This window comes from Rania fehmarnensis, from assembly GCF_056494185.1.
Genome location: NZ_CM151398.1, coordinates 7,167,877 through 7,225,547, shown reverse-complemented (window position 1 = coordinate 7,225,547; position 57,671 = coordinate 7,167,877). Strand labels below are relative to the sequence as shown.

The window sequence follows — 57,671 nt, the reverse complement described above, 5'->3', positions numbered from 1 at the left end:
TTTTGAAGTTGCCAGCGCTCTCGCTGCGCAAGACCAGCCCTTCGGCCCCGCTAGTCTCCACGACGTCGACGAACATCTTCTCGACATCTGCCGAGTTCTTAGCCGTCAGCATATCGACCGTGCGGCAACGCTGGCCCTTCTGAAAAATCTTCTGCAGTCGCTCCCACGCCTGGCTGAAGTTCGGCGGTGCCTGGCCATCGATCTCTAGCACATCAAAGGTACGAAAGTGTAGTTGATCCAAATCGGTTTGCGATTCGGGAGCGCGTGAAAATCGAATGACATCGTGCACGCGTTCACGTTTGGAGTCGGCATGTTCAACGCACAGTTCCCCACAGATCAGGGCTTCTTTGACGCCTGCATCTCGCAGTTGTTTTTCGGCTTCGCTCAGCAGCGGTAGCCCCACGCGCACGGTACCACCAGGATTGACCGTGAAAATCTCGCCATCGCGATAGACAAGCACAGTAAACTCGCCGTCCACTTTGCGACTGGCGTGATACTCGGCCGGCAGGATACGTTTACCGATCTCGCGGCGATCGAGAGGAATCATGCGACTGGCTGTTTGCCGTTTGTACTCTTGTACACGTGGCAACAGACTCGGGTCGACAATAGCTGCCGCCGGGCAAACCCCATAAGTACCCAGCTTGATTTCGATCTGTTGCCGATTCAGCGGTCCGCTCTTGGTGGACGCAGCGGCCGATTGAGGCGATGCAACTTTCTTCTTAGCCATAACGACTCAGGCTGCCCGTTCAGGAGGCGGCCGCCTCCGATGGTTTCTTCAATTCCAAATTGGATAGGTGCAACACCAGGCAATAACGATCACCGGATGTACGACCCTCCAAGAATCCCCGATACGGCGAACCGCCGCGCCGCAGGATCAATGGTTGGTTGGCTTTAGGACCCGCGCCGACCAACATGAAACTCTGCTTGGCCTCCAGCTCCTTGGCCATGGCATACAAGAAGTCATAAGTCAGACCATTGATGTGTTTCAGTTGTACCTTGGTCGAAAAGACAAACTTGCGCAGGGCTTCATCTTTGGCGATCAGCTTGCCTGACCAACGCAGAGGTGTTTCAGGCGTAACATTGGGCAGCGGCATGACTCGCAGTCGACGATCGCGTTGGGATCCGTCGGGATTGCGCACGATTTCAAATTGCTGCACCGCATGCGCGATACGTCGTTGGCTATCGACCAGTACGCGCGAAGTGTTTTGCAGATAGCTGCCTATCCATTCGAAATCGATTTCGGGGTCGCCATCGATCAACAGCTGACTGACCGCCGCCGCATCGCCCGCTTGTGCCAGCAGCGCCTGATACTCGTGATCGATGGTCGATTTCACAAAGCGAATGCTCATCGAAGCTCGACCACTGGGATCCAGCCAGCGCACGCGCAGCGGCGAGGCCACGCTGTCCATGCTGACCACCGCGTCGCGGCCCGCACTGTTGCATAAACTCAGTTCCGCCACAAGACTCCTCCAAGAAAAGTAATGGTCCCGCCAATGTACTGAACGAAGTATAGTCTGAACACAACCCAACTTAGAACGGGTATCCAGGCCCGTTAAATTTTACCAGTCAGATGCGAATTTCTGCCTGCGTTCCCATCGCTCTAACATAAGGAGAGTTTCCGCAGCGCCGGCTACGCCGCTAAGTCTTAATGCTCGGAGCGTTGCAGTCAAGCAAACTCAGTGTCCAGGCCTGAAAGGCCGATACAACCTCTGCCGGTCGCCGTAAGGCACCGGCAGGGTGACGGCGCAAGTGCCGGTTCGAACACGAGTAAATATTAGTTTACGCATAAAGTATTGCGAGCATCTAACAGCGGGAACGTTTGCAATCACCGCAGTCCGATCAGGTGATGCTGAGGTGCTAAAACACGCGACCGAGGACTTCGGTGGATGCCTTGGTTCTCCAGATTCTTTGACGCCGCTTTATTGGCTCGTCCCCTGTCTATTCCGTCGTTGGCCTCCCATCCATTCTAGTCATAATGAGCATTGTTTGTTCAGACTTGCGATTCTCAAGCGGTATGACCAAGTATGAGTGGTCAGGTACTGCTGGCAAGTCGAATGTGCGGCGTCCGGATTCTAAGTCAACCCAAGCTTTGAATGGTTGACCAGGGTTGGTTTGGAATGGTAGGGTACCGACCCAATCATCACCATTCGTTCTGAATGGGCCGTCAATATCCGGTCGAATGTAGATTTCCCAAGTATTGCCATTCAACGCACGATCCCCAGCTCGCCCTTCTATGATTCTTTCCAATGAAACATAGGGCCGCAGTGGATCTTGCTTCGATTTATACACGACGAGCCCGGTGGAAATCACAAGCATCGCTACGAGGATCGTGCGAATCGAAAGCCGTTTCATTTCACGTTTTGCAATGTGGCTGGAGTACGACAAAATTCAGCGAGCCCGAGCGGTTGACTCAACGCAAGTCAAAACTACTGACCGAGGGCTTCGTCGGCAACCCTTGGGTCGTCAATTTTCGCATTGGCCTAACTAGCCGGAGCATATTGCTCTCCCCATACTTCTCTGACTGCCTCGAAGAAGCGTCGTGAGGTGCTAGCGTAAACAAAATTCCAGCCGATCTCGATCGTCTCACCCATCCGTGTTTCGCAGAGCACTGAATAGAATCCGTCTGGATTGTGCCACCATTGTCGGGGCTGAACATAGAACCTCACAACATCTACGCGCCGAAAAATAGTTGGATTGTTGGGTTTCGATGAGTCGGAGAGGACAATTCGGTCAGGGAACACCTCTGTCAGATAGGTGACCGGGTGAATGAGCCCGTAGATGTATTTGAGCAGCACTATCCACAGTGCTGCCGCAATCGGTGGCGCGATCCAAGACGCATCTGAGGACATGTCTCCGGCGACGCCAACTAGCCCATTTGCTGCCAGGGAAACATACGTGAAAACGACGCAAAATAGGATAATGACAGGCAGGATTATCGCGGCAGAATCTCGTGAAGTTCGCTTGGCGGCAATCATGTTCATTGATCTATAAGACGAACGCTTTCAATCACCGCGGCCGCCGCGATTGATGTTGTTAGTAAGTTGGAGACCGCCGACGGCTCCGGTGGATTGCCTGGTTCCCGATGTTTTCGGCACGCGGCTAGCCAGCTTGAAGTATAGCTGGTCGACAATCGAACCCACAAGTAAGTTTGGCCGATCGCTCGTTTCCTCGGACTTGCGAACGACGTTGAGGTCTGCCTTTTACTTGCCCATTACAGGTGAACCGCAGATGGGCGCAGATGAACGCAGATAAAGACCAAGTCCTGTGCACTTATCTGAGCTCGTCTGCGGTTGCTATCCGAACCTGCCCACGGGTGCCGATCGCCGTAAGGCACCGGCAGCGCGGCGGCGCAAGTGCCGGTTCGAACAAGGGCAAACATTAGTTGATGCATAAAGTATTGCGCAGAGAGTGGGCGTCAGAAGACGGCGAGCTCAGCAGGACGACCAAGCAGCAAATGACCGAATGCGCTAAGCTGGTGTAGGCCATCAATCGACGGCACGTTCGGTTGGGCCAATGTAGCACAGTTTCCAATTGTCAAGGTGATCGACGTGTTATTGCCGGTAACGCGACCGGAGGCATTTCGTCGGCAACCAGCACGCTTTGCTGGAAGCTGGACCAGATTCCTGGAGAATCAAAATCGGAAGGAGGCAATTCAGTTGAGCACGGCAGGCCGGCGATTGTCAGGAAGTTAGCCAGAATCTGATAACCGACTTCGCTAAGGATCGATTCCGGATGAAATTGCACTCCAAAAACTGGCCATGTGATGTGCTCAACAGCCATGATAATCGACTGACCTCTGTCTTCCTGGCAAGTTCCAATGACACGCAACTCCGCAGGTAAGGATTCGGCCCGCGCTACGAGCGAATGATACCGCGCAGCTTCAAAAGGATTGGGCAGTCCATTCAGCAGTTTCGACGGTGTGTAATGCATTGCGCTGCTGCGACCGTGCACCGCTTTAGACGCCCGAATGATTTCACCTCCGAAGGCTTCGCAGATGGCCTGGTGTCCTAAACAGACGCCCAACATGGGAACCTGTTGATGGAACTGGCGAATGACTTGCAGGCACTGCCCAGCTTGTTGCGGTGCTTTGGGGCCTGGAGAAATGACGATGGCTGCGAAGCGACCAGCTTCAATGTCTGCCAGTGGTACCTCATCGTTGCGTACAACCACGGTCTCTTGCCCCAAGCGCCGCAAGTAGCGCTGCAGGTTGAATACAAAGCTATCGTAGTTGTCGATCAGTAAAATCATGAAGTGTTAAACCACCAGCTGATCGATGGCCCGCAGAATACCCTCGGCCTTATGCCAGGTCTCTTGTTCTTCCAGTTCAGGTTGACTGTCCGCCACGATACCACCACCGACGGGCAACTGCCACCATCCATCGCAGGCCGTCACCGTTCGAATCAAGATGCTCAGATCCATGTCACCTGCGGCAGAGATATAACCTAAACTGCCGCAGTAGGGACCGCGACATGTTGGTTCTAATTCGGCGATGATTTCCATGGCTCTGATCTTCGGAGCACCGGTAATGCTGCCGCCGGGAAAGGTTGCGCGCAGCAGATCAAAGGGCGAACGACCCGTTTCTAGTTTGGCTTCGATCGAACTGACCAGGTGCCAGACATATCGATAACCTTCCAGCTCGCACAACTGAGCCACGCGGATACTCTCAGGGTCGGCGATGCGCGAGAGATCGTTGCGAAGCAAGTCAACGATCATGACGTTTTCACTGCGATCCTTGGGGCTACTGCGCAGCAACTGCGCGATGCCTTGATCGGCGGCTGGATCGGTCATGCGAGGTCGAGTGCCTTTAATGGGGCGCGTTTCAATTTGCCCTTGTTGTAAGGTCAGAAAACGTTCGGGTGATGTGCTAATAACTTGCACACGACCGAAGTCAGCGTAACCAGCAAATGGTGCAGGATTGGTAGCCCTCAAATGCAAAGCCAGATCGGCTGCGGGACATCGCGCTTTGTGCAACAAGCGCTGAGCCAGATTAACTTGAAAGATGTCGCCTGCATGGACGTATTCAACCGCGCGCTCGACTGCCAGGCGATAACCTTCGGATGAGAAATTGCTGGTCCAATTGTTCGACCAGCGTGTCGGGTGTTGCGGAGCCAGGCGACTGATCGGCAGCGGCCAAGTGCCGGTCACAGTCAGAGGCCGAGGGTCTTTCGACGGCGACTCCATTTCTAGTTTGTTTAAAAACTGTTGGATGCGACGGTAGGCTTGCGTGGCGCGCTGCGCATCTTTCTTCAGCCAACCTTGGCTGATAATCCAACTCTGCCCGCGGGCATGATCCCATGCCAGCACAACATCATATAAACCCAGTGCCGCCAGCGGCAGTTGAAACTCGTTATAGCGAAACGTCGGCAAGCGTTCGAAACATGCGCCTAGTTCGTATCCAAACCACCCTAACCAGCCGCCTTGCAGTGGTGGCAAGTCAGCGATGGCTGGCTGAAAAATGCGTTCGGTGAAATTCGCGACGCCATCGAGCGCCTCGGGATACGGCTTGTCGATCCGCAGCGTCATCAACGGGTCGGCCGACATGTAGCTGTAGCGTCCGAGATTACCAAACGTTTGACTGCTGTCCAGCCAGACACAACCTGGCAAGACACTTAGCCTGCGGAAACAATATTCGGGAGTCCAACTGCTTGGTAACGATCGCACCAGCGGTTCGAACTGTTGGGTGACAAGCGACACTTGGTGGCGAACAGGCTGCGATTATGGAGAGTATTGAGTAAACGGCCAATTTTAATCATAGGATGCACAGCAGCATAGCATACGCATCCTGGCACCCCCGAGGTTCCTGGTTACTCACGCGTGATAAAGACCGCCAGGATCCCACCGGTGAGCAACCCGCCAAGAATAAACAGGGCAAAAGGTGTGGGTGAGTGTGACCAGCTCCAGTTGTCGGTCAGCGTCGTACCAAAGATGGCACCCAGAGTCGCAAATGGAAAGAAGAGAGCGGCCAAGACGTTTAAGCGGTGAGCGGAAACCAACATGCGATGGCTGGCAGTGGCTTGCTCCTCGGCGCGACGCACAACCGCCACATCCATGGAATTCTTGGCATCATCATAGAGCAGTTCCGACCACCGCGATAGTTCGTATGCCCTGTCGCGATGGTCAATCAAGCTGCGTTCCCGCGGCAAGGCTTTGCGGGCTTCTTCGAAAACCTCCAGTAGATTTCTCAGCGATCGAGCCACCGGCGCCAGACCTTCCAGCAGGCGCGAATAATCGTCGGCTGTTTGCGCCGCATGCTCCAGTTGATCAAACTCCTCGAGCCGCTTACTAAATCGCTGCAGATGCTGCTCGAGAGCCACTTTGCCAGGTGCTCCGTTGCTGGCTTGCCACTGGCCGTTTGCATCTCGCCAGTAAAGAATGCCGACTCGCGTTACATCGTCGGCTGCCGGGACATCGTGGAGAACAAGCAATAGTTGGTCCTGACTGTGCATCAACCGTTGCCGACCGGCTGTACTACCGAGTCGTTGTCGAAATTCGTCAGGAAGTTGCCAAAGAGCAGGAATCAATGGCACTTGGGCCATACACAGGTCCTTTCACTAAGCACGTTGACACGTTCAATGCGGATTAAAGCACGCTTCGTATCCGAGCAAGGTAGTTTACTTGTGTACTATATCTGGCTCGATTCCGCCTGTATCCAGGGCGCTGCTTTCCAGAAGATTGTTCTCGATCCTTCGCTTTTGTGGCCTGAATCGTTGTGTTACGATAAGTGCCCTTAATCCCGAATTGGATGTGTCCGCATGCTAATTGTCCACCAGGCGCCCACGAGCGTCATCATAACTTCTCATGACACAATCCGAATAAACTGTTGACATCGGCAAACAATCTTTGGAGATACGAACTTTGAGCGAAGAACATGTACTGGTCATTCCAGCGCGACGACTGGAGTTGTTGGGCAATTTTTCCGGCTTCGCACCTTTTGATCCAGCTAGCTTCGAAGCGATCCTCGATCCCGAGCACATGGAGTTTCGCCCGCGGAGCCAGGTTGAAGAAGATCCGAGTTTCAAGCAATTGATTCCCTACTGTATTTTGCAGTCGGGCCACCGATCAGCCAGTCGCTTCTTTCAGTACACACGCGGTTCAGGGCAAGGCGAAAAACGCTTGCATGCCAAACGCAGTATCGGCATTGGCGGTCACATCTCCCGAGAAGACGCCACGGGCGCCGACCTATATCGCTCGGGCATGCAGCGCGAGTTAGACGAGGAGATGATTATTGAGGGCGGCTATAGCGAACAACCGCTGGGCTTCATCTTCGATGACACGACCCCAGTGGGACGAGTCCATTTAGGCGTCGTACATGTCCTGACACTCGACAATGCCAATGCTCGAGCCCGCGAGAGCGAGATGATCGGCAGCGGCTTTGTCAGCCTCGAACAACTCTTGGCTGACAAAGACCATTATGAAACGTGGTCGCAGTTGTGTATTGAACAACTAACTGCGACAAATGAATCAATCTTGAATTCATCCATCAAGTTTTGAGATGGATGAATCATGCAAGCCGCGGACTACGAGCCTGGCAACCAGAGCTTGCTCTTACCAGGCTCAGATTCGGTTGCTTGGCCTGGCAGGACCAAACTCGACTGCGGCTCGGCGTCGGCTTCGGTGCGCCGACTGCTCATGCGTTGCAACATGGCACCCTCATCCATGCCGCCCCGCTGCCGCTGCAGTTGCTGATTCAAGCGTTGAATAAAGCTGATCAAGATCGGATCGTTGCGATACTTGGATACAGCTTGCTGCATATAGGTGCGTGCTTCGTCGATACGTCCAATTTGATTTAAGACTTCGAAGCGCTGAATAACTGTTTCGCCCACGGGTTGTCTCTGGGCAACTTGCAGCTCTTCGATTTCGCTTAAGAAGTTCAGCAGCTCTAGATAATCTTCGGCGTCGCGGCTGGCTGTTTGTAGCGCCGGCAATCGTACGGCATTGAGGGCTGGCGTCTTCTCTCGCGCGAGAACTTCACGCGCGGCTTCCGACAGCGCGCGGCCCAGTCGCAGACGGATGTAGGTAATGAACAGCTTGACCAACTGTTCTTCGGTAACCTTGCTCAAGTCGCAACGCAGTAGCGATAGTAGCGAACTGGCTGGCGCTGACTCGAGCTTCATCAGATCGGTTTCTGGCCAGGCCAAATTCAACTGCCCGTAAATGGCAGGAATGGTTCCCAGCGGCAAATTCACGTTTTGGCAAGATTCCAAATGTGTCAAGAAGGCGCGAACCATGGCCCGCTTGGGCTCCTGCTCGGCAGCTTCGACCAAGGTCAAATTGTCTAGCGCCGGCAGCGGCAGCGACAGCAGATTGGTGATCACAATCTCGCGGTACTGCGAACGTGACAGCGGTGACTCTTGGTTATCGCCCTTGCGCTGGGCAGGTCGGGTGATGAGTTCCAAGTAGTGTGTTCTGCGCGGAGCCGATGGATCGGTCAGTTCCGCTTTGGGAGCGAGCACTTCGATCAGCTTTTGGAACAAAGCTTCCGATTGGCGCGAGGGAATGATGTCGATCAAAGCGCGAGTCGGCTTGTCGGTTTGTCGACCGAAGATGGCTACCGATCCGACATTGAACTCGCATTCGGTTCCGTCGGACAATGTGTGCGTTTGGTAGATGATATACACATCGTGTGCCGGCACTTCATCTTGCACACTCAGCGCGTACCCTTCGGCCATCTGCCGACTGGCTTCGTTGGGCACCAGCCATGCGCCCTCGATCTTGCCCATTGCTTCGCGAGCGGCGGCGTCTGATTCGAGCTCGACATAACGCGAGAGCATCTGGGGCGCGAGGCTGACCTTGTTAGGTTCCAGTTCCAGTGCCAGCGCGGCAAAGTAATCGCGATTGAGTTCGTCCAACTCGCGAATGTTGCTCAGCTTGCGCGCAGTCGCGGTGGCTCCATCTTGATCGAGCAGCACCATTTGCAGTTCCAGCAACTTCTGCAGCGGCCAGACCTGGTCGGGGTAATCCCGCAGAATCGAACGCAGCTTGGTCTCTGCCTGACCATAACGGAAACCAACGGCCAACGATTGCACCTCTTGTGCACGTTCCGCCCAGGGCTTGCCATTGAGATTGGAATCGATAACTAGCTGCGCTTTGGTGAGCACACTATCGTCCAGCAAACCAGAATCGATCCGCTCCGAAGTAATCTCGCGATTGGTCAACTGTTCAATGAGTTCCAACCAGAAGTGACGCAAGGTGGCCGCCGGTGATTGACGCAGCCTGACGCACAGCACTTGCAGGCTGTCGAGCGATATCTCATGCACGGATTCGCGCGATTCTGCCAGGCCTTCCAGCAAGAGTCGCACGCCATCGGCCACCGGTTCACCCTCGGAAAAACTGACCAGCGAACGCATGATCAGAGCCAACGGGTTGTCGGGCTTGAGCTTGTAGAAGCGGCCGACTGTTTCCTTGAACGTTTCGACTTCATTTAAACGTAGAGCTACGTCCGCTTTCATGGCCAGCAACCAGGCGGCGCTGGGTGTTTTGGCGAGCAGCTGGTTGATGCGATCCATGGCAGCCAACGCCTGATCGCCTTGGATGAGCTTGACGAGCTTTTCGTATTCCTGCGGTTGATCAACGCATTTGCAGAATTTGATCTTTTTGCCACTGCCACATGGGCAGGGCTGATAGTTGTCGATGGTCATTGGAACAACGAATCCTGTGTGTGTATTGGTGGCGCTCAAGCGTGGAGCAGCCCGCAGTTTACCAAATTGTGCTTAAAGCCTGTAGCCCGAAGATCGCCTGGCAAAACGTTTAAGCACGTGGACACGTCCACGTGTCTAGTGCTGACGCATGCTCTGCATTCGCTGATTGAGGATCTTGGCGAGCACAGCGTCTGGGGCCTGGCTGGGGCGAATCAGCAAATAATCGCTTTTAGAAGCGGCACAAGCCCGACGAACACGATCCAGAAATCGTTCGAGAGCTTCCAGATATCCTTCGCGGAGCGCGCGGGGATTGCAGGTCAAGGTATCGCTGGTCTCCAACCCCTCAAAACGTGTGGGATCCGCAAACGGAAAATCCAGTTCGTCGTCATCCAGTACATGCAAGACCATCACGTCGTGACCCGCTCGACGCATCGTGGAGATGCCGCGCAAGATACTCTCTTCGGCCCCCAGCAAATCGCTGATCAGCACCATCAAGCCGCGTTTGGGAAAGATCTCGACGATCTCTTTGAAGACGGCATCCATGTCGGTCTTTTCGGCCGGTTTGGTATCCTCCAGCGAAGCCAAGATGGCGCTCAAATGATTGCGAGCCGTACGATAGGGCAAGCGTGTCCGAATCCGATTATCAAACATGACGCTGCCCACCGCATCCTGTTGCCGCAAAACCATATAAGCGATGCAGGCGGCCAGTGTGCAGGCGTAGTCGAACTTGTTCAACGCCCCGCGACCGTAGCGCATACTGGCCGACGAATCGACCAAGAGCGCGCAGCGGAGATTGGTGTCCTCTTCGTACTGCTTGATCACCAAACGATCTTGCCGAGCCCAGACTTTCCAGTCGACGTGACGCACGTCATCGCCAGCTACATACTGGCGATGCTGTACGAATTCAACCGACTGGCCGAAGTAAGGACTGCGGTGCGAACCGGAGAGAAAACCCTCGACGATTTGTCGAGCTTGTAACTCGAGGCGCGCGACACGTTTGACTGCCTCAGGAGGCAAAAATCTTCTTGAATCGGGCATCGCGAGTCAGCTCGTCTTCCGCTGTTGGCGTGGCATCAATCAGTTTCTTCACAACATCGTCGGTGGTAATACCATCGCTCTCTGCAGCAAAGGTCACCACCATGCGATGACGCAGCACAGAAGTTGCCAGCGCCTGAATATCTTCCACGCTGACATGAGTGCGTCCGCGCAGCAATGCTCGGGCCTTGCCACCGAGAATTAAGAACTGCACGGCCCGTGGCCCGGCCCCCCAGCCGATTTGTTCGTTGACAAAGTCCGGCACCCCGTCGGTACCCACTCGCGTTTGACGCACTAGGGCTAGCGCGTATCGAATCACATGATCGCTGACCGGCACGCTGCGTACCAAGTCTTGCAATTCCAGGATCTCTTGGCCGCCTAGGACTGGTGAAACGTCGAACTTGGCGCGCGAGGTCGTGCGCCTGGCGACTTCCAGCTCTTCATCAAACTTCGGATAGTCCACCAACACTTTGAACATGAAGCGGTCCTGCTGCGCTTCGGGCAGCGGGTAGGTGCCTTCTTGTTCAATAGGGTTCTGCGTGGCCAGCACAAAAAACGGATCGCTCAGCGGATGCCGCGTGCGTCCGACGGTCACTTGCCGCTCCTGCATGGCTTCCAGAAGAGCGGCTTGAGTCTTGGGCGGTGTGCGGTTGATTTCGTCAGCCAAGATAACGTTGGCGAACAAGGGACCTTCCATAAAGCGACGCTGCAAGGCACCGCTGTGTTCTTCCAGGACTTCCGTGCCAGTGATATCGGCCGGCATCAAGTCCGGCGTGAACTGAATCCGGCTGAACGACAGGCTCAGCGTGCGGGCTAGCGAACTGATCATGAGCGTTTTGGCTAGCCCCGGCACGCCTTCCAGCAGGCAATGCCCCCGGCTGAACAAGCAAATCAGTAGCTCGTCGATCACCTCTTGCTGGCCCACGATGGCCTTGCCCAGTTGATCCAGAATTTCTTGACGCGCCTTTTGCAAGCGGTCGATCGCGTCGCTGGGCAACGGTTGGTCCGGCGAACTAATCATGCAAACAATCCCTTCTAACGCTTCAGCCTCATACCAATGGAGTCCACTAATCCTATCACAATCCCACCACGGATGCATGGGATGGCCCAAAGCTGCCACACCAACCGCATGACCATGCGACCTGTCCGACCGCCTGGCACAGGAACTCTGGGCTGGAAGCCCCAAGCACTCCTGGTTAGAATCTCGGCTTACGACTCGCCGGATGGGTGGCCGAGTGGTTTAAGGCAGCGGTCTTGAAAACCGCCGTACCCTTGCGGGTACCGTGGGTTCGAATCCCTCCCCATCCGCTTGCTTCTTTCCTACCGCCTTTCCCGTAGCGGAAGCCGTCAAGGCTTTCGGCCCGGGCTCGTAACGATCGAGATCGTCCAGCTTTTAAGTCCAGCAGTTGCGTTGTGTTTAGGGTCTTGGGTGGCACTGGCAATGCGCAGCATAGCCAGTGCTCAAAACGAAGCGGTTGTTAGTAGGTCTGCAGTTGACCTGAGCTAATGAAACCGAAGTTTCAGAGCACCCTGAGAGGGCTCATTGGCCAACGAACCAACCCGTCACAGGCAGCACCCTGTCAGGCTGTATCCAAAACTTCGCTGCCATTGGTACAGCCACAGGGCTCGCCAAGAGCACCACTTCGTTCCATGCACTGGCTATGCTGCGCATTGCCAGTGCCACCCGAAGTACGATCTCTGTAGAGTTGTGTCCACGAAATGCTTGACGCATTCCGCTACCTGTTTTGTGTAGAATTGGCCGGCATGATTTTGGTTCGCCGGTTCATTCAACGAGGCGTTATGATTCGCAACTGCTTGCTCGGCTCTGTGGTACTGTTCACCTTGGGTTTCAACCTCGCGCACGCCCAGTCACCGGTCGTTGAGGCTCTGACCCAATACCTGGCCCAGCCCGCCGACAAACGAGCGCCGCTGGCGGAGCAGGAGTTTGCCAAACAACCGCTCAGCAAAGCGGAGGCGGCGACCACGCAAGAATTGCTGTGGAAAGACCGTCAGCAGCAACTGCGCATCGAACGCACAGCCGAGATGCAAGCTGAACAAATCACGGTGGGTGACAAGGTGATGCCTTTCAAGTTTGTCGAGTTTGGCGACAAACCATCCACGGGTCGCTCGCTGGTCATCTCGATGCACGGCGGCGGAAATGCACCCGCCAAAGTTAACGACGGTCAGTGGAAGAACCAACAGCGGCTGTACAAACTGAAGGAAGGCATCTACGTAGCGCCGCGAGCACCAACCAATACCTGGAACCTGTGGCACGAAGCGCATATCGATGAAATGTTCGATCGCTTGATCGAGAACATGATCGCTCTGAACGATGTCGATCCCAATCGAGTCTACTTGACCGGTTACTCGGCCGGAGGAGATGGTGTGTATCAACTGGCTCCACGCATGGCCGACCGTTTTGCCGCCGCGGCCATGATGGCGGGGCACCCCAACGAAGCCTCGCCGCTGGGGCTGCGCAACTTGCCTTTTGCAGTCCACGTCGGCGAAAAAGATGACGGCTACGGTCGCAATAAAGTTGCAGGCGAGTGGGACGAGAAGCTTAAAGCACTGCATGTAGCTGACCCAACGGGCTACGAGTACTACGTCAAGTTGCACGCCGGCCGCGGGCATTGGATGAACGGCGAAGATGCCGAAGCGATCGATTGGATGGCCAGCCGCGCTCGAAACCCTTGGCCCAAGAAAGTTGTGTGGCGACAAGATGATGTGATTGGCAGTCGCTTCTACTGGCTGGCCACTTCCCGCGAGGCAGCCAAGACAGGTCAAGAAGTCACCGCGACTGTCGATGGCCAACTCATCAAGGTCGCCGCAGCTGAAGATGTCAAGTTGAGCATTCGCTTGAGCGATTCACTGCTGAATCTCGATCAAGCCGTGCAGTTGCAGGTCAATGACCGACCGCTCAAAACTATTCAGTGTGTGCGTACAATCGCCGCTCAATCGCAATCGCTTTCAGAACGTGCCGACCCCACAGCGTGTTACTGCGTTGAGCTGGTGGCAGACTGAAACGACCAGCCCCACGCTCAGGTCGTCAATGGCAACGCGCTGTGAGCGAAGTCGTTATAGGCTTGCAGTAGGATGTCGGGGGCAACCTGTTGGCTACTGACCAGGCAACGCAGGCGGCCACGGCGGATGACGCCTTTCTCCATAAAATTACCGAACAATCGCAGCCGGGCCTGGCCTGCATCGGCCAATAGTTCCGATTGCTCCTGGTCGCTGGGGTGAACAAAAATGGCCACGTAGCCCGACTGAGTCTGACAGGTCAGCATGGCCACTGGACCTTCTTCGATCACCAACCCCGACTCGCCTGAAGCTCGCCACTCTCCAGCGGCAACTCGATTGATAACTTCCAAGGTGGGATGGGAATCCAGCAGCTGGGTCTGCACGCTCAGCCACAAGTCAAAACCGCATTCGGCGGTGCCCAGTTCAGCGGCCGGTATCGCGCGGTAATCGACTTGAAAGGCAAAACTATCGCTAGCCGATTGCGCATAGCGCACCATCAAATCGCTGCCGCGAACAAACCAATCATCAATCTGACAAACATGGCCGGGCACCGGATCAATGGCTAGCAAATGCCAAGGAGTTTCCAGTTGCCCTAAAACCAACGCTCCGGCCGATGGCTGAGCCATGTCCAATCGCCACTTCCATCCAGACCAATCAAGCTGTGCAGTTTGTCCTGTGACAGACCATTGCATAAAAAACACTTTCCTGAGATACGTATGTAGGTGTGGGTTACTTTTCAGACTGTGATGTGCGCGGGGCTTAAACTCTAACCGGGGCTCGTAGTGGTAATACACAGGCAAAAAGTCTGTGTCACGCTCCAGTTCTGCTGCTGGCCATCATACTCATTTCTGCTTTGGTTCACGAGGCTAATACACTTTAATGAACGCGGTACTACTGCCTGCTTTAGTGCGGGGGTGTTTGGATACACATGGCTTGAATCATCGCCCGATTCTCTTAGCCATTGACACGGATGTTGACCTCAGTGGTGCAGTGACGCGGCAATGGCTGGTCATTACACCCGACCATTACTCAATGGTACAGGAACTAGCCAGGCTTGAAACGAGTCCGATGGATCAGGCGGGCAACGTACTGCCACCGTCGCCAGCCGAGTTGCTGGCAGGCGGCAAACTGCTGCGACACGTGGCCACTGGCGAAGTAACCGCGGCTCGCACGCATGCTGGCGTAGGTTCGGGCGTGCTGCAACTAAAAATCGATGGACACTGGGTCGACTGGCTGCGGTACTCCAATGCCATGGCCACGCGGTTTCACAAGATCTCTCGCTTGATCGAACGCTATTGCCAGCACGATCATGCCCCAGAGATGCTGCAGTTGATGGGCGATGATGATGAAGCCAGGCTCGATCCGCACCGCTGCCCCAAATGTTCACTCCGGCTCTCGACCGCCACGGAAAGCTGTCCGCGTTGTGTACCCAAGGGGCAGGTTGCCAGACGCGTCATCGACTTGCTGCTGCCCTACAAGCGCGGCGCGATCATGTTGTGCTTGCTGACTGTCGTGGGCGTCGTGGCCGAGCTGATCCCGCCTAAACTCCAGCAGACGATGGTCGATCAGATTTTGACCACACCCGCGACGACCGGTTCTCCAGCGACTGGAGCAGTGACTGAGCAAGTCGATTTTCAGACCGCCCTCTTGGTCGTGGTGCTCGCCTTGGCCATGTCGCGCGTCATGTTGTCGGTGGTCGCCGTCTTTAAAGGGCGACTGGCTACCCAGATCGGTACGGGGCTAACAAGTACGCTGCGGGCGCAGATGGTTGAAAAGCTGCAAAAGCTAGCCATCGCTTATTATGATCGCCACCAGGTCGGTTCGATGCTTAGTCGCGTCGCCAACGATAGCGAAGTGCTGCATGGACTGATGCATCAATTCACCGGTGGGTTCTTGTTGCAAATCGTGCAACTGTTTGGTGTCGGGGCTATGTTGCTGTGGATCAATCCCAAACTGGCTATGTACACCTTGATTCCCGTACCCATGGTCTTCCTGGGCTCTTGGATCTTTTGGCGCAAAGTTTATCCGCGCCACTATCGCCTCTGGGATGCTTCCAGCAAGCAAATGTCAGTACTGAGCGGAATGTTATCGGGCATTCGCGTCGTCAAAGCCTTTGCACAAGAAGATCGCGAGTTCCAACGCTTTCGATCATCCAGCGATCACTTGCGAGACTGGCGTTTGTGGGTCGAAACCACCAATGCCAATTATTCAGCGGCCATGCAGATCGTGTTCAGTTTAGGCGGACTGATCGTGTGGTACGTCGGTGGCCGCGACGTGATTGGTCACGATATGACGCTGGGACAGTTGATTGCATTTTTGGCTTACCTGGCCATGTTCTATGCACCGCTGAGTGCTCTGTCGAGCTTCACTACCTGGCTGACCAGTTTTCTATCGGGCAGTCAGCGCGTGTTAGAGCTGCTCGACACTCCGCTAACGATCGAAGACGCCCGCCAGCCTCAAGCCTGGGACGAACCGAAAGGACAGATTCGTTTCTCAAACGTGACCTTCGGTTACGATCGCAATCAACCCGTCCTCAAAAATATCTCGTTTGAAGTCGCTGCCGGCGAGATGGTCGGCATCGTCGGTCGCAGTGGTTCGGGCAAGACGACGATGGTCAACTTGCTCGGTCGATTCTACGATGTTCAAGAGGGACACATCACCGTCGATGGTATCGACATTCGCCAAATCTCGCGCCAGCAACTGCGCGAGCGTCTGGGAATCGTGTTTCAAGATTCATTCTTGTTTCGTGGTACGATCTGGAAGAACCTCTCGTATGGTCGACCGAATTCCACGATCGAAGAAGGTATCTCTGCGGCCAAGGCGGCTGGAGCCCATGACTTTATTTGTCGTCAATCGCTGGCCTATGAGACTCTTTTAGGTGAACATGGTGCGGGGCTATCCGGCGGCGAGAAGCAGCGACTATCGATCGCGCGCACTCTTCTGTACGACCCTCGCATCCTGGTCTTGGACGAAGCCACCAGCAATATCGATGCAGAAGCGGAACGCAGTATTCAGCAAGCGCTCGAAGTGTTGATTCGAGGGCGCACCACGGTGGCCATCGCTCACCGCCTGTCCACGCTCCGCAATGCCGATCGCATCTTGGTGTTCGACCGCGGCACGTTGTCCGAACAAGGCTCGCACGCCGAACTGTTAACGCAAGACGGCATCTATGCCAAACTGGTACGCATGCAGACTCAAGTTAGTAAGACGCCAACGGTCGACACGCTGCTGACCGAGCCAACCAATCGCATTAGCCAACACTTGGATGCCGATGGTTCTTCTTCCGAGACGCCCAAGGAGTCTTCCACCAACTTCATTCAGTGGCTCGCATCGACGGAATATGTATTCAAGCAAGGTCAGTTTGGACAATTGGAACTGTGGCACGGCCAAGAGTGCTGCGGCAAAGGAGCTTTCGTCTTGCGCACCTTCCCGGCATCGCACAGCGAGAGCTACTTGAGCGTTCGCGGCTGGAACGAGTCGGGCGAAGAGGTCGAACTGGGCATGATTCGTCAGTTATCCGATTGGCCAGACGATTCGCGTCGACTGATTCAAATCAGCCTCGATCAGCGCTACCTCATGCGCGAGATCAAATCCGTGAACAGCATCGCTCTCAGTCATGGATATCTCGACTTCGATGTCCGCACCGATTCGGGGCCGCAGCGTTTCACTATGCGCTGGACTCAAAGTCAAGCGCTCGATTTTGGGGACGAGGGAAAGTTGCTGATCGATAGCGAAGACAATAGGTACCTGGTGCGCAGTCTCGATCAGCTCTCAGCCAAAGATCGTGAGAAGTTCTTGCAGTACGTCTACTGGTAAAGAATCGTAGCCATCGTCGCCAGACGGTGGACTCCGTCACCCGACGGTGGACCCTGTAGCCACCGTCGCCAGACGGTGGATTCGTGGACTCCTCAGGCGGCGAAAATCCACCGCTTGGCAGCGGTGGCTACCAAAATCAAGCTAGCTAGAACTTCCATCTCAGCTCGACTCGATTACCGACGATGTCGTCCGCGTTGCGCAGGAAGCCATACATGCTATCGGCGCGGAAGATCCAGCGATGGCTGATGGGTCGTTGATAGCGCACACCCAGTGCGTATTGATCACCAGCGACACGGCGGAAGGCTCCGCTGCCGTAGCTGCCCAGGGCGGCTGTTTCTAGAACCAATTGATCGCGAAAGTTGGCGCCGAGAATATTCAGACCCAGCGCTGCGCCGTAAGTATTGGCGGCAGTGGGATCAAGGGTGGGATAGCCGGTCAAACCGTCAGTTTCAAAGTTGATACCCGTGTTGCGCAAGATGCCGCCAGAACCCGCAGCGCGACCCAAGCTCTGCGGCCTGCCTGATCCATACCATAGGTTGCAATACGGCACGAAAGTATTGGGCATGAAACTGATCAGCGAGTTTTCAACCAGGAGCAGATAGCCATCGGCCGTTCGCTGACCCTCGGGCAGATCCTGTCCAAAGTTGGTGATGAAACGCACGGAGTTGGAGAGCTTCATCAAGTAACGGCGCGTAAAGGCGATGGCAAAGTTATTGTAGCTGCGCTGCTGGCCAACATCGTCATGAACGTACGCGTAATCCACTTCGAAGTAACCATCGTAGGCATCGATAAACCAGGCAGTACCCAGTGCTTCGGCGGCAGAGTTGCTGCCTTGGAATGCATCGCTGGTCAACTGGTCGCCGACAGCGAAGAACGTGGCGTCGAAGTTGGACCAGTGCAACTCGGGACTGTTACGTGCCGGAATCGCAAAGGCGCCACCCAGGACCGCGTCTTCCATCCAGATGCCGTTTTGATACAGCAGCGGCACTAAACCAAAGGTGAAGGGCAAGTCGAACGGCGAATCGATTCCAGAGAATCCGCCAGCGATCGAACCGACGTCGCCTTCGAAATACAACGTATCGAACCTGGCATCGGTTTCGAATTCGAATTCAGTGTTATCGGTAAAGTCCAAGCGGGTGAACTGGTTGTTGTTATCCAGTGGTCCCATAAAGCCGTGAATGCGTTCGGTGGCCGTCAGTCCCAAGTCCATGTCGAGGTTTAGACGATGTGCCCAACTGTGCGCCTTGCCTGCCTGGTTGCGGTTGACACCTACGGCGGTGCGATAGTCGCCATAGACATAGAAGTGCGGAAAGAGCAGATTGGTCTTGCCGAATATATCAGGTGCCGGTGGATAAATGCCGGGAGTATAAAATGGTCGCCAAAACTCGACCCATGGTCTCTGCACGGGCACGGCATACTTGCCGCGATAGGTTGCCAACTCCTCTTGAGGATTGTAGGGATGCGTTGATAGTGGCGTCGGCAGGAAGGAACCTGGATCGTACGGTGCTTGCCGGATGTCACCACAATTCATGGCGGGGCTCGGCGACTGGCAGTACGGGTTTCCCGCCTGGGTGGCGCCAGGTATCAACCAGGCATCATAGTTGCCGCTGGTCAGGTTAGGCTGAAACGGAGCTTGGGGTTGGGACGTAACTAACCCTTGCGCGGGATTAGTTGGCTGCGCAGCGGGTTGTGGTTGGCTGGCGAGCAGAACATGCGGTGGCGGAGCAATGGTCAAATCGACAGGCCTAGGCCTGTACGGCGACTGGATCGCCATCGGATAGATACCTTGAGCGGTCTGGGGAATGGCGTCAAGTGATTCGGGTACAAACGGAGTATCAGGTGGCAGCATCAAGCCACCTGACGACTGCCCAAGTGCAGCCGGCATCCACGACCCGCTGCAAGCTAGCAGTAATAATAGTACTCCTCGCCCCCACCAACTCATCAGTCGTCTCTACTCTCTAAGCTCATTGGCCGTCTGATCTCAAATGCTTTATATGTAAAGTATCTTGCTGCCACGTGCGGTTTGCTCAGTACACCTGAAACTCGACGGCGTTAGGTTGAACATCCAAGGTTTGTTCCAACATGCGACGTTCCATCTCGGGGGTTGCCGTGCAAAAACGCATAAAGTAAATCGGTTCCATGCGACTGCGCATGCGGACACTCAGGCGATAAGTGCCAGGTTGGCTGAGCAAATTACCGGGAATGCGATAGTCGGCCACTCGAAATCCGAGCGGCGGTACGGAGTGGGCTTCCATGCGCACCAGCGGCGGATGATTCAGCACGGACACCGGTACTGCCCCCGGCCGCAAAAATGGCAATTGATCCTGGTCGACGTTCACTGGCAGGTACATTTCGCGATCGGTGCCTTTGACGCCGGTGATTAAAAACTTGGTCTGCAAGTTCATCAGTTGCAGGTCGGGTTTGATCAGGCCCTTGCGAACTTGTAGCGAATGCATGTCAGCCAGGTCACCGTTGCCATCCAAGTAGCCAGATTCCCACAACCAACGACCATCGGGGCCAGTGAGTACGACGTTCAACCACAGTTGCGGTTGCGCTCCCAGCGAACCCGTGGGCATGTTGTGTCCGTCGCTGGTGTTATGAATTCGATACTTGACGTGTAAATCTTCGCCCACGCGGCGTGAGGATTGAAACTCGGGGCCTTCAATGTGAGCCGCATTGTTCATCGTGCGCGTAGCCATATCGCGTTTGAGCGACAGTAGTTTGAAGTTGTCGTCCAGGATTTTGCGGGCGTCACGTCGATCATCGGTTAGTTGCCAGGCTTTGGGGAAGCAGTCTTTGGCTCCTCCCAGGCTGGCGATGTGCTTTTCAAACTCAGGCGTTCCCCAGCCGGCGCGCCAATCGAACTCCAGCCACTGTTCGATAGACCAACGCAATGATTTTTCGTTGTGCGGAAAGATACCCGGGTGCGCGATCGAATTGCCCGGTCCATGGAACATGTGATTGGAATGTTTGCGATTACTGTCCACGACTTTGCCGCTCATCTCGGCCGCGGCGCCACAACTGTAACCTTCTGCTTTCCCAGGTTCGATGCCCATGTGGCAATCTTGACAGGACACGCCGCGGGCGCGAGCCGGGCTGGCGCGATACTGCGCCCAGACGACTTCCAACTGAATGCCCGGATGTACGGCTACTTGATGACAGCTAACGCAAAAGCCACTCTGTCCGAGTTGTTCAAAGCGAATGGCACCTTGATGCAATTCTTGTCCAGGCCGCTTGTCCCCGGGGTGAAGTTTTACTTTGTAATTGTCGGCATCGGCGGCCACGCGCGCGATGCCATCGCCGCCAATATTGCCTACGACCGGTTGATAGATATCGCCAGGTTCAATGCGACGTTCGCCATTGACGCGACCATAACGTTCGATCACTCGATGGCAAGCCACGCACGTTATACCTTCGCGAAACACGGCGGCTCCGTCGGCAATCGAGGCTTCGCGCGGATAGGACATCTGCGTGGCCACCGGTGCATGACAGCGCGTGCAGAAAGTGCCTACGGTACCTTTAGTGACTACGGTCATCGCCTGTTCAAAGCGTTGGAACATGGGCGATACAGCGGCATAGGCGTGCGCGCTGACTCGCCATTCGTCATAGATCTTTTGGTGGCACTTGGCACAACGCAGCGCCGACGGATAGAGCGTGTCGGCAAAAGCATCTGCATGCGGATCGGAACCGGCTGGCACCGTCGAACGATCGGGTGTGTCTTTGCCGTGGCCAGCACCAGGTAACGACTGCGAGGCGCGTCCAGGTGCCTGCTTGCTCATCGCATCCAGTGGATTATCGCTGGGCTGATTGGGGCCTGCGGGTGCCAGTAAATCATCGGCGCTACCGGCAGTTGGTGAACCGGAGGGTGCTAACAAATCGCCGCCATCCAGTAATGAATCCTGACCGGCAGGTGCAGCTTGACCTCCGCTGGGACCCGCGTTCAAGGCATCGATGCCTCGAGGTGCAGGCAGCGGAGCCGTAGGGGGCTGGACCATCACCCGGACAGAATTGTAGGGGACACTGGTAAGCTGTGCCGGTATCGAAGAATAAGCTGGCTGATTCAGTTGCTGTGCCTGAGTGCTCACCGCTCCGTTTCGCAATAGCGATGGCCATTGGTGGCTAGAGTAAATGTAGCCTGTCGGATAACCTGCGGAGTTACCGTTTGGCAAGCTGTATCGATTAACTGGAGACGGAGCATTAGGCGCCAGAGGTACAGTCCAGTGCGTCGCTACGTTAGCTTTCGGCGGCTGGGGAGCAGTAAACGCTTGCTGCGCCAATACCTGTCTGACCGTCACGCTCAGCGCCAAGGTTAGCAAGATCGTTAACGCAGAGTGCACGCGCGGTAGGGTTAACCCAACCATTGTCAATTCTCAGCAGGAAACTTTGACGCAGCAGCGCAGGTCGCTACCGATGGTTTATCACTAGCAGTACGATCGACCGCCAAAACCGGTGCCATGATTCCGCTGAGATTAAAGGTCAGAGCTCCCGCGACCCTCAGGGTTTAACAGGCGGGTTTGCGAAACGTCCAGCGCAAGCCTCCGCCAACTTACCCCACCCAATGGCTGAGCCGCTTTTCACAAAGTAAGTTGCTCAAATCCTCTTCCCAGATTGCAAGCCGACCAGCGCCCATTGGTACTCATTTGGTGCGACAAACAGTAGCTGCTATCATGTTGCCGGTTCCTTTGGAAACTGGAGAAAACTATGGTCCTCGGCCGCCGACATCGCAAACTTCGCCTTGAATCCCTCGAGCACCGGTGCCTGATGGCCGTGTTGACCGTTAACAACACCAACGATGCCGGAGTTGGTTCGCTGCGCGCGGCTATCGAAGCGGCCAACTTGGATGGCACAAGCGATACGATTCAGTTTGCAATTCCTGGCAGCGGTGTACGCACGATCAATCTAGCCAGCGAGTTGCCCGGGATGTTTACGCCTATGGTCATCGATGGGTGGACGCAAAGTGGTTTTACTGGCAAGCCGCTGATTCAGCTTCAAGCCGGCGGTGGGCTGGGATATGGTCTGAGTCTCTTTGCTAATGATTCCATCGTTCGTGGTTTGATCTTCACCGGCTTTACCAATAGCCACTTGGCGATTTGGGGTGGAGATGGCAACAAGATTCAAGGCAACTACTTCGGAACCAATAGCGCCGGCACTGCCCTGGCCGGCGGAAATTCCAACTTCGATGCTGTTTTCATTGGCGATGGTTCCGTAAACAACATTGTGGGCATCGATAGCGATGGTCTGAATGATGCCAACGAACGCAACATCATCGGTGGTGGTCAGTCGGGCATCGGACTCTGGGGCAATGGCTCGACGGGAAACCGCATCTCAGGCAACTACATTGGTACCAACGCAGCGCAGGCTGATTTGGGCAATCAGTTTGCGGGGGTCTGGTTGGATGCAGGGGCAAATGGAAACTACATAGGTTCCAATGCCGATGGCGTAGGCGATGGTCTGGAGGGCAACATCATCAGTCGCAATAAGACGCATGGTGTGGTCATCAACGGAGTTGATACCGATGGCAATCGTATTTTGCGCAACTTGATTTATGATAATGCGCTGATGGAAATTGATTTGGGCAACAATGGCCCTGATCAACTGGACAACTTGGATGTCGATGCGGGACCCAATCAAAACAGTAATAGCCCCGAACTGACTTCGCTGAGCGTCTTGAGTTCTACGTACGTCGTTGGTGGGACTCTGCGAGCTGAAGCCTCAAAAACTTATCGCATCGATGTTTACGCCGCCCCAGCCCGCGATGGCTCGGGACTGGGTGGTGCCCAGAAGTTTGTGGGAGCCTTCACAGCCGTGACCAACTCGGCGGGCACCGTCTCGTTTACACGGACTGTTTCTGGAGTTATCGACTATGGCTGGTTTGTTTCGGCCACCGCCACGGATCCACTGGGCAATACATCGGAGTTCTCCGCGCCGATTTGGGACGGATTAAATTTAGCGCAGACGTTTTCGTTGAGCAGTCTGCCGGGCGCCAACCATACGATCTATTTGGATTTCAACGGACACACCACCACTGGCACGCTGTGGAATAGTACGTACTCGCAACCCACGATCGTCACGCCCGCTTTCAGTATGGATGCGCAGCCCGCCTTTTCGAACGCAGAACTACTGCGCATTCAAGCCATCTATCAACGCGTGGTGGAAGACTATCGACCATTTCAAGTCAACGTCACCACACAGGAACCACCGCTGGGTGATTTGATTAAGACTGGTCCTGGTGATGCGCGGTGGGGCATACGGGCAGCTATAGGTGGATCGTGGACCAATTGGTTGGGTTCGTCAGCCGGCGGGATTGCCTGGTTAGATTCGTTCAATTGGAACACGGACACACCGGCTTTCGTATTCTCGATTAACAATGCCAACAATGCCGAAGACTTGACAGCGGAAGCCATCAGCCACGAGGTGGGCCACTCGCTGGGATTGACGCACGATGGTACACCCAGCAGCGAGTATTACTTTGGTCACGGAACGGGTGCGACCAGTTGGAACGCGATCATGGGCGGCGGTTCTTCGGCCCAGGTTACGCAGTGGAGCAAGGGCCAATATGTAAATGCGTCCAATTCTCAAGACGACCTGGCCATCATCACGACGCAAAATGGATTCGGCTATAAAACCGATGACTACGGTAACGGTGTCGCAGCTGCCTCGCCGCTGGGCGTAGTCAATGGCAAGATCTTGCAGACGGGTATCATTTCGACTTCGACCGATCGCGATTTCTTTTTCTTTGAAACCTCCGGCGGAATCATGGATCTGAGGTTTGGAGTGGCTGCCATCGGCGCTAACTTAGACTTATACGTCAGGCTGTATAATGCAGCCGGTGCCGTGATTGGCGCTGCCAATCCTGTCGATCAATTGTCAGCTCGAATCGCTCGCACTTTAACTGCCGGCAAATATTTTGTCAGCGTCGATGGTATCGGGAGAGGCTCACCGCTAACGGTCGCTGAAGGTTATACCGACTACGGCAGTTTGGGTTTGTTTTCCATTAGCGGTGTAATCAATGGTCTGAACCAGGCGCCGGTGCTGGCGAACATCAGTGGCTCGTTGAACTATACAAACAATGCGTCGCCCATCTTGTTGGCAGCGTCGGCTACAGTCACTGACGTGGACAGTCCCAACTTTGCCGGTGGGACTTTAACGGTGGCTATAACCGCCGGTTTCGATGGAGCGAATCGACTGAACATTGCGACCGGTGCATTTACACGCAGCGGCCTGGACGTGTTCTTCAATGGAAACTCGATTGGCAAGGTGAACAGTTCTGCCGGTGTGGGTACGACTCCGTTTGTAATTACCTTTAACGCCAGCGCGACGGTCAGTATTGTCCAGCAGTTGATCCGGGCCTTCAATTTCCGCACGCTTGGCAATACAAATCTGGCGCAGCGACAGATCGCCTTTACCGTCACCGACGGCGACGGCGGAGTCAGCAGCACGCTGGGCGTAAGCGTCAACCTGTAAGCGCCGCTTCGGTAACGCTAGCTGTGTTTACCGAGTCATGTAGACTGAGGCTAGCACTGGAAAATAGGCGTGTTAGTCAACTGGACTTGATGGGCAAGGCAGAGGGTAGCATAGCTAGCACACCACTGAGCCTGATTGAACGTCAAGCGCGACGCGTGATCGGGATTTTTGACTTCTGGCAAATGACTCAATTAGCCGTTAAAACGCTCGAGCGACATCGTCCTTCCTCCCTGAAAAGTTTGATCAAGGAACCAATCAAATTGGCAGTGGCGACTGTTGCAAACCACTGCCTTTGGCCATGCTAACTACCCCCACCTGCTCCCCAGGCGGAAATTTAGTATTTATCTCAGGCTGGGAGATAGCGGGGGGGTGAGTCACCCCCGAAAATTTCCTAGCGTGTATATCCAGCGGATATCCGCCGCGCCAGCGGGGATTACTACACTGGATATACCCGCCAAGAAGCGGGAGAAATACATTGTTCTGTCGCTGAATCCAATGGTACTCGCTTGTGACATCACGATCGACGGCAAGCAGGACGCCTTAATCGTCCTTCTACCCAATGCGTTGTATCTATTGCCCGATAGAAAGTTGGCCGATGTTTCAACCGGTTTGATTTGGTGCGGCTCTTGTGGAGACTTCGGGGCTGGCGAAAGAATCGACGCTCGTGAATCGCTGGAGGCTTTACTCGCCCAGGCGACGGTTGGTGAACTTCCGGCGCCATACGACTTCATCTTCGAAGATGATCCAATTCGGATTGAGAAATACCGCGAATCACTACGACGCACTTTACACTGGATGAGCCTGCGAAAATCTCCGGCTCGCTGCCTCGCCTGCCGCTCGACAGAAATCCTAGACGTTTCTTCGGCACGCAATGAGGAATTCATCGATGCTCTTGGACGCGTTGTGACGTACTCGTTCGTATTCGCAAGTACCGCTATTGACCATCGCTTAAGTTTGTATGATCTTGAATGCAACTATCTCGGCGAGATTTCCCGAATCTGCCCTGAGACCTCGGACTTCATTGACGACGGTTATGCCTACGACAAGATCGTCGCAATGCTGGAACAACAAAAAGAGCGCGACAGAACAAAACGGTGAACCCAAGTCGCCGATAGCGTCGTTACTTACATCAACGTCAAACGCGGCGACTGGGGTACCGCCGTCGTTCGTCCGTCACGATAACGAGCACTCGCCTGTTCGATAGTTGATTCGCAGGTCAACTTTGGCTAGTAAAGCGGTTCCGACTAACGGTAGGTTGCCGACGTTTTCTACGACTTGTACAGGAATGATGTCGTTCAACCAGTCAACCACACAATAGTAGCACCGCAGTCGAGCCGTTGATCCGTCTGCGAGCACCGCATCTGTATCTGCCAGCACTCCCAGACCCAATCGCTCAATCTCGGATTTTGGCATGACGAGATATCCATCGAACGCAGTATCAGTCCATGCATGGATTGCTTGCCGTTTGGATCGTGCATGACTCGCAACTTGAACTTCCACCATTGCACGATTTTCTTCGTCGACCCAGGCCTTCACGTTTTCGCTGCTCCAATGTGAAATGCTGCGTCGTAACCGATTCGGATGACAAACGGGACATAGTCCGGTTCGGCTTCGCGAGCTGCCAATGCGGCCTCTAAAAACGTGTGGCGAATGTAATGTCGTCGCGTGGGGCTCACGATGGCTACGTATTGCCCTTTGTAATCGCGTTCCAATGTTTCTTTCAATTCCGCTACGTAGATCGACTTAGCATCGTCTGCTGTCGTGGGCATGGTAATACCTGTTTGAGCTTGGCTGGTTCGAACACTACAATTATGGACGAACAAAGCGTTGAACGCGAGCGGGCGATCACGCCGATTTTGAAGTCATAGTCCACCGCGCCCGCCGCGTTAACGCTAGCGTTCCCGCTGTCAGAACCGGACATGCCGTGATTACTTTACACGTCAACTAAATGCTTGCTCTTCAACGTGCTCGTGCTCAGCCCTAGCGGTGCTCGTGCTCGTGCTCGAAAAGGCCAACATGACGATTGATGTCCGACCGAACGAATCCAACTTACCTACCTCCTCGATTCAAAACGGAATGCGAGCACCGCTTCGCTGAGCACGAGCACGGGCACGAGCACGAGCACGAGCACGACTGCGTGCGGCCAGGTTTTGTTGCGGGTTCAGCTGGGCCGATGAAACTAGCGATCGGCAAAACTTAGTTGCAGGTTCGAAGACAGACCGGCTATACTCCAAGCCATGTTGCCGGGTTCAAAAACATCGGGAACAAATCGATGGACCAAAGTCCTCAATAGTCTCGATTTTCAATGGATGCCCAATCCCTTCGCACTTGGTCATCGTCAACGTTCGTCGGCTGAACAACATGGACACGCGGATTGACAACATTCTGGCACTGGGCCACCCAGGCCGTGAAACCGACCGTGCTCGGAACTGCATCTTGCTAGCGATACGATGCGCTGATGAACTTGGTAATCATGAATTCGATTCATGCCACTTGCTGTCGGGCCTTTATCGAGAAGGTAATGGTGTTGCATTTTACTTATTGAAGAACTTTGAAGTAACTCAACGGCAAATTGATGACACACTTCGTTCACGTGATAGATCAACTGCCGATAAATTCCAAATCCATGGTGACATAAAGGTTGTACTAGACGCAGCCTTCGCTGCGGCCCGTGGGATGTTCCACAGTTACATCGGCACCGAACATTTACTAATCGGTGCCACTGTGGAAACGGTGGGGGCAGCCAAAATGCTCGCTGGATTCGGAATACCGCCTAACGATGTCCAAAACGAGGTATACAATTTACTCGGCCATGGTCGAAAATGAAGCAAACGCCGACGAACAATCCGATCAACCCAAGCGGCGGATCGAGCGTTTCCTGAAATCAATTTTTTTTTGCCGCCGCTGGGTTATCGGTGGCGTTCCCGCTGTCAAATACTTGATCCGTAAACTAATGTGCGCTGGGCTCTCCACCGACCTTGTGTCGGTGGGAGCACGACTTTCTGGCTAGCACTCTAGCCGAAGAAGTCACCGGTCCACCGAGCAAGCTCGGTGGGGCCGCAGGGACACCGGACGTGCTTCCATGCTGAAGACAAATGCGTCTTGGATCATCAGAAGCTGCATTGGGGTGATTTACTTCGGAGATTACTGAGAATCGGACAGCTCGGAATCGGTGGGTGCTAGAAAAGACACGCAGCGAGAACAACGATCGGCAACGGCGGTTGCTCTTCTCTGTGTCTCCGTGCCTCTGTGGTTCAATCTGTCTTTCGTAATCCTGCACACTGATTAAACTGGCGATCGGCGGAACGTAGTTGCGGCTTCGATTGCAGACCGGCTATACTTCAAGCCGTGTTGCTGGTGCCGAAAAACATCGGGAACAAAGCGATGCAACCGAGTTCTCGATCGTCTCCAGCTTACTATTCGCTCAACCGCTCGAACCGGCTGATCGCCGCCGTTCGTCGGTCCAAGCTGAAGACAACACTTTTGCAGGCAGTCGCAACAAATGAAGTTCATGCCTGTACCTTCGTCAATCATGATAAGAAAGCTCAATGCCCTATCGAGTGGCCTCGGTTGGGGAGGCTTGGATGGCAGGGTGATACTCTTTGACGATGGATGCGCCCCGGCAATGTATTGGTGCTCTGACGCGCGCGGTGACATGACATTGGACATCCATACAAATCAACGCGCCATGTCTCGATCGGAAATCGCATTCGGCAAGCGAGCATTCGAGGTGCTGCAAATCCACGCTGTGTCAACGCGCTTTCGCATTTATGCTGGTCCTGTATTCTTATCGTTGCCGACAATCGAAGGAATTCCTGCGCTCGTTAAGACATCGTCGCCCCTGCTACATGTTGAAAACTTCGACTCGAAAACCTCTCGAATGGATTTGGTGCGACGGTATCCGACAGCAGTGATACCGAAGATTCGGCCGCCACTTTGGAAATCGACAGAAATGAAAATCGTCGACGGGCAAATTGTTATCGATGAGGACAAACGTCTATACTGGAAACGTCGGTTCGCCCAATTTAAACGTCGATCGACGGGCAAAGGGTATACCAGAAAACCGACGAACCAGGCGGTGAACCCAAGTCGCCGATAGTGGTTAACTCTAAGTTACCCGCAGGACGATAGGCCGTGCTGTAAACGTTGGCTCGAAGACTCGATCGTGGTATAATTCGGTCCGGAGGAACCGATGACCCTAGAACAAGTGATTAACGAAATTGCAGCGTTATCGCCGAGTGACCAACTTCGGCTTGTGCAAGAGATCTGGGATCGACTACCCAAGGACGCTGGAACAGAACTCACGCCAAGGCAGCAAGCAGAACTTGACCGCCGCTGGGCGGAATACAAAAGTGATCCTTCAACCGCCTTAACTGAGTCGGATTTTCGTGAACGCGTAAAGATGGTGCGCGATCGATGAATGTGAAGCTGACGGCTGGAACCGTAGCCGATCTTCTTCGCGGAATAGAGTGGTTTGACCGAATTGCGTTGGGGCTTGGTGATCAATTCGAAGCTGAGTTCTACAGTGCACTTGAGCGAATTAAGCAGTCACCTGAACTCTTCGCCGTCAACTTAACGGGTTACCGTCCGTGTCGCTTGAAACGTTTTACTGCCGTGCTTTACTTTCGCGTTGATGAAACTGCATTGTTGTGGTCGGACTGTTCACAAGTGGCGAGGATGAGTCCGTACTGCAAAGTCGCGGGTAACAAAGCATTCCACCATAGCCCGCGACGGTGACTTGATCGATGGTTTATCTAACGCGCGGGCATGGTGATCCCCAGCGTTCGTTGGGCTAGATGCATGCGACTCGTACTGACGTTAGCGTTCACATTGGTCTGTATCTTTCCACTCTTTGGACAAGATGACTTCGATCGTTCGGCCGCATACGACGTTGTTGAGCTAAACGAATTGATGCTCGTATTTAGCCGTACGAGTGTCGAGAAGTTGAAGCCAACAAGGTATGCTGACTGCGTGGATCATAATGTCGCGTTAAACTCCGCTGGATTTGATTCTCGCACTCGTGATCTTATCAATTGGTCAATGGGCCATCCCGTCAGATTGCAACTGGTCCAATCATCACTGCGGGCTTTGGCAGACGACAACTTTTATTGGGCGATTGCATGGGACTTGGTTCCTCAAGAGGGAGCGTCTACTGGGATACCCTATCGACTTCGGAATCACCTGAACGGCAACGGAAAGCCAATCATTCCACAACTATACTTCCGAGCAACTTGTCAAATTGCTGAGACGACCTTTGTTCACTGCACATTACCGGTGAAAGACTGCGCCCGCTGCAAAGTATCAGAGAGACTCGCCGGCGAAGAAATACTGAAGCTCGCTCGTGCCGAACTGTCGAGGTATACGGCAGGGGAGCTTAGGGATATGATAAAATCACTCGAAGGTGTAGATGAACCAAAATGGATATTGCATAGGTTAGCTTTGGTTGAAGATCTTCCAGATGAGTTAGGCCTTTGGCGCGTCGAATTTCGCGACTCGCAGAATCCAGGGGCCAGATCCATCACTGTTTGGGTGTCCGAGTCGGGAACGGCAGGTACGTTGACCTGTGGGCAAAGGCGTCTTGAAGTTCCAGAACTTATAGAATGAATCAACGTTCGCCGCTTCATACCATGAAATCAGCTGCACTCATCGCTTTCGTCACGATCTGCTTTCACGGCTATTGCTTCGCACAGGAGCTCGCCGAGCAGAAGCGCGAGATTCCGGCGGGCCCTGTTGCTGCTTATTTTTCGATAAAGAATCTGGTGTTTGGCTACGAGCAATCGCAGATTCCCGAATATGACGGTACGAGTATTCGTGCGCTTTCACTCGAAACCTCTATCATCGATGGTGTGCCACCTGCTTCAATTCGCAGTCTTCTGGCTCACATTGCATATAGCGATGAGTGCAGGTTCCAATTCGACAATGCTTCATTCGGATCCAAATCTTGGAACTGTTGGTACGTTTGGCATGCTCTGCTACCAAAGAATCAAAATTTCGCCGGGACGGCTTACCAATACCTAACTGTGGTAGACAAACATGGAAAGGTGATAGCCCCGCGCATTGCACTTGTTTCTCGTTCAGGCAAACGGCAGAATGAACAGATCGTGAGCGCGTTCACCCTTGATGGAATTCTCGATTCCCCGAACCAATATACTGCGATCTCGGAAAATGATGCGAAGACAATTGCGCAGGAGCTTGCAGAGGATTTTCTAAAGAATGCCAACCAGTTGCTTTTCGAAAAATTTGCAATGCGGCTTATCAAAACGAGAAACTTCGAGGCGGTAACGAATAGCAACACGAAGATCACAATTTGGCAATGCGATTTCGATGTCCTGAATGCGAAAGAGCCGCTTGCGATTTGGATTCTCACTGATAAGTTACATAGCAAACTAACACTCAACCGCTGGTATTTCGACGAACCAGAAGATGCACGAAAGTCGCCGAATAAGCCCGTTGGCGATTGAGAATCAAACCCGGCGACTTCGTGATCCCAGTCGTTCGTCAGACGGGGAACGAAAATGAAACCTCTGGTGGTTCTTATACTGTTGACTATAGGTTGCAGCATTTGCTACGGCCAACGATATGACGCGCCTCGCCTAGAGTTACTTGATACTGAAGACATTCATGACGCGTTTTGTATCGGCGATGTTGTTTTCATCACTCGCGAGAGCGGCGCTGAATCCGCGACGCCAAAGCCGCATTCGCTCGGCGGCCTGCCCACTGTAAAATCAGTGGTCGATAAAGCGAAACCCAGTAAGACCTTGATGGATTTTGTGGATTCCCTTCTGGGCAGTCACCATGGATTTGAGTTCGCATCGGCCAAGGTGCTCAATCTTGGGGATGCCGGTTTTCAATGGAACATTGTTTGGACGTTGCACCCCGATCCAGGCGGCATGTCGGGAATACCGTTTGAGTATCACGCGACCATTCTTGCTGATGGTAGTGTCGCTCCGCATGAAATGGTGTTATGTGATCATTACGAAATTGTCCCACTCGACGCTGAAAAAACGATAATAAGCTGGCTTCCATTCGAAGGCTTGATCAAGGGCAAATTGCCCGACGAACAACGCTCGATACAGTTGGCGCAGGGGGCGCTCGATGCAGTACTGGACCGAGCCGCAATCACCCTCAGATTTCGACCCATTAGATGCGAACACCAAACAGTGCCATATGCATTTCTAAACTCATCTGGCGACGATTCTGGGTGCAGTTTCTGGGCAGTTCACTTTGTCCCGAAATCCGTTTCAAGCGACAAGGAAAAATCGCATGGGACACTAATAATTTGGGTCTGTGCGAACGGTGTCACATCCGATGTCGAGCTTGGGCAATGGTCGCTCGGGAAAAGACGAGCCAAGGAATGAACCCAAGTCCTCAAGAGTGTCAAACTTTATCGTAATCCCAACCCCTTCCGACTGGGTTATTCCAATCGTTCCCGCTGTCAAACCCGACAAGCTGCGATTGGCATGCCGTCGGTGCGGCCCAACCGAAGAACAAAACTGTGGCTCACCAACATCTGTAATTGACAACAGGTCCTGGTTGGGGAGCGGACTCGATCGCATATCTCACGCAAAGGCGCGAAGGCGCAAAGATGCTTGCGTTAACTTTCTTTGCGCCTTAGCGCCTTTGCGTGAGGCTGTCTTTTATCTTTGAAAGTCGGGGCATCGTTTCGGCCATCGGCAACAAGCATACATGTCTGCATAAATGTCCGCAGGAGATCGGTAGTCGCCAAAACTTAGTTGCGGCTTCGATTATATACCGGCTATACTCCAAACTGAATTGCCGGGTGCCGAAAACAGCGGGAACCAGGCAATACACCGGAGCCGCCGGTCATCTCCAACTTACTAAACAAATCAATCGCGGCGGCCGCGGTGATTGGTACCGTTCCCGCTGTCAGATACTCGCAATACTTAATGCATAAACTAATGCTTGCTCTTGGACGTACCGGCAGTTGCTCTGTCGGCCTGCCGGTGCCTTACGGCGACCGGCAGAGGTTCTATCGGCCTTTCAGGCCTGGACACTGAGTTGGCTTGACTCCAACGCTCCGAGCATTGAAAGTTAGCTGCACAGACCGCTGGTCTGGAATCGAAGGAGTAAACGCTCATCAGCGAACGTCCAGGCCTGAAGGGCCGGTAGAATCTCTGCCGGTCGCCGTCAGGCACCGGCACGTGCGATCGGCAAAGGTGGTTGGCTAGTTCGAGACATCCTGCCGAACGGACAATCGATAGACCGTGGTGGTATTCCTCTGTGTCCTCTGTGTTCTCTGTGCCTCTGTGCCTCTGTGCCTCTGTGCCTCTGTGCCTCTGTGCCTCTGTGGTTCAATAGGTTTTGGCTGATGCAGACAAGCCTATGAAACTGGCAAAGCGGCCAAGCGAAGTTGCGGCTTCAATTGTCGACCGGCTATGCTGACGAGGGATAGCAGTGGAATCACCTATCACTGCTTCGAGATGGCTTGTTTCGAAGATTACTACGATCAGCCAAAATGGCTGGCAGGTTCATGATAGGCGCCGCAAAGCTCGTTGACCGAATCATTGATTTCTACCACGAAGTTCACGAAGAGCACGAAGGACTGAATCGGAAACTTCGTGCTCTTCGTGATCTTCGTGGTTCAAAATCTTAATCGTTGAAACTGGCGATCGGCAAAACCAGTTGCGGCTTCGACTGCAGACCGGCTATACTCCGAGCCGCGTTGCCGGGTTCAAAAAACATCGGGAACAAAGAATTCCACCACAGCCCGCGACGGTGCTTTGCTTGATGGTTGATCAAACGCGCGGGCGTGGTGAATTCCAACGTTCGTCGGACCGCAAAGGGACGTTGTGCGTCGAATCTACATCGAAACGACAATCCCAAGCTTCTACTTCGAAGTCCGTAGTCAACCGACGATGGTGTCGCGCCGACTGTGGACTCGCGAGTGGTTTGACGCTTCGAAAGGGATCGACCAACTGGTAACCTCCTCCGCCGTACTCGAAGAACTGGAACGCGGCGATTTCCCCAATCGCGAAGCTGCAATCGAGATGATTGCTGCGCTTTCTCCGCTCCCTATCACTGACGAAATACGCGAAATTGTCCAGGAGTACATCAAACGGCTATTAATGCCGGCGGACCCCTCTGGGGATGCGCTTCACCTCGCTCTTGCGTCGTATTACGGATGCGATTTTCTCGTTACGTGGAACTGCAAGCACTTGGCGAACGCGAACAAATTCGACAATATTGCTCGAGTCAATGGTATACTAAACCTATCGGTGCCAAAACTCGTTACCCCGCTGGAGTTGATAGGAGATAGTGACAGTGACGAATGATCCTGTACTCGAAGAAGTGCGTCGTGTTCGGAAGCTCATCTCGAATGAGATCGGTCCCAATCTGGAGGGACTTGTGGAGCACTACGCGAAATATGACTCAAGATTCACGGCCAATGCCATTGAGGCGACAGACCGACGAACCAAGCATTGCACCGAAGTCGCCGATCAGACGCCTTCTGATGGTAGCTCATCTCCGGCGACTCGGTGAATGCTGCCGTTATCAGGACTGAGCGACACCCACTTCTCTGGAGTTGAACGATGCGAACGCATGACGTGGCTCGAAGCTATATCGCGGTGACCCTATTGACGTTCAGCTACTGGCTGACAACTGGCACAGTCGCCGGTCAGGACAAGCAATCGCATGACCCGAGTCGCGTAGAGGATGGGGCACCGGGATGGCTCAAGACTTACAATTTTAAGAAAACCTTCACGTTCGTTCGCCTTCGATATGATCAGCCTGCCAAACGTTGGGCGACCGACTATCCTGACGCTGATATCAATCTCTCCAAACGCCTAGCGAACCTAACGTCGCTCGATATCGCTTCAGACGGCCTCGTTCTCGATCCTGCTGATCCCAAACTAATCAGTTACCCATTCGCATACCTTTCCGCCAATGGACTTTGGACTCTGTCTGATCCACAGGTAGCAGCTTTACGGCGATACCTGGAAGGTGGTGGATTCTTGATGATCGACGATTCGTGGGGCGAAGAAGAAGGGAAGAACGTCATCTCGCAAATGCAAAGGGTTTTGCCACATCGTGAAGCAAAAGAACTTTCGCTAGATCATAAAATTTTTCATTGTGTATTCGATCTGACCGAGAAACCGCAGGTCTGCGGAATCTCTTATGCGCTCAACGGACGAACTGAAGGTGTCACTTGGGAGCGACCCGATGCCAAAGACGTCTCTTACCAAGGAATCACAAATGGCAGCGGTCGGTTGATGGTCCTGATCTGCCACAACACTGATTTGGCCGATGGTTGGGAACGGGTAGACGACGACGCCTGGTACGCGCAGGAGTTCTCTGAGAAACGCGCATTCCCAATGGGGATCAATGCCGTCTTCTATGCATTGACTGAATATGATTGAAGCAAACTCATGAGCCCAAATCGCAACAAAACCTGATAACCATCCGATGGACCGAAGCGGTGGATCGGCTGCTTTCTGATGGAAAATTTACTTGCCACCGCCCGGTCATCGGTGGCGTTCCCGCTGTCAGATACTCGCAATACTTTATGCATAAACTAATGCTTGCTCCTGTTCGTACCGGCAGTTGCGCTGTCGGCCTGCCGGTCGCCGTCAGGCACCGGCACGTGTGATCTGCAAAGGTGGTTGGCTAGTTCGAGACATGCTGCCGAACGGACAATCGATAGACCGTGGTGGTATTCCTCTGTGTTCTCTGTGCCTCTGTGGTTCAATAGGTTTGGGCTGATGCAGACAAGCCTATGAAACTGGCAAAGCGGCCAAGCGAAGTTGCGGCTTCAATTGTCGACCGGCTATGCTGACGAGGGATAGCAGTGGAATCACCTATCACTGCTTCGAGATGGCTTGTTTCGAAGATTACTACGATCAGCCAAAATGGCTGGCAGGTTCATGATAGGCGCCGCCAAGCTCGTTGACCGAATCATTGATTTCTACCACGAAGTGCACGAAGAGCACGAAGGACTGAATCGGAAACTTCGTGCTCTTCGTGATCTTCGTGGTTCAAAATCTTAATCGTTGAAACTGGCGATCGGCAAAACCAGTTGCGGCTTCGACTGCAGACCGGCTATACTCCGAGCCGCGTTGCCGGGTTCAAAAAAACATCGGGAACTAAGAATTGCACCACAGCCCGCGACGGTGCTTTGCTTGATGGTTGATCAAACGCGCGGGCGTGGTGAATTCCAACGTTCTGTCCATCAAGGATGATGAACCAAAAATGAAGTCGGAACTTTCAATACCGCTTGCCACGACGTTACTGTATGTGACTGCCATTATTCTCGCAAACTTAGATGGCTATCACTTACACTTTATTGACCCATGGAACAGTAAACCAATTAGTCTGAAGACAGAAATTCCCAATGCTTACTGGATTCACGGTTGGCCAGTTGGATTCGCGGTTCGGCCCAGCGTGTATTCGAAGGCTGCTGGAAAGGGTGTTATGATACGGAGCTTTGCGACAGGCGACCAAGGCGTGTACTCTCGTTGGCCGATCGACTCTTTCGTTCAACGATTTGACTTGTTTGCGTTTTTGACTGACGTTCTCTACTTCGTGGCCACGTCCTTTGGAATCTGCCTTGCCACGCGCCAGTTTTGCAATCGATTCCAGTTGAAACTGCGTTTTAAGATTTCGTCGCTAATCCTGCTTACTGCAGCATGTGCGCTTGTGGCCAACTTTCGAGAACCGATATTCACAAATCGCCTTTACTCACAGTACTTTATCCTCGCCGTGCTTTACGCTGGCGCCTTCGCGATATTCTTTTGGATGACTTTGTCGGTGTGCAATTTCCTCTTCGCCGTTTGCTGGAACACGACAGAACAAAGGGTTGCAGACGAAGCCCTCGATCAGCCTTTTTGACTTGCGTCGAGTCAACTGCTCGGACTCGCTGTACCCAAGCGTTCGGCCATGCAAGAGCGTAGAAGCATGAAACACGGTCGTAAGTTGAAATCATCGTGGTACGTGCCGCCGGAAGCAGCGGACGTAACCACGTTTGTTTGTCGTGCATGTGGTGCCAACCTAACAAAGACTCTGCGTCGACTATGCTTTCTTGATACGCATGCAGCAGATTACACTGGGCCATTGGTGCCAGAAGATGCGTATTGGATTGTTGCTCAGGGGCACCTGCCAACGCGTTTCGACGGAAGACAAATAGATTTCACTGGCTGCTACGCGGTTCATCCCGCAGCACTCGTTGGCGTGGGTAAACATCCCGATCGTGAACGTTGGATTGGATGCTGCGGGCCAAGTGGAACTGGCGGGCCTAACCGAGTCTGTCCTTGCAGTCGTGCAATTGGAACTGAGCGGTCAGATTGCATGTGGCCAATCGCCATTTACCTTGACCCCAAAATCGTTAAACCAACATTCCAGGAGGCCGAACAATGCGATTCACACGAAGCCCTCGATCGGCCATCTTGACTTGTGTAGAGTCTAACGCTCGGGTTCGGTGATCGCAATTCGTTCCCGATGGCAAATGCTCGCAATACTTTATATATCAACTAATGCTTAAGCTCGTTCCTACCGGCGGTTGCGCCGCCGCCCTGCCGTTGCCTTACCGCGACCGGCAGAGGTTCTATCGGCCTTTCAGGCCCCGGACACTGAGTTGGCTTGACTCCAACGCTTCGAGCATTGAAACTAAGCGGAGCAGCCTGGTGGTCTGGAATCGTCATGCCCACTTGGGATATGCCGGGCACGGCAGCTAGGGCCTAACTTTGTTGCGGGTTCGATGGCAGACCGACTATACTTCAAGGCGTAGTCTCTGAGTGCCAGAAAGAGTTCGGGACAGAGCATTTGTCCTCAAAGGATAGTGCACAATACCACGCAGACAAGAAAGGCTAACGATGAACAAGACATACGATCGACGTTTCCTTGCTCCGTTGGGATTCCTCTTTTTCCTCTTCTTTCTGTTTTTCCTCGGCACGACCGAATATCGGCACCTGGCTGCGTTAGCTGCCCCAGCATCCCTGGCGTCGCTTGCGGCTCTCGTGTTTATTCCACGGAATTTGGACAAGGTGCCGCCAGGATACAGGCTTAGCAGTCACGCTGAAATTTTCCAGGCGTTGATGCGCAAGGCTTAGTCAACGTCAACGTTCCCGATCGACTCAATACTTTACATGTAAGCTAATCGTCAGCGGCTCCCCATCGACGTGGCGTCGGTGGAAGCACTACGTAGTTGGCCAAACGAGCTAGCCGATCGGTCATCGGTCCCTCGAGATAATCTCGGTGGTGCCGGGCTATACTTCAATCCATTCCATATGATTTCTCCGGAGAAATTCAATGGCAGTGCTGGGAATTTGGGAATTACTCCTGCTCCTTGTCATCGCTTGTATGGGCATGGGCTCACTGGGAGTCTTGTTTCTCGTTGTTCGAGCTGCAGTTCGCGCCGGCAAGCGCGATCGGTAATTGCTGGGGCAGGCAGCATCGTGCGCCTCCCTGTGCGATGCCCGCAGGGAATCCCGGTACGCGAGGTTCATGAACCAATGGCCAAGGTGTGTTACCAACGATCTAACACCCCCGTTTGTGCGAGCTTTTGGGGGCAACGGGTTGCTTTTACCCCCTGCTTCAGTCTATCCTGATGGAAGGTCGTAGCGGCATTTCGGCACGCCTTGGCGATAGCTTAAGGCGACGAGCAGCCTGCTTGACTACCCCGCCTACAAATTTACCCGTAGCTGAAATTGTACTGACTTCAGTTGTTTACCTACCTAACGGGCACACTTTCGATTCACGAGTTCTCATGAACGATTGCACATTATCTCGCTGCGCCACTTTTCTCGCTCTTGGGCTGACTCTCTGCCTGGCCAAGCCTGGGCTGACCCAGACACCGCCTGCAGACCCAGCGTCCGCAGAAGCTAAAGCGCCTGAACCGGCTGCGATTAGTTACTCCAAGCAGATTGAACCGCTGCTGCGCGACAAGTGCCAAGGCTGTCACCAGCCAGCCAAACCACAGGGGCGCTACGAAATGACCAGCTTTGCGCGCATGCTGGCAGGCGGCGAAAGCGGTTCGGCGGCTGTGGTACCAGGCAAGCCCGACGAGAGCTATCTGATTGAATTGGTCAGCCTGCATGAAGGCAAAGCGCAAATGCCCAAGAAGGGCGAGCCGCTGGCGGCCAGCGAAATTGAAATGATTCGAACATGGATCAGCCAGGGTGCTACCGATGATCGCCCCGCTGGCGGTCAACCGCTCTACAGCCCAGAACGACCACCGCGTTACGATCAACCACCCGTGATCACTTCGATGGCTTTCTCGCCCAATGGTAAGTGGCTGGCCATTAGCGGCTTTCATGAAGTGCTGCTGGTAGCGGCCTCCAATTGGCAACTGAGCAAGCGCCTGATCGGTTTATCTGAGCGTATCGAATCGGTCGCCTTCTCGCATGATTCAACGCGTTTGGCAGTGACCGGTGGTTCGCCTGGACGCATGGGCGAGGTGCAAGTATGGGATGTGGAAAATGCCAAGCTCTTGCTCAGTCATCAAGTGACCTACGATACGTTGTATGGTGGGGCCTTCTCGCCAGATGGAAAATTGATTGCGTTCGGTTGCAGTGATAACACGGTCCGCGCGATCGATTCGGAAACGGGACAACAAAAGTTGTTCTCCGGTGCGCACGAAGATTGGGTGCGTGCATGCGTCTTCACGCCCGATGGAACGCATCTAATCTCTGGTGGGCGTGATATGGCGGTGAAGCTGGTGGAAGTTGCCACCGAGCGCTTTGTCGACAACATCACCTCCATTACGCCGGGCGCACTGCGCGGCGGTATCAACTCGCTGGCGCGCCATCCATCACGCAACGAAATTCTGGTCGGTGGTTCTGATGGCGTGCCTAAGGTGTATCGAGTCTTTCGCGTGACCGAGCGTCGCATCGGCGATGACTCGAACCTCGTTCGCCAATTTCCTGCTCAGCCAGGACGTATCTTCTCAGTGGCCACCAGCGCTGATGGATCGCTGCTAGCTGCTGCCAGTACACTCGACGGCACAAGCAGTTTACGCGTTTACAAATATAACTTCGACGACTCGCTACCGGACAATGTCAAGGCGGTGATGGCCAAGACCAGCGGCGAGCGAAACGCCGAAGAACGCAAGCTGCTCGATGATTATCTGGCGAAAGACATTACCCAGGTCACCGCCTTGGATATTCCGCAAACGAGCATCTACACCATTGCGTTTCATCCCACCAGTCCGCTGATTGTCACCGGCAGCAGCGACGGTCGGGTTCGCGTGGTGAATGTCAACAGCGGTGCTACCGAAGTTACCTTTGCCCCTGCTCCGCCGGTGGACCCCACTCAGCAGCAAGTTGCCAATGCCTTGGCTGCGAGCGATACACATGGCATACCCAGCAAGTCAGCCATTGATCCGAAGATCGAGACCGAGCGGTTGCCGAAATCCAAGTTGGTCAAGCTGGAGGCGGAACCGGCCAGCTTCGTCCTGCCGACCGATCGCGATTACGCGCAGATGCTGGTGACTGCTATCTACGAAGATGGCAAGCGTTGTGATGTCACCCGCTTGGCCAAGTACCAAGCTGATGCCAACGCGTTGGCTGTTTCTGACAGCGGGTTTGTGCGTCCCAAGACGGCGGTCAAGTCAACGATTGCCATTGAATTCAATGGTCAAACCGCCAGCGTGGTTGCCGACGCCTCGCCACTTGCCACTCCCACGCCGGTCGACTTCGTACATGATGTCAATCCAGTCATGTCGCGACTGGGTTGCAACTCAGGCACTTGCCACGGCGCACAGAAGGGCAAGAACGGTTTTAAACTGTCGCTGCGTGGTTATGATCCGCTGGAAGATGTGCGTGCGCTGGGCGACGACCTGGCGTCGCGCCGCTTGAATACCGCGGCACCGGATGCGAGTTTGATGCTGCTCAAACCCACGGGACTGGTGCCGCACGAAGGCGGTGTGCTGCTGGCTCCTGACAGCGTCTATTATCACACGTTGCGCCAATGGATTGCCGGTGGTTCGAAGCTCAATGTTCAGTCGCCGCGCGTGGCTCGCATTGAGATCGCTCCCACGAAACCGGTCATTGAACTAGAAGGTGCCTGGCAACAGTTTCGCATAACCGCTTTCTACGCCGACGGTTCCCAGCGCGATGTGACTCGCGAAGCGTTTATCGAAAGCGGCAACAATGAAGTAGCCAAAGCCGGCAACAACGGCTTGGTGGAAGCCCTGCGCCGTGGTGAAGCGCCGATTCTGGCCCGCTTCGAAGGCGCCTATGCGGCTGCGACGCTGACCATCATGGGCAATCGCGATCAATTCCAATGGCAAGAGCCCGAGCGTTACAACGCCATCGATGAATTGGTAGCCGCCAAGTGGCAGCGTATGAAGATCTCGCCTTCCCAAGTCGCTAATGATGCCGAGTTTCTGCGGCGAGTTACTCTGGATTTGACGGGCTTGCCACCAACTCCCGAAGCCGTGCGAGCTTTCTTGGCAGACGCACGCGATTCGCGAGTCAAACGGGCAGAAATCGTTGAGCAGTTGATCGGCAACCCTGACTATGTTGAGCATTGGTCGAACAAATGGGCCGACTTGCTGCAGGTCAACGGCAAGTTCTTGGGCGCAGAAGGTGCCGAGGCTTTCCGCGGCTGGATTCGCAAACAAGTTGATGACAATGTGCCTTACGATCAATTCGCGCGTTCGATCTTAACGGCCTCGGGATCCAACAAGGACAACCCGCCGGCGTCCTACTACAAGATTCTGCGTGATCCGGCCTTGATGATGGAGAACACAACGCATTTGTTTTTGGCGATACGCTTCAATTGCAATAAATGCCATGACCATCCGTTTGAACGCTGGACGCAAGATCAATACTACGACCTGACCAGTTACTTTGCGCAAGTAGGTCTCAAACGCGATCCGGCCAGCGGTGATCGCAACATTGGAGGCAGCGCGGTCGAGGGTGCTCAGCCACTGTTCGAAGAGATCTTCGAAAAAGGGGAAGGCGAAACCAAACACGAACGCACGGGCAAAGTTGTAACGCCTAAGTTTCCATTCCCGGTCGAGTACACGGTGCCTGAAAATGCTTCGCGTCGTGAACAGTTGGCTGGGTGGTTAACTTCGCCCAACAACCCGTATTTTGCTCGCAGCTTTGTGAATCGCTTGTGGGGTTATCTCACGGGTACAGGGTTGATGGAGCCGCTGGACGATATTCGGGCGGGCAATCCTCCGACCAACCCCGAGTTGCTCGATTACTTGACTGAAGAATTCAAGCGTAGCAACTTTAACGTGGAGCATGTGTTGCGACTGATTTGCAATTCGCGCACCTACCAATTGTCGGTCGGCACCAACGAGTGGAACGAAGATGATTCGATGAATTACTCACACGCCAAAGCTCGTCGCTTGCCAGCGGAAGTGTTGTACGACGCAGTCTATCGAGTCACCGGGGCGATCTCGAACATTCCGGGCGTACAACCTGGCACGCGGGCCGCTGCACTATCGGATGTGGCCGTCACGCTGCCCGATGGATTCTTGAATAACCTTGGACGTCCCGTTCGCGAGAGCGCGTGTGAATGCGAACGATCGCAAGATCTGCAACTCGGCCCGGTCATGGCCTTGGTCAGTGGACCGACGGTAGGATTGGCCATCAGCGATCCCAAATGCGCATTGCCGCAATTGGCTCAGCAGCAGATGACCGATGAGCAATTGGTACAAGAGATCTACTTGCGAGTGCTCAGTCGACCAGCCACGGATACTGAAGTCCAAAACGTGCTCCAAACAGCCGGTCAAATGGATACAGATCATCAGTCGCTGCAGCAGAAATTGAACGATCGTGAAGCCTGGTGGAAAGAAGAGTTTGCCAAACTGGAGGCCAAACGCGCCGCCGATATTGCGGAAACCGATGCGGCGATAAAAGCTCGCGAGCAAGAGATCGCTCCCGAACGCGAGCGATTGGCCAAAGAGCGCGAAGCACGTATCGCCGCCGCCAATGAAGAGCTCAAGAAGTACGAACAAGACGCCGTCAAAGTCGCGGAAAAGTACATCGCGGATCGAGCAGATAAACGCGCGTGGTACCCGGTTGATCCCATAAATATGAAGTCCAGCAACAAAGCGACGCTGGTACGCCTAGCCGACAGGTCGATCAAGGTGCGTGGTGAAAAAGGACCAGGTTCTTACACCCTGACGGTTCGTACACCTCTGAAGAATATTCGCGGCGTACGGCTGGAGACCTTGCCAGATGCTGAACTGGGCGGACGTGGTCCAGGACTTTCAGGCAATGGCAACTTTGTCTTGACGGAACTGGAGATCAAAGCCGCACCGCTAGCCGATCCCAATGCGGTCCAGCCGGTGAAGGTGGCGCGAGGTACAGTTGACTTTACGCAAGCCGGCTTTGCGGTGGAGCAAATTTTTGATGGCAAGAACAACGATCAAGGTGGTTGGGCCATCAATCCGCAAGAAGGTGTGCCTCACTGGGCAACCCTGCAATTGGCCGAACCGCTGGGCTTTGATGGTGGAACGGAACTGACGTTTGTCTTGCATCAGTATCACAATGCGGTGGATCATCGCTTAGGACATTTCCGCTTGTCGCTGTCGGTCGATGACGGCGACGTGGCTCTGGGGTTGCCCGAAGAGTTTGCCTCACTGGAAACGTTAGATCCACCAGCCAGGACGCCGGAAAATCTGAAAGATCTCTTTGCTTATCTCCGCTCCAATGATGCTCAGTGGAAAAAACTGGGTGATACTGTGGCAGCGGTTCAAGCGCCGGTGCCAGCGGACGAGCCGCTGGTGGCTTTGCAAAAGAAGGCCGAAATGCTCAAGCAAATCACGCCTGACGATACGCTCTTGGTACAATTGCGGGGCGACCTCCAGTCCAGCCGCACTCAACTTGAACAGCGGCGATTGACGCTGGCTCAAGACCTCACCTGGGCATTAATCAATAGCCCTGCCTTCCTCTTTAACCGCTAAAGCTATACCGCAAAAAAAGGAACTGGCCCATGTTTCGCATTCAAGGTCCAAAGTGCAAAGACTTGTGCGATCCGCATCTGGAACCAACGCGCCGCGATGTGCTGCGAGTTGGCGGATCGGGGATCCTGGGTTTGTCGCTAGGCAGCATGTTTCACTTGCAAGCCCGCTCGGCCGAAACTGCCAGCGACAAGGCGAGTGCTGGTTCGCCAGGTTGGGGCAAAGCCAAGAGTATCATCATGGTCTACCTGCAAGGTGGACCGAGCCATTTGGATTTGTGGGATCCGAAGGAAGACGTGCCTGAGAATGTGAAAAGCGTTTTCAGTTCGATACCCACCAAGCTGCCCGGTGTTCACTTCACGGAGATCATGCCCAAGCTGGCTCAAGTGAACGACAAGTTTACGATGATCCGGTCGATGAGCTACACGCCCAACGGTTTGTTTAATCACACCGCTGCCATCTATCAAATGATGACTGGTTACACGACCGACAAAGTGAGTCCATCTGGTCAGCTGGAGCCGCCGACCCCCAAGGACTTTCCGAACTTCGGATCGAACATCATACGTCTCAAGCCGACCGATCAGCCGATGCTGCCGTTTGTGATGTTGCCGCGGCCGCTGCAAGAGAGCAATGTCATAGGCAAGGGTGGGACTGCTGGGTTCTTGGGCAAGTCCTACGATCCTTATACGCTGTATCCTGATGGCGATGATATGGATATGGCCAAGATGGAACGCATCAAGATCGATGACCTGCAATTGCGGCCCGATGTGTTTGCTGCACGACTGGAGCGACGCGCCCGGCTGCGTGACTTGGTGAACGAACAAATGCCTGAAATCAATAAGGCTGTGGCCAACTTCCAGCTCGACAACTACTACGATCAGGCGTTGAATTTGATCGTCTCGGGTCGGGCTCGCGACGCGTTCAGTTTGTCAAGCGAATCGGCTGAAACTCGCGATCGTTACGGTCGCAATACATTCGGCCAAAGCTGCTTGTTGGCTCGCCGATTGGTGGAAGCCGGTACGCGGGTGGTCGAGGTCATTTGGCCCAAGATTGCCAATTCTGACAATCACTCCTGGGATCATCATGCTGGTCTAAGCGAACGCATGAAGAATCGCTCGGGTCCGATGCTCGACATGGGCCTGTCAGCTTTGATTGCTGATTTGGACGAACGTGGACTGCTAGAGGAAACGCTGGTGGTTTGCGTCGGCGAATTTGGTCGAAGTCCCCAGCGCGGTGTTAGCACCTCGGGCAATAGCAACACGGCAGATGGTCGCGACCACTGGCCGTATTGTTACACCTCCGTTATGGCTGGTGCAGGCATCAAACGCGGTTACGTTCACGGCAAGAGCGACAAGACCGCCTCGGCTCCCACCGAAGATCCAGTACATCCCATGCAGATGCTAGCCACGATCTATCACGCTTTTGGAATCGATCCAGAAACGATCGTCTACAATCATCTCAACCAACCACGCGAATTGGTTAAAGCTCAAGCGCTTACCCAGTTGTTCGGATAGGGGGTTGCACAGCGCTTCCAACACTCAGACGCATCGCGTGGCTAATCTCACGCGATGCGTTAAATTGAATGGTCTAAGAGGGTATCGCTCGGCGGCCTTGACAAGAATCTGCGAAGCCCATCAAGCGTGCGCGTTAATCATTAAGTGCGAGTTTAGGGCGAGCTTTACGTGATCTAAGTTTTCGCAACCCAATCGCAGTAATGCTCACTAGGGACAGCAGTGTGACACTCGGTTCCGGCACAGCTGTGGGTGTCAGATCAAATGAGATCGACCAACCCCCCGCAATCGTACCGGAATCGCCTAGGTTATTGTCCATAACATACAGTGCCCAAACACCGTTGGGATCGACATGGAGAAATGGCGCGAAGTTAAAGCCATAGTTCATGCCAATCGTTCGACCGGCGCTGTCAGTAGGAAATGAGTCGTCGTACTCGAACAGTCCTGGCTTATAGGTCCCGCTATCTACTGGTAATGCTTCAGGTATCTGAAACTGTGCGCGATCATCAAACGTCCACGTCTGATTGGTTACGCTCTTGCGCATATTCGTAGGAATGTCCTCGCTGTTTGGGCCTGGACCCGAAAACAGCAAGACAGCTTCGCCAGAGGGCGCAACTACGGCCGCCGCAAGATCATCACTGAAGGTGTGCGAAATATCATGTATCGTGAGCGTGAAGTTGAAAACCTGTCCATTAACGCCACTAGCAGTGATGGCAGACGGATATGGATTGGCCACGCCACGCCTGGGTATCGTGATTAGCGAGTTGTTGCTAAAGGTAATAATCTCCGCAGGGAGGTTATCAATCAGGATGCCGATGACGGCAAGCCATGTTCCAAGGCCTACCAAGGGGCGAAATAACATAAGAGAGTCCGTCGATCATGTCGGCAAAGAGAGGGGGCAAAATGCGACAAATTGGCAACGCCTGTGGATGCGCAATAGCACTTGAGACTAAATCGGTTGTGCATCCGAGTCAAGCGAAATCTATGGCGATTGGTCGCAGTCCTACCACAACAAGGCTGGAAAAGCCGGTAAAGGCAGCTGGAACTCCTTTGCGGCCTGTGTAACGTGAGTTGTCGCCCTAATCTATTCGGCACTAATCTCGTCACACGGACAGTCGGCTTCCATTAAGTCATCGCAGCTGCGCTCATCGCACTGAAACAATACAAAGTATGCAATCGGCACTAGCTCTTGACCAACTTTGATATTGGCTCTCCCCAGCAGCAAGTCGTGGTCCACCATAACCAACTCGTCGACGAGCCGTTTCGAGGGGCTCAACCAACTATTGGCCACTCGGGTATAGTCGAGCTTCATGGGTTGACACGGTAAGCAAGGCTCGATGATTGCAAAGTTGCCTATGGAATTCGGCTTGCAACGAAACACGCTTTCCACTTCTTCGAACCCCCGACATGGTAGTTCAGCTATCGGCACTTGGTTGACTGCCAGGTTGTAACCTCGCGGTGAACAGCCGTCGGTTTGGAAGACTTTAATGTCCTGGGTCATGCCTATGGCTGCCGCCCCGAGTCCTTTGTTGATGCCGAACCACTTGCCATGTAGCACCGTTAGAGGCGGGGCTGGCTGCCGGCGCAGCAGCGATTCCAGGTCTTGGCAGCTGCGACTGGCCAGTTCCAGTGCACGAGCACAGTTTTCGCGATTGTCATGCGCAGCACATTTGCATTGGCAACAGCTGAGCGCTTCTTCGTAGGTCGTGCCTAGGTTCCAGCGCGTAAAGGACACCCGGGCCCCAAAGGCGTCAACTTGCTTGCCCAACCAGCCGCGCGAGCCTGGCGTCGATCGGCATCCGACGCCGCTGACGATCAAGAGCAATACAATCAGGTATCCATACCTCAAGCGCGGCTTGAACATGCTGGGTGTGTCCCTCCCTGGATCACTGCCACTGGGCCCCTGAAGGGCCTCTGCCCTTAGGACCAAAAATTAACGCCTCCTGAGAGGCGTTTCGCGTTCACTGGGCAGGTGCTTCCAACCACGCTGACCAGCTGCCGGTATGGTCGACCTATTGGGTGTACAGTCAAGCGTCTATGATAGCAATTAACCGATGTTTAGGTAGCATTGCTGCCCTGCGCACTGGTTAGCTAAAGCTAGCAGTCTGGTGTAAGCTACTGCTTCGCAACGCATGCTTCAGAAAATGGGATAGGAACGGATAAATGGCTGTCGGCTTTGGAATCGTTGGTTGTGGCATGATCGCCAAGTTTCACGCACGTGCAATTCGCGACATAAAGGGTGCCAAGCTAGTCGCGTGCTTTAACCGTACGATCGACAAAGCCAACGCATTGGCCGCGGAGTTCGGAGGCGAACCAACCGACAATCTCGACGCCATGTTGCAACGACCTGACATTCAGGTCGTGACAATCTGTACACCCAGTGGGGCCCACATGGAACCGGCGATTGCTGCCGCCAAGGCGGGAAAACATGTCATCGTCGAGAAACCTCTGGATGTCACGTTAAAGCGCTGCGACGCGATGATCGCCGCTTGCGAAAAGTCTGGCGTCAAACTCGGTACGATCTTTCCTTCTCGGTTCCATCAGTCCAGCCAAATCCTCAAAAAGGCTGTCGACGACGGTCGCTTCGGAACTTTGACGTTGGGCGATGCGTACGTCAAGTGGTATCGCACGCAAGCCTACTACGACAGCGGCGCATGGCGTGGCACATGGAAGCTCGATGGCGGTGGAGCTCTGATGAACCAGGCGATACACAGCGTCGATTTGCTGCTGTGGTTGATGGGGCCCGTGGTAGAGGTTTCGGCCCATACGGCCATGCTGGCTCATGAGCGCATCGAAGTCGAGGACGTAGCTACCGCAACTCTGAAGTTTGCCAGCGGCGCCTTGGGTGTTATCGAGGCCACCACCGCGGCCTTTCCTGGTTCGTTAAAGAAGATTGAACTTAGCGGTTCTCAAGGTATGGCTGTGTTGGAAGAAGAAAGCATCATTAAGTGGCAATTTGCCAAAATGACTAAACGCGATCAGCAGTTGCTCGACGAAATGCAGAATCGCACCAAGACAGGCGGTGGGGCAGCGGATCCGGCCGCGATCGGACACCAGGCCCACGCCGAACTATTCAAAGAATTTTTGAAAGCCATCAAGGACGGCAAGACCCCCAACCTCGATGGCCGTGAAGGACGACGAAGCGTCGAATTGATCCTGGCTATCTACAAGAGTGCGAAAACTGGTAAGTCCGTCAAGCTGCCATTGAAGTAGACGAAGTACAATTGCCTCGATCCATCATCTACAACGTTACGCGTCAAACACTTACCATCCTGGCCACGCTGCTGCTCTTTGCGGTCGTATGGCAAGTCGCGGTGGCTGCGCTGAACATTCACCCGATCGTGCTGCCTGCGCCAACCCGAGTGTTGCGCGTGGCCATCACAGAATTCACAACCTTGCGGAAAGCCTTTTTCAATACAGCTGCAGCGTCGCTGTGCGGCTTGGGAACGAGCATCGTACTGGGGTCGCTCATCGCGATTCTCTTCAGTCAATCACAACTACTGCGACGAGCCCTTTATCCGTATGTGGTCTTTCTACAGACGGTTCCCATCATTGCCATCGCCCCACTGCTCATCACCTGGTCGGGTTACAAGTGGCGTACGGTTGTGTTGGTCTCGGTAATCATCAGTTTGTTTCCGATCATCTCTAACGTCACCGCCGGCTTGATTTCGGTCGACAAGAATTTGCGCGACCTGTTTCGCTTGTCGCATGCGACACGCGCACAGACGCTAGTTAAGTTACACATTCCTTTCGCGATTAGCCACTTAGTGCTCGGCACACGCGTTAGCGCCGGTCTGGCGGTTATCGGCGCCATCGTCGGCGAGTTCTTCGTGGGTAGCAGTGGGATCGACACAGCCGGTCTGGGTACAATTATGACCAGTTGGCAAAATTTAGCTCGCACCGATGCCCTGATCGCGGCCGCACTAACCAGTACACTATTGGGACTGTTAATACTCGGCCTGGTCAACGTACTGGCTGCGACGCTGCTACGCCGCTGGACAAGCGATGTGGGCTTTGAAAGCGGAGAGTAACTGTGGCACCAGCGGATCCCCCTGAGCGAATCGTCTATTCACCTGCAACGTGTGTCCTTTTAAATTCCTGATGGGCAGAACGAGAATGCATAAATCACTTCGACCATTTGTCTACATGATCTATGTAGCACTGGTATGTCTGGTCGGCTGCGAACCGACCGAAAAAACGGCCTCGATGGGTGCACCTTCATCAGCATCCGGCGGCGGTACCGCACCAGACAAGGTTACCTTGATGTTGAACTGGTACCCAGAAGCTGAACACGGCGGCTTCTACGCAGCCAAAGTCCATGGCATTTTCGAAAAGTACGGCTTAGATGTCGAGATACGTCCAGGTGGCGAGAATGCCCCGGTTGCCCAAGAACTCGTGACCGGTCGCGTGCAATTTGCTGTGGGCAACGCCGATGACGTGCTGTTGTTTCGAGAGCAGACCGCCGATATCGTAGCGCTACTGGCACCCATCCAGCAAACGCCGCGCTGCATCCTGGTGCGCGCCGAATCGGGTATCGACTCCCTGGCAAAACTGAAGGGCTTGACCTTGCAAGCCAATAAAGGTCAAGCCTTTCTGAGCTTCATGGAAAAGCTCGGGATGCTCGAAGGTGTGCAGGTCGTACCCTACTCAGGTTCGGTCGCCCAGTTTGTGAGCGACAAGAATACTGCCATTCAGGCCTACAATTTCAGCGAACCGCTGCTGGCGGAACAGCAAGGAGTTAAAATCAGCACGTTGATGCTCTCCGAAATCGACTTCAATCCTTATGCGTCCTGCCTCATGGCCACGGGCGAACTGGTAAAGACGCGCGGAGATTTGGCTAAACGTATGACAGCCGCTTGTCGCGAAGGTTGGCAGAAGTACCTCGAGTCGCCATCAGAGACCAACGCGGCGATTCTGAAAGTCAATCCAGAACGCATGACTCAAGAAGCTCTCGACTATGGTGCCCAGAAACTCAAGCCGCTCTGTGCCAGTGGCGACCAGCCAGCTGGAACTGGCAAGATGACCACGGAACGCTGGCAGAAACTCGTCGAGCAGTTCATTGATTTGAAACTGGTCACTCCCGACAAAGTCAAAGCCGAACAAGCCTTCGTCGAGCTGTAACCCAGTTCTTCAATCGTAAATCGTAAATCGTAAATCGCAAATCGCAAATCGCAAATCTCCAAGAGAGCCATCTTTGATGCATGTAATTCATCATGGTGCACATGAAGGCGTTACAGGATCATGTCACCAGTTGATGCTGACTGAGAAACGTTCGCTGTTGATTGACTGCGGGCAGTTTCAAGGCCAAGACGCCAAGAATCACGATGAAACTCAGATCGAGTTTCCGATCGATGGTATTCAAGCGTTGATCTTGACGCACGTGCACCTGGATCACATTGGACGAGTGCCCTATCTGATTGCTGCGGGTTTCAACGGTCCCATTTTCTGTACTCCGCCGACGGCCAAGCTGTTACCGTTAATGTTGGAAGATGCCTTGCGATTGGGGGTTACGCGAAACAAGCGACTGATTGCCCGGTTCCTTCAAGAACTTAAACGCCTGGTGCGGCCAATCGGTTACGGCAAGTGGCATAAACTCGATGGTGGTTCCCAGTTCCGCTTTCACCCTGCAGGACACGTGCTGGGCTCGGCATACGTCGAAGTCGAGTTTGGAGAGGAACGGTTTGTATTTAGCGGCGACTTGGGCTCGCGCAATGCGCCACTACTGAACGAACCGCAGAGTCCAGAGAAAGCAGATCTGTTAGTATTGGAGAGCACTTATGGCAATCGCTTGCACGAAGGTCGTGAAGATCGATGTGCTCGGCTGGAGTCGATACTCTGCAACACGATGACCAACAGCGGTGTGACCATCATTCCCGCGTTCAGCCTCGGTCGAACACAAGAATTGTTGTACGAGCTGAATGAAATTTTTCATCGGGTCGAGAAGAGGTGCGGCTGTGATTTGCTCAATACTGTCGACGTCATCGTCGATTCGCCCCTATCGCTCCGGTTGACGCAGATCTATGACTCCATGCGCGAATACTGGAGCGAAGAGGCCAAGCAAGTATTGACCTATGACGATCAGCCCTTGGTCTTCGACAACTTGATCAACGTCGATGGTCATCGCGACCATCTGGCGAAAGTCAATTACTTGCTACATTCCAAACGGCCGGCGATCGTTATTGCAGGTAGCGGTATGTGTACGGGTGGGCGAGTCATCAACTACTTGAAAGCCTTCATCGAAAATCCCACGACCGATGTAGTCTTTGTCGGCTTTCAATCGTTGGGGACACCCGGGCGGTATATTCAAGATCAATCGGGTTGGGTGAAGCTAGATGGCTCGCGTTACGATATCCGCGCCGGCGTGCACACGCTGTCGGGTTATTCAGCCCACGCTGACCAGGCAGATCTGCTGCGCTTTGTTCAGCAGATGCCCTCACCACCGAAGGCCATTCGCTTGGTCCACGGCGAAGAACCAGCGAAAACAGCGCTGACCGAGAAACTGCAGGAGTTGGGATTTAACGTCGTTTGAAATTTGCTTCTTATAAGCACGTGGACAGATCCAATTCGAGATTAGGGCACTCTTCGTGTCAGGGCAAACTGAGCCCCAAACGAACGAACTTCAGCGTTGTCGGCCTTGCCCGCGGGCATACTTTTCGCGTTGCGATTCAATATCGGCCAGCGTAACCAGTGGTTGACTGCAGGCCCAGTGAATGCCGTTGGCCAGTAGCCAGCGAAACTGTGACTGAGCGAAATCACCTTTGTGTCCCAGTGATGTATAAAAGGCGCGTCCACCGCTGGCCCGCACGTTGGTCCAGGCAACTGGTTCGGGCGATTGGCCATCGATCGCCCCCATCAGCAGTGGCTGCGCTGCGGGGCCTAGCGGCATGACTTGGTAGAGTGAACCCGTTGATACAAACTGCAACGCTTTGAGGGATTGCGCCAGTGGTGAATCGACTGGGCGGTCAACCGAATAGACCTTGGGATGAACATCATTGCCGTGATGGTTCGTGTAGTTCCCGCCCCAAACCTCGGCATCGAACTGTGTCCAATCACTCAGGCCTGCATCAGGTGCTTTATTGCGGAGGCAGAAAGCGTGGCTGGCAGTGCGAATGCCGATTACTGGCTTGCCGCTGGCGATAAATGTGCGCACGATTGCGAGTTGTTCGGCAGGCAAAGGCCGTCGGCGAACGCTGACCAGCAAGGCATCGGCACTGGCCAGTTGCTCGATACCTGGCACATGGGCACGCTGGGTTGCATCACCAAAGATGAACCGAGTTCTATAATTGCCCAAATGCACTGCTGCGAATTCGGGGAGTGTGCTTTCCGTTTCATATTCATCTTCGGCGACCAACATGGTTAATGTCGGCCGCGTATCGAGAGCAAATCGAAACTCACTGCCGCCTAAGATGTTGTCACTGGTGAACGTCGGGCAAACCAGTCGTTCGATGTGATCGACGATCAGATCGGTTCCAGTGAAATGGCTGACAAACGGAAAGCAGCGTGGATCGTACATCGTATCGGTCATGTCGCGTATCAAGGCGACTTGCTTGCCGTGGCTGGCGAGTTGGCGTAGACCAAATGGTCTGCCCAGCACACACATGTTTGTATGCACACCGACCAAGGCGACATGTTGAATGCCGCGGTCTTCTAAGATGGACCAAATCTCCGGCCCAGAGTCACTGATAAAGTCACGTTCGGCATTGATGGCAAGTCCCACACACTGCTTAGTCCATGGTGCCTTGGGGTTCAGTCCGGCAGCTTTCAGCGTGGCCGCCCACTGCTCATGTTCGACCAGGTCATCGTCTTCGCCACCAGCAGATTGATCGAGCGGGTAGGGGCAACTGGCTTCGCTATCGATCTTGTCGCACCACTTAGCGATGTCGGCAGGTACGCTAGTGGCAGGTTTGGTTTGCATGGCCCGCCGTCGCGCCGGATGGTCGGCGTACGCCTGCATGCAACCGCTCGGCGCATGGATGATGGTGGCTCCTTGTTCGCGGCAGGTCGTCAGCAGGGCATTCATACGCGGGGTCAACTCGCTGACGCGCCGCACGGCGTTGACGCAGTGGTGTGAATCCCACATGTCGCAAACGATGATCGCTGTATCCTGGGCGAGCCAATTTTCGTCTTTGGTCAACCGGTGCCAGCGTCCGGCTCCAGCGGATACTTCGTTTTGGTACTGCAAATGTAGTGCAAATGTACCGGGGGCAGCGGTGGGCTGCGAATTGGGCGCTGCTTGGCTGGTTAAATTGCTAGCTGCCACAGGCTGATCGGCCAAAACCGAAACGGATTTCGCGCCCTGGCTACTCCAGAAGGCGGCCAATATTGTTAGGAGGCTAACGAAATGGCGTTGGTAATTGGAGCTTGGTTTCATGAGTTCATGCTCGGCTGGCGGCAAGTTGCAGGTGGGAATGGCGGGCAATGGCATATAATCAAGGTAGCCCACTAGAGTAGTGGCCGCCAGATGCGGTACCGCTTGTAGCTAAGATCCAAGAATCGCCCACAAAGGATTCCAGAGCCGCTGACGCGCAGTGCGCGCCATCGGCTTCAGAGTCGTCGGATGCAACAGCGGCGAAGGCAAACAGAGAAGGACAAGAACGTGAGGGCAATGAAACTGGTCGTGTGGTTGATAGCGTTGATGGGCACGGGTGTAGCTTGCGCTGCCCAACAGCCAGAACCGGCGGCTGCGCTGCGTTCGGCTTATCGGATCGAGATTCCGTTGCCCATCGTCGGTGCGCGCGACGAAGCCATACAACGACAGATCAATCAAGTCGCAGCCAAGGCACGCGGCGATCAGCGGCCCGTGGTCGTATTGGACTTTACCGTGCCAGAGGTGGAGAACGATACTGCCGATCCAACCAGCCGGGGCACGAGTTTTGAACGAGCCCTGTCGTTGGCCCGCTTTCTAACCAGTTCATCGGCTGCCAAGGTGCGGTTGATCGCCTATGTCTCGCGACCCATCGAAGGTCACGCAGTCTTACCAGTTTTGGCCTGCGAAGACATCATCGTCAGCGAGGATGCCGAACTGGGCCGAGCGACGATCGATGAAAACAAAGTCGATGAAGTCATCCGTGGCGCCTATCGAGAAATTGTTAAGTCGCGTCAGCCGTTGTGGGAAGCAGCAGTCGCGGCCATGCTCGACCCCAACGTAGAAGTGTATGAAGTTGAGTTGACCGATGGCAGCAAACAAGTTGTCGCGGGCACCGAGGCTAAGCGTCTGCGCGACGAAGGTAAGGTCATCAGCCAGTCACCGATTTGGTCTGGCGGTGGTCTGGCGAGTTACACTGCCGCGACCATGCGCACACACGGTTGGGTAGCCAACGTCGTACCCGGTATCGACCAACTACCGGCGGCCTTGGGCATCAATGGCCGACTGCAGAACGTGCGTTTGCAACCAGAGAAATGGAATGCAGTGACGCTCGAAATCGATGATCAACTGACGGCCCCACGCGTCAATCAGTTCATTCGTTCGGTTGGTGAACGTAAGAACAAAGGTGACTTGAATCTACTGATCATCGACGTCAGCAATGTTAACGCTGAGTTCAGTGAAGCGTTGCGTCTGGCGCAGTATATCAAGGAACTGGAAGTCGACGGAATAACGACAGCCTCCATTATCAACCAGTCATGTGCCACGCCGGTGTTGCTGCCTGCCCTGGTGTGCGATCAGGTATTTGTACTCGATGGCGTCAGTCTTGGATCAGCAGATCGCAAGCCCGGCATGGTGCAGTCGCTCAGCGATGGCAACTTGACCGCCTTGGTCGCGATTGAACAAGACACGGGGCGTCCAGTCAGCTTGATGACCGCAGCGATGGACCCGGAATGCGTTGTTAAGCTTTATGTGCACAAGACCAATGGCAAGCAGTTGCCGCTGGCAGAGTGGCAATGGAAGCGACAGATTCAACCTGCCGATTGGGTAGCCAACGAGACACTGGTGGATGAGGGCATCGTCACGCATGACGTGGCTCTGCGATTCGGACTGATCGATGGCCATGTGCTCGATCGAGCTGCGGCGCTGCGCGAGTTGGGGGTGGTCGATCAACCTGAGACGTTAAGCGAGCCTTTTGTCGAGACGGTGATCCAGCGGATGCTGGCCTTTGAATGGCTGCCACGCATGCTGGTCATGATCGGCTTTATGGCCTTGATGATCGAGATGGGCAGTCCCGGCTTGGGCTTGGGCGGTTTCGCAGCGGCGCTGTGTTTCTTAGCTTTCTTTTGGATCGAAGGACTCAACGGCAATGTCGAATGGCTCGAAGTGCTATTGTTTCTCGCCGGTATGACGGCACTGGCCATTGAACTGTTTGTGCTACCAGGCTTTGGCGTGTTTGGTATCGGTGGTGCGCTAATGGTGTTGGCCTCGATCGTGCTGGCCAGCCAGACGTTCGTCTTTCCATCCAACTCCGAACAACTGACGCTGATTGCCAACAATTTGTTTTGGGTAGCCATCTGTGCACTGATGGTGGTCGTGGGTGCGGTAGCCATGGGTAGACGACTGGAGAATACGCCGGTTCTCCGCTTTCTGACCATCGAGCCAGCCGGTGCCGACGATGTGGCGGAACTCGAAGCACGCGAAGCCATCGTGCACTGGGAACATTTATTGGGCCAAGATGGTTTGACGACCACGCGCCTCAACCCTAGCGGTAAGGCTCAGTTTGGCCACATGATTGTCAACGTCCTCGGAACGCAAATGGTCGACGAAGGCGTGGCAGTACGTGTGGTGGAAGTCAGAGGCAATAGCGTCTTCGTCGAACCGCTCGAGTCCTAAAAGTGTCTCCTTTTGCTCCGCAAAAGGCACGCGTGCAAAGTGCCTTTCGCGGAATCATGAGACCTGCCTTTTGCGGAGATATCCGACCTGCCTTTCGCGGAGCGAAAGGAGACTATAGTTATGGCAATGTCACGTCCCAGACTTTGGCACGTCGAGCTTTGCCATCGGCGCCTTCAACATTCAGCACCACTACAAACTCACCGGCTTTGGCGTAAGTGTGAATCGGATGTTGTTCGTCTGAGGTTGATCCGTCACCGAAGTCCCAACTCCACTTGGTTATCTTGCCAGTGGATTGGTCATGAAAGGCTACGCGTCGGGCTGCAGAGTCGAGCACTTGGAATGACCAGTCGGCGGTTATCGCTTTGCGCTGCGCAGCTTCCAAGGGCATGAGTCGAAAGGCTACCAGGTCGGAAGCGTTGCCATACATGGTCGTTTTGTGAGACAAATTCCAAAAGGTGTTCTTGCCGTCTTCTTTATGATCAAAGTCCATGATCGCCCACGACATGCCAATGATCTTGTTCTCTGTGAGCTTGCTGATAATGGCTCGCGAAGCGTCAGGCGGCGCGTGGTCGAAGGGAGTGATCCAGAACTCGAGGGTCAGTTTGCCTGCTTCTCCGTGTTTGAAGTTGTAACGCGTGGCTGCATTGGAATGTGGCAAGTCCTTGATCCACGGTTGGCAGCCCCAAACCATCGTCCAGTCCTTGCCTTCGGCGGGGGTAAAGATGTGATAGTTCTGGGCGTGCACGCCGTGGTACTCAAAGTGCGTTGCCAGTTTGTCACGCAGCTTTTCGATAGGGTGAAACTGGCGAATAAAGGGGCCGCCTGATAAGTCCCCGTCGACGACTAGTTCCAAGATGTCATTGTGAAGATCGGTGCGTTCGAAGTCCCAGTAGTTGTCGTAAGCTTCATAAAGAAAATACAACTGGTTCATGCCTTTGACCCAACCGACTTTGATCTTGACATCCAGGTTGTCGAGATCGAATTTGTCATCGAGCTTTTGGTAGGTCTCGCGGTGGTCTTGCATGCCAATCGTATATTCCGCTGGCACGATATCCCAATCCTCAGCCAGCCCATCAATGCGTGGGATCTTGTCTGGTGGAAATTGGAATACTTTGTATTCCACATCCGGCCGAGCTAAATTCACTGCCGTCGGCTCTTGCGCCCAGCCGCTAATGCAAGCAAAACCGGTTACCGCTACCAACCACGCTACTCGCTTCATTTTAAACGCCTCCGCAAGAAAAAGTTTTGCTAGCATTGTAGCACGTAGCTGATCTCGCCAGAGACTAGCTTTCCTGTAGCCGATCTCGCCAGAGATTGGATGGATTAGAGTCTACGCGTCCAAAGTCTGGCGACTTCGGCTACGGTTGGGTAAGTTGCGAGTAGCTAAGATCTCTTGACTCTATGGGTTAGCGCTGGTTTACTCCGCTTCGACTAGTTGCGCTGCCGATGAACTAATGTGGCTGAGGATGACGCCTGTCCACCGAGTTTTTCTCTCAGGAAGCTTGTGAGTAACAAAATGACACGGAAGTTGTTAGCGGGACTTTTGACAGTATTGG

Annotated in this window: 40 protein-coding genes and 1 tRNA gene (2 of these 41 only partly in view); 23 read left to right on the top strand and 18 right to left on the bottom strand. The window is 54.2% G+C overall.

Going from position 1 to position 57,671, the window contains the following annotated elements; translation table 11 throughout:
- The 6 genes from SH573x_RS24510 to SH573x_RS24485 form a co-directional block, all read right to left on the bottom strand.
- Nucleotides 1-727, bottom strand: the 5' portion of a protein-coding gene (locus SH573x_RS24510) for an ATP dependent DNA ligase (RefSeq protein WP_479350613.1). The gene continues 785 nt to the left of window position 1, outside the view; 727 of the gene's 1,512 nt are visible here — the first part of the coding sequence; it begins with the start codon at nt 725-727; its stop codon lies beyond the left edge, outside the window.
- A gap of 19 nt (nt 728-746) precedes the next feature.
- Nucleotides 747-1,460 carry a hypothetical protein gene (locus SH573x_RS24505; protein ID WP_479350611.1) on the bottom strand — a complete coding sequence of 238 codons (714 nt, stop codon included), beginning with the start codon at nt 1,458-1,460 and terminating at the stop codon, nt 747-749.
- Between the two features lie 1,020 nt (nt 1,461-2,480).
- Complete coding sequence (locus SH573x_RS24500) at nt 2,481-2,975, bottom strand: hypothetical protein (protein ID WP_479350610.1); 495 nt, start codon at nt 2,973-2,975, stop codon at nt 2,481-2,483.
- Between the two features lie 559 nt (nt 2,976-3,534).
- A complete protein-coding gene (locus SH573x_RS24495; RefSeq protein ID WP_479350608.1) occupies nt 3,535-4,248 on the bottom strand; it encodes an anthranilate synthase component II in 714 nt (237 codons plus the stop codon).
- Nucleotides 4,249-4,254: 6 nt separating this feature from the next.
- Entirely contained in the window at nt 4,255-5,694 is a 1,440-nt protein-coding gene (locus SH573x_RS24490) for an anthranilate synthase component I family protein (protein ID WP_479350606.1), read from the bottom strand.
- Nucleotides 5,695-5,804: 110 nt separating this feature from the next.
- Complete coding sequence (locus SH573x_RS24485; protein ID WP_479350604.1) at nt 5,805-6,536, bottom strand: hypothetical protein; 732 nt, start codon at nt 6,534-6,536, stop codon at nt 5,805-5,807.
- A 319-nt stretch (nt 6,537-6,855) separates the two neighbouring features.
- On the opposite strand from SH573x_RS24485, the gene SH573x_RS24480 reads away from it, so the two are divergent.
- Entirely contained in the window at nt 6,856-7,491 is a 636-nt protein-coding gene (locus tag SH573x_RS24480; protein ID WP_479350602.1) for a phosphoesterase, read from the top strand.
- Nucleotides 7,492-7,517: 26 nt separating this feature from the next.
- Here the strand turns inward: SH573x_RS24480 and SH573x_RS24475 are convergent, their stop codons facing one another.
- The 3 genes from SH573x_RS24475 to SH573x_RS24465 all read right to left on the bottom strand — a co-directional run bounded on the left by SH573x_RS24475 (nt 7,518) and on the right by SH573x_RS24465 (nt 11,694).
- On the bottom strand, nt 7,518-9,638 hold the full coding sequence (locus tag SH573x_RS24475) for a hypothetical protein (protein WP_479350601.1): 2,121 nt from the start codon (nt 9,636-9,638) through the stop codon (nt 7,518-7,520).
- Between the two features lie 135 nt (nt 9,639-9,773).
- Nucleotides 9,774-10,676, bottom strand: coding sequence for a DUF58 domain-containing protein (locus SH573x_RS24470; protein ID WP_479350599.1), 903 nt, complete (start codon nt 10,674-10,676; stop codon nt 9,774-9,776).
- The gene (locus SH573x_RS24465; RefSeq protein WP_479350598.1) at nt 10,645-11,694 is read right to left on the bottom strand and encodes an AAA family ATPase; all 1,050 of its coding nucleotides are present in this window, start codon (nt 11,692-11,694) and stop codon (nt 10,645-10,647) included. The genes SH573x_RS24470 and SH573x_RS24465 overlap by 32 nt, the downstream gene beginning before the upstream one ends.
- A 200-nt stretch (nt 11,695-11,894) precedes the next feature.
- On the opposite strand from SH573x_RS24465, the gene SH573x_RS24460 reads away from it, so the two are divergent.
- Nucleotides 11,895-11,981 (top strand) — tRNA-Ser (locus SH573x_RS24460).
- 492 nt (nt 11,982-12,473) lie between these two features.
- The gene (locus SH573x_RS24455; RefSeq protein ID WP_479350597.1) at nt 12,474-13,694 is read left to right on the top strand and encodes a dienelactone hydrolase family protein; all 1,221 of its coding nucleotides are present in this window, start codon (nt 12,474-12,476) and stop codon (nt 13,692-13,694) included.
- Between the two features lie 17 nt (nt 13,695-13,711).
- On the opposite strand, the gene SH573x_RS24450 is transcribed toward SH573x_RS24455, so the two are convergent.
- Nucleotides 13,712-14,383, bottom strand: a complete 672-nt coding sequence (locus SH573x_RS24450; protein ID WP_479350595.1) for a hypothetical protein — start codon at nt 14,381-14,383, stop codon at nt 13,712-13,714.
- Between the two features lie 187 nt (nt 14,384-14,570).
- On the opposite strand from SH573x_RS24450, the gene SH573x_RS24445 reads away from it, so the two are divergent.
- The gene (locus tag SH573x_RS24445) at nt 14,571-17,507 is read left to right on the top strand and encodes an ABC transporter transmembrane domain-containing protein (RefSeq protein ID WP_479350594.1); all 2,937 of its coding nucleotides are present in this window, start codon (nt 14,571-14,573) and stop codon (nt 17,505-17,507) included.
- A 145-nt stretch (nt 17,508-17,652) separates the two neighbouring features.
- On the opposite strand, the gene SH573x_RS24440 is transcribed toward SH573x_RS24445, so the two are convergent.
- Both SH573x_RS24440 and SH573x_RS24435 read right to left on the bottom strand, forming a co-directional pair.
- Entirely contained in the window at nt 17,653-19,392 is a 1,740-nt protein-coding gene (locus tag SH573x_RS24440) for a hypothetical protein (protein WP_479350593.1), read from the bottom strand.
- A gap of 142 nt (nt 19,393-19,534) precedes the next feature.
- Nucleotides 19,535-21,868 carry a multiheme c-type cytochrome gene (locus SH573x_RS24435; protein WP_479350591.1) on the bottom strand — a complete coding sequence of 778 codons (2,334 nt, stop codon included), beginning with the start codon at nt 21,866-21,868 and terminating at the stop codon, nt 19,535-19,537.
- Between the two features lie 340 nt (nt 21,869-22,208).
- On the opposite strand from SH573x_RS24435, the gene SH573x_RS24430 reads away from it, so the two are divergent.
- Both SH573x_RS24430 and SH573x_RS24425 read left to right on the top strand, forming a co-directional pair.
- Nucleotides 22,209-24,971 carry a zinc-dependent metalloprotease family protein gene (locus tag SH573x_RS24430; protein WP_479350590.1) on the top strand — a complete coding sequence of 921 codons (2,763 nt, stop codon included), beginning with the start codon at nt 22,209-22,211 and terminating at the stop codon, nt 24,969-24,971.
- Nucleotides 24,972-25,367: 396 nt separating this feature from the next.
- Nucleotides 25,368-26,069, top strand: a complete 702-nt coding sequence (locus SH573x_RS24425; RefSeq protein ID WP_479350589.1) for a hypothetical protein — start codon at nt 25,368-25,370, stop codon at nt 26,067-26,069.
- Nucleotides 26,070-26,144: 75 nt separating this feature from the next.
- On the opposite strand, the gene SH573x_RS24420 is transcribed toward SH573x_RS24425, so the two are convergent.
- Both SH573x_RS24420 and SH573x_RS24415 read right to left on the bottom strand, forming a co-directional pair.
- Nucleotides 26,145-26,384 carry a hypothetical protein gene (locus SH573x_RS24420; RefSeq protein WP_479350587.1) on the bottom strand — a complete coding sequence of 80 codons (240 nt, stop codon included), beginning with the start codon at nt 26,382-26,384 and terminating at the stop codon, nt 26,145-26,147.
- 119 nt (nt 26,385-26,503) lie between these two features.
- Nucleotides 26,504-26,740, bottom strand: a complete 237-nt coding sequence (locus tag SH573x_RS24415; protein ID WP_479350585.1) for a hypothetical protein — start codon at nt 26,738-26,740, stop codon at nt 26,504-26,506.
- 592 nt (nt 26,741-27,332) lie between these two features.
- Here SH573x_RS24415 and SH573x_RS24410 point away from each other — a divergent pair.
- The 11 genes from SH573x_RS24410 (at nt 27,333) to SH573x_RS24360 (ending at nt 45,359) form a co-directional block, all read left to right on the top strand.
- A complete protein-coding gene (locus SH573x_RS24410; RefSeq protein WP_479350583.1) occupies nt 27,333-27,797 on the top strand; it encodes a Clp protease N-terminal domain-containing protein in 465 nt (154 codons plus the stop codon).
- Nucleotides 27,798-29,163: 1,366 nt separating this feature from the next.
- Nucleotides 29,164-29,391 carry an addiction module protein gene (locus SH573x_RS24405; protein WP_479350582.1) on the top strand — a complete coding sequence of 76 codons (228 nt, stop codon included), beginning with the start codon at nt 29,164-29,166 and terminating at the stop codon, nt 29,389-29,391.
- A 380-nt stretch (nt 29,392-29,771) separates the two neighbouring features.
- Complete coding sequence (locus SH573x_RS24400) at nt 29,772-30,575, top strand: hypothetical protein (RefSeq protein ID WP_479350581.1); 804 nt, start codon at nt 29,772-29,774, stop codon at nt 30,573-30,575.
- Nucleotides 30,572-31,432: a hypothetical protein gene (locus SH573x_RS24395; RefSeq protein WP_479350580.1), complete on the top strand. Its 861-nt coding sequence runs from the start codon at nt 30,572-30,574 to the stop codon at nt 31,430-31,432. The genes SH573x_RS24400 and SH573x_RS24395 overlap by 4 nt, the downstream gene beginning before the upstream one ends.
- A gap of 54 nt (nt 31,433-31,486) precedes the next feature.
- Nucleotides 31,487-32,329 carry a hypothetical protein gene (locus SH573x_RS24390; protein WP_479350579.1) on the top strand — a complete coding sequence of 281 codons (843 nt, stop codon included), beginning with the start codon at nt 31,487-31,489 and terminating at the stop codon, nt 32,327-32,329.
- Between the two features lie 1,452 nt (nt 32,330-33,781).
- Nucleotides 33,782-34,264 (top strand): type II toxin-antitoxin system VapC family toxin, encoded by a 483-nt coding sequence (locus tag SH573x_RS24385; protein WP_479350578.1) that lies wholly within the window; start codon nt 33,782-33,784, stop codon nt 34,262-34,264.
- Between the two features lie 258 nt (nt 34,265-34,522).
- Entirely contained in the window at nt 34,523-35,350 is an 828-nt protein-coding gene (locus tag SH573x_RS24380; RefSeq protein WP_479350576.1) for a DUF4159 domain-containing protein, read from the top strand.
- 829 nt (nt 35,351-36,179) lie between these two features.
- Entirely contained in the window at nt 36,180-36,818 is a 639-nt protein-coding gene (locus SH573x_RS24375) for a hypothetical protein (protein ID WP_479350575.1), read from the top strand.
- A gap of 980 nt (nt 36,819-37,798) precedes the next feature.
- Nucleotides 37,799-38,035 (top strand): hypothetical protein, encoded by a 237-nt coding sequence (locus SH573x_RS24370; protein WP_479350574.1) that lies wholly within the window; start codon nt 37,799-37,801, stop codon nt 38,033-38,035.
- A gap of 656 nt (nt 38,036-38,691) precedes the next feature.
- Nucleotides 38,692-43,848 carry a DUF1549 domain-containing protein gene (locus SH573x_RS24365; protein WP_479350573.1) on the top strand — a complete coding sequence of 1,719 codons (5,157 nt, stop codon included), beginning with the start codon at nt 38,692-38,694 and terminating at the stop codon, nt 43,846-43,848.
- A 29-nt stretch (nt 43,849-43,877) separates the two neighbouring features.
- Nucleotides 43,878-45,359, top strand: a complete 1,482-nt coding sequence (locus tag SH573x_RS24360; protein WP_479350571.1) for a DUF1501 domain-containing protein — start codon at nt 43,878-43,880, stop codon at nt 45,357-45,359.
- A gap of 133 nt (nt 45,360-45,492) precedes the next feature.
- Here SH573x_RS24360 and SH573x_RS24355 read toward each other — a convergent pair whose 3' ends face one another.
- Both SH573x_RS24355 and SH573x_RS24350 read right to left on the bottom strand, forming a co-directional pair.
- Nucleotides 45,493-46,218, bottom strand: coding sequence for a hypothetical protein (locus tag SH573x_RS24355; RefSeq protein ID WP_479350569.1), 726 nt, complete (start codon nt 46,216-46,218; stop codon nt 45,493-45,495).
- 222 nt (nt 46,219-46,440) lie between these two features.
- Entirely contained in the window at nt 46,441-47,220 is a 780-nt protein-coding gene (locus SH573x_RS24350; protein WP_479350567.1) for a hypothetical protein, read from the bottom strand.
- A gap of 299 nt (nt 47,221-47,519) precedes the next feature.
- On the opposite strand from SH573x_RS24350, the gene SH573x_RS24345 reads away from it, so the two are divergent.
- The 4 genes from SH573x_RS24345 to SH573x_RS24330 all read left to right on the top strand — a co-directional run bounded on the left by SH573x_RS24345 (nt 47,520) and on the right by SH573x_RS24330 (nt 51,885).
- Nucleotides 47,520-48,569, top strand: coding sequence for a Gfo/Idh/MocA family protein (locus SH573x_RS24345; RefSeq protein WP_479350566.1), 1,050 nt, complete (start codon nt 47,520-47,522; stop codon nt 48,567-48,569).
- Nucleotides 48,570-48,580: 11 nt separating this feature from the next.
- Nucleotides 48,581-49,387 (top strand): ABC transporter permease, encoded by an 807-nt coding sequence (locus SH573x_RS24340; protein ID WP_479350565.1) that lies wholly within the window; start codon nt 48,581-48,583, stop codon nt 49,385-49,387.
- 85 nt (nt 49,388-49,472) lie between these two features.
- Nucleotides 49,473-50,477, top strand: coding sequence for an ABC transporter substrate-binding protein (locus tag SH573x_RS24335; protein WP_479350564.1), 1,005 nt, complete (start codon nt 49,473-49,475; stop codon nt 50,475-50,477).
- A gap of 76 nt (nt 50,478-50,553) precedes the next feature.
- Nucleotides 50,554-51,885: an MBL fold metallo-hydrolase RNA specificity domain-containing protein gene (locus tag SH573x_RS24330; protein ID WP_479350563.1), complete on the top strand. Its 1,332-nt coding sequence runs from the start codon at nt 50,554-50,556 to the stop codon at nt 51,883-51,885.
- A gap of 90 nt (nt 51,886-51,975) precedes the next feature.
- Here SH573x_RS24330 and SH573x_RS24325 read toward each other — a convergent pair whose 3' ends face one another.
- Complete coding sequence (locus SH573x_RS24325; RefSeq protein ID WP_479350562.1) at nt 51,976-53,727, bottom strand: ThuA domain-containing protein; 1,752 nt, start codon at nt 53,725-53,727, stop codon at nt 51,976-51,978.
- 234 nt (nt 53,728-53,961) lie between these two features.
- On the opposite strand from SH573x_RS24325, the gene SH573x_RS24320 reads away from it, so the two are divergent.
- Nucleotides 53,962-56,115, top strand: coding sequence for a hypothetical protein (locus SH573x_RS24320; protein WP_479356803.1), 2,154 nt, complete (start codon nt 53,962-53,964; stop codon nt 56,113-56,115).
- A 118-nt stretch (nt 56,116-56,233) separates the two neighbouring features.
- Here SH573x_RS24320 and SH573x_RS24315 read toward each other — a convergent pair whose 3' ends face one another.
- A complete protein-coding gene (locus SH573x_RS24315) occupies nt 56,234-57,334 on the bottom strand; it encodes a PKD domain-containing protein (protein ID WP_479350561.1) in 1,101 nt (366 codons plus the stop codon).
- Between the two features lie 297 nt (nt 57,335-57,631).
- Here SH573x_RS24315 and SH573x_RS24310 point away from each other — a divergent pair, with 297 nt between their 5' ends.
- Nucleotides 57,632-57,671, top strand: partial view of a YMGG-like glycine zipper-containing protein gene (locus tag SH573x_RS24310; protein WP_479350560.1) — the 5' portion only. The gene runs 659 nt beyond the window's last position; the window shows 40 of its 699 coding nt (coding positions 1-40); the start codon lies at nt 57,632-57,634; its stop codon lies beyond the right edge, outside the window.

Bases quoted from the DNA above. Each gene is read 5' to 3' on its own strand.
- SH573x_RS24500 (WP_479350610.1), bottom strand. From the start codon at position 2,975: ATGATTGCCGCCAAGCGAACTTCACGAGATTCTGCCGCGATAATCCTG.
- SH573x_RS24495 (WP_479350608.1), bottom strand. From the start codon at position 4,248: ATGATTTTACTGATCGACAACTACGATAGCTTTGTATTCAACCTGCAG.
- SH573x_RS24485 (WP_479350604.1), bottom strand. From the start codon at position 6,536: ATGGCCCAAGTGCCATTGATTCCTGCTCTTTGGCAACTTCCTGACGAA.
- SH573x_RS24475 (WP_479350601.1), bottom strand. From the start codon at position 9,638: ATGACCATCGACAACTATCAGCCCTGCCCATGTGGCAGTGGCAAAAAG.
- SH573x_RS24470 (WP_479350599.1), bottom strand. From the start codon at position 10,676: ATGCCCGATTCAAGAAGATTTTTGCCTCCTGAGGCAGTCAAACGTGTC.
- SH573x_RS24465 (WP_479350598.1), bottom strand. From the start codon at position 11,694: ATGATTAGTTCGCCGGACCAACCGTTGCCCAGCGACGCGATCGACCGC.
- SH573x_RS24455 (WP_479350597.1), top strand. From the start codon at position 12,474: ATGATTCGCAACTGCTTGCTCGGCTCTGTGGTACTGTTCACCTTGGGT.
- SH573x_RS24450 (WP_479350595.1), bottom strand. From the start codon at position 14,383: ATGCAATGGTCTGTCACAGGACAAACTGCACAGCTTGATTGGTCTGGA.
- SH573x_RS24445 (WP_479350594.1), top strand. From the start codon at position 14,571: ATGAACGCGGTACTACTGCCTGCTTTAGTGCGGGGGTGTTTGGATACA.
- SH573x_RS24440 (WP_479350593.1), bottom strand. From the start codon at position 19,392: ATGCCGGCTGCACTTGGGCAGTCGTCAGGTGGCTTGATGCTGCCACCT.
- SH573x_RS24435 (WP_479350591.1), bottom strand. From the start codon at position 21,868: ATGGTTGGGTTAACCCTACCGCGCGTGCACTCTGCGTTAACGATCTTG.
- SH573x_RS24430 (WP_479350590.1), top strand. From the start codon at position 22,209: ATGGTCCTCGGCCGCCGACATCGCAAACTTCGCCTTGAATCCCTCGAG.
- SH573x_RS24420 (WP_479350587.1), bottom strand. From the start codon at position 26,384: ATGCCAAAATCCGAGATTGAGCGATTGGGTCTGGGAGTGCTGGCAGAT.
- SH573x_RS24415 (WP_479350585.1), bottom strand. From the start codon at position 26,740: ATGCCCACGACAGCAGACGATGCTAAGTCGATCTACGTAGCGGAATTG.
- SH573x_RS24410 (WP_479350583.1), top strand. From the start codon at position 27,333: ATGGACACGCGGATTGACAACATTCTGGCACTGGGCCACCCAGGCCGT.
- SH573x_RS24405 (WP_479350582.1), top strand. From the start codon at position 29,164: ATGACCCTAGAACAAGTGATTAACGAAATTGCAGCGTTATCGCCGAGT.
- SH573x_RS24400 (WP_479350581.1), top strand. From the start codon at position 29,772: ATGCGACTCGTACTGACGTTAGCGTTCACATTGGTCTGTATCTTTCCA.
- SH573x_RS24395 (WP_479350580.1), top strand. From the start codon at position 30,572: ATGAATCAACGTTCGCCGCTTCATACCATGAAATCAGCTGCACTCATC.
- SH573x_RS24390 (WP_479350579.1), top strand. From the start codon at position 31,487: ATGAAACCTCTGGTGGTTCTTATACTGTTGACTATAGGTTGCAGCATT.
- SH573x_RS24380 (WP_479350576.1), top strand. From the start codon at position 34,523: ATGCGAACGCATGACGTGGCTCGAAGCTATATCGCGGTGACCCTATTG.
- SH573x_RS24375 (WP_479350575.1), top strand. From the start codon at position 36,180: ATGAAGTCGGAACTTTCAATACCGCTTGCCACGACGTTACTGTATGTG.
- SH573x_RS24370 (WP_479350574.1), top strand. From the start codon at position 37,799: ATGAACAAGACATACGATCGACGTTTCCTTGCTCCGTTGGGATTCCTC.
- SH573x_RS24365 (WP_479350573.1), top strand. From the start codon at position 38,692: ATGAACGATTGCACATTATCTCGCTGCGCCACTTTTCTCGCTCTTGGG.
- SH573x_RS24360 (WP_479350571.1), top strand. From the start codon at position 43,878: ATGTTTCGCATTCAAGGTCCAAAGTGCAAAGACTTGTGCGATCCGCAT.
- SH573x_RS24355 (WP_479350569.1), bottom strand. From the start codon at position 46,218: ATGTTATTTCGCCCCTTGGTAGGCCTTGGAACATGGCTTGCCGTCATC.
- SH573x_RS24350 (WP_479350567.1), bottom strand. From the start codon at position 47,220: ATGTTCAAGCCGCGCTTGAGGTATGGATACCTGATTGTATTGCTCTTG.
- SH573x_RS24345 (WP_479350566.1), top strand. From the start codon at position 47,520: ATGGCTGTCGGCTTTGGAATCGTTGGTTGTGGCATGATCGCCAAGTTT.
- SH573x_RS24335 (WP_479350564.1), top strand. From the start codon at position 49,473: ATGCATAAATCACTTCGACCATTTGTCTACATGATCTATGTAGCACTG.
- SH573x_RS24330 (WP_479350563.1), top strand. From the start codon at position 50,554: ATGCATGTAATTCATCATGGTGCACATGAAGGCGTTACAGGATCATGT.
- SH573x_RS24325 (WP_479350562.1), bottom strand. From the start codon at position 53,727: ATGAAACCAAGCTCCAATTACCAACGCCATTTCGTTAGCCTCCTAACA.
- SH573x_RS24320 (WP_479356803.1), top strand. From the start codon at position 53,962: ATGAAACTGGTCGTGTGGTTGATAGCGTTGATGGGCACGGGTGTAGCT.
- SH573x_RS24315 (WP_479350561.1), bottom strand. From the start codon at position 57,334: ATGAAGCGAGTAGCGTGGTTGGTAGCGGTAACCGGTTTTGCTTGCATT.